Source organism: Nocardia sp. NPDC005746, assembly GCF_040630785.1.
Classification (GTDB): domain Bacteria; phylum Actinomycetota; class Actinomycetes; order Mycobacteriales; family Mycobacteriaceae; genus Nocardia.
In genome coordinates this window covers 227,800-284,295 of the sequence record NZ_JBEXYE010000010.1, presented here as the reverse complement: position 1 = coordinate 284,295, position 56,496 = coordinate 227,800, and the positions used below count along the sequence as shown (strand labels likewise).

Genomic DNA, 56,496 nt, shown 5'->3' with positions numbered 1-56,496 from the left:
GCTGTTCCTGCTGCGCGCCTGGTTCGACGAGCGGGCCGACTCGACCGGCTGGGCCGGGGTGTTCCAGGATCCCGCGGTGGCGGATGCGCTGCGGGCCATCCACGCCGCGCCCGAGAAGGCGTGGACCGTGCCGGAACTCGGCGCGGTCGCCGGCGTCAGTCGAGCCACCCTGGCCCGGCGGTTCCTCGCCACCGTCGGGGAGCCGCCGCTGTCCTACCTCACCCGCTGGCGCATGCTCACCGCCGCCCGGCTGCTGCGCGAGACCGACACCCCGCTGGCCGGTGTCGCCCGAAAGGTCGGCTACCAGAGCGAATTCGCCTTCGCCAAGGCGTTCAAACGCGAATACGGGCTGGCCCCCGGGCAGTACCGGCGCGCGGAGGATCAGCTGTCGGTCATCGCGGTGTGAGGCGGTCGCGCTGCTGAACGGCCGGTGAATCCGGAGGCGGAAGGGTGGTGCGACGGCCTAGGCTGGCAGGCGTGACGGACTGGCGTGCACGCAAGGGACCGATCGGGGTACTGACGGGCGCGGGCATCTCCACCGATTCCGGGATTCCGGATTTCCGTGGGCCGCGCGGAGTCTGGACCGAGGATCCGATCGCGGAACTGCTCTCCACCTATCAGAACTATGTGGCCGATCCGGAATTGCGGGTACGGGCCTGGCTGGCCCGCCGCGACAATCCGGCCTGGACGGCCACCCCGAACGACGCCCATCGCGCGCTCGCCAGGCTGGCGGCGGAGCGGCAGGTCGGGATCATCACACAGAACATCGACCGGCTGCATCAACGGGCCGGCTCGGACACGGTCGTGGAGATCCACGGCAATATGTTCGAAGTCGTCTGCATAGACTGCGAATTCACCGATTCCATGGCGGCCACGCTGGAGCGGGTCGCGGCCGGGGAACCGGATCCCGCCTGCCCGCGGTGCGGCGGGATTCTCAAGGCGGCCACCATCATGTTCGGGCAGCACCTGGATTCGGATGCTATCCGCGCGGCCGTGCAGATCGCGGAGACCGCGGAGATCTTTCTGGCCGTGGGCAGTACGCTCCAGGTCGAGCCCGCGGCCTCGATGTGCGCGGTGGCCGTGGACGCGGGCGCGGACCTGGTCGTGGTGAACGCGGAGCCGACCCCGTACGACGAGTACGCCGCCGAGATCGTGCGCGACCCGATCGGTGTCGCGCTACCCCGGTTGGTGTCGGAGATCCTGGCGGACTGAGGGTCTCAGCTGAACGGGGTCTTCGGGCGGGCCTGGAGTTCGCCGTCGATCCACAGGTCGACCTTCTCGTTGTAGAAGCAGGCGAGCCCGGCGATCTTCTGACTCTCCGGCAGCGGGGTGCGGTAGATCCAGACCAGGTCCGGGAACTCCTCCTCACCGAGCCGGACCGACCAGTATTCGGCGGTGCCCTTGTACGGGCAGTGCGTCTCGGTATCGGACGGTGTCAGCAGGTCCATCCGGACATCGGTGAGCGGCACGTAGTAGCGGGCCGGCAGTCCGGTCTCGAACAGGATGCGCGGGCCGTGCGAATCGGCCAGCACCTGGCCGTTCAGTTCCACCCGCACGTGCCGGGAACTGCCGAGGATATCCACCCGGGTGTAGGGGTCACGCGGGTGCACGTAGATCGGTTCGTCCTCCTCGAACCATTCCGTCATCGCATGGAAATCCAGTTTCACCAGGTCACGCAATTCCGGGAGCGGGGAATCGAGGTGCCGGACGGCCGCGCCGGCCGCCACGACGCCGTCGGTCACCACATCGAACTCGGTGCCGGTGCCGCGGCTGGGGGACGGGCGGGTCTTGCCATTGGGTTCCAGCTTGGCCCGCAGGTCGGCGACCGGCAGGTAGTAGGTGGGGTAGTGCGGGGACTCCCACACCAGCGTCGGAGTGACGGTGTCCGCGGCCAGGTGGCCGCCGAGGTAGGCGCGTACTCGCTTGGCGCTCGGTTCGACGCGTACTCGGCCGCGCTGAGTCTCGGTCATACCTTCCGACGGTACGCCCGCCATGGAAGCGGCTGGCGGCGAAGCGGATTCGGGAAGTGGGCCGGTGCGTGTCCGGCCCGGTTCCGGAGGCGATTTTCCCCGGCTGACCAGGCCCGATAGGGTGGTCTGGCAATTTATGGGCAACACAAGAAGGTGGCGGTCAGATGTCGGAACCGGTCGAGATGCGCGTGACGGGGCCGGACGGCACGCTCACAGTGGGCTCCGACGCCACGCCACCCGAGCCGCAGGGGCTGCGCACCGGGCTCCGACGCCGTCACATGACCATGATCGGCATCGGCGGCGCGATCGGCGCGGGCCTGTTCGTGGGCAGCGGATCGGTCATCCAGACCGCCGGGCCCGCCGCCGTGCTGTCCTACGCGGCCGCCGGGCTGGTGGTGCTGGCCGTGCTGCGCGCCCTCGGTGAAATGGTGGTCGCCCGCCCGGTCGCGGGATCGATGGGGGAGTACGCGCGCCTGGCCATGGGCCCGTTCGCCGGATTCACCGTCGGCTGGCTGTACTGGTACCTCTACGTCATCCTGGTCGGTGCCGAGGCGGTGGCCGGGGCGGCCATCCTCGGCACCTGGGTCGACCTGGACCAGTGGGTGCTCTCGGCCGGACTGCTGATCATCATGACCGCCGTCAACCTGCTGTCGGTGAAGTCGTTCGGTGAGTTCGAGTTCTGGTTCGCCTCCATCAAGGTGGTGGCCATCGTCGGCTTCCTGGCGGTCGGGCTGGCCTGGATCTTCGGGCTCTGGCCCGGGTCGCAGCCCGGATTCGGGAACCTCACCGGCCATGGCGGTTTCGCACCCAACGGGGTCACCGGCATCTTCTCGGCAATCGTGGTGGTGATGTTCGCCTTCGGCGGCACCGAGATCGTCACCGTCGCGGCCGCCGAGACCAAGGAACCGGCCAAGGCGGTCACCCGGGCCACCAACAGCGTGCTGTGGCGGGTGGGCCTGTTCTACGTGGCCTCGATCTTCCTGGTGGTCACGATCCTGCCGTGGAACGACGCCAAGGTGCTGAAGAGCCCCTTCGTCAGCGCCCTCGAGCACATCGGCATCCCCGCGGCCGGCACCATCATGCAGGTCGTCATCCTGACCGCGGTGCTGTCGGTGCTGAACTCGGCCATCTACGTCTCCTCCCGCATGCTCTACGTCCTCACCCGCGACGGCGACGCCCCCGCCGCCCTGGTGAAACTCAACAAGCGCGGCGTCCCCGCCCGGGCCGTCCTGCTCGGCACCATCGCCGCCTGGGGTGCGGTCATCGCCTCCTTCGTCTCCCCGGACAAGGTCTTCACCTTCCTGGTGAACTCCATCGGCGTGGTGCTGGCCTTCGTCTACGTGGCGATCATGTTCTCCCAGCTCCGCCTACGCGCCCGCCTCCGCCGCGAGGACCCCTCCGCCCTCACCTACCGCATGTGGGGCTACCCCTACATCAGCTGGGCCGTGATCATCGCCCTGTTCGCCGTCTTCGTCGCCATGGCCCGCAACCCCGACCAACGCAACCAGCTCATCGCCTCCACCGTCAGCCTCCTGGCGGTCATGGCGATCTACCCCCTGCGCGCCACATTCGGCCGCAAGAAGCCGGTCCGCGAGGTCGATGTGCTCCACCACTGACGAAATTGCATGTGACGCACCGAGGCTCGTGATGAACCGGGCGATTCCAGACTCCTACCGATAGATTTCGAACTGGCATTCGAGCCAGTGGCTGTGTTCATGGGCATGATGCGTGCCTTTCGACTGCCGACCACCGCCAATCGGGGCAAGGTCGACGCTGTGGCGGCAATGCTGCCGTGGTGGCAGCGAGGGCTGGTGCACGTGCAATACATGCAGGTCCGCAAGCTGAAGGCGGGGGATTCGCAACTGGGTTGGCTGACGGTGCCGGAAACGAAGTCGTTGCCGTCGTATCTTTCTCAGCGTCAGTGGAGATCGGTCGTCAACCAAGTCAACGGCGCCCTGGCGTCGTGGCGGGGGAAGGCGAAAGCCGGACTGCGAGAGGTGATCCGGAGTCTGGATCTCGAGGATGATGTGATCCGCGAGGACCTGTACCGAATCAATGCCTATATGGCCTGGTGGGCGCGGGACGGTCTACTTGATGCCAATCGGGGAGTTGTCGTGTCGGATGCGGCGATTCGCAGATCGGCAGAGCTGGCCGACGGCTGGCTGCGGAAGCATCCCTTTCCCAACCTCTCCCGAGTGCGCACTATGTCGATGGATGGGCCGATCGCGGGAGTGTCGGTCTCGCGCAGCCTGCGCGCGGATTACTGGTTGAAGGTGTCCACCCTCCGCAAAGGCAAGCCCGTGAACATCCCGCTACAAGGCTATGACTACTTCTCGAGTGCCCCGGGACGGGTACGCAATTTCTGTCAGGTCAGCGTGAGTCTGACAGGAGAAGTGTCTTTCGCCTTGGTCAAGGAGTCTGTGCCTGCGCGGGGACGCAATCAAGGTGCTTCGGTCGGCTTGGACTGGGGACTGAAGAACATATTCACAACCAGTGATGGGGATCTGATCGGTCGAAGGCTCTACGGCTGGCTCTGCTTGCGTGACCAGGAGTTGAACGATCTGATGGCCAGGCCGCAGCGTCAGGGAATCCGGCCGCGCGAATCACGGCGGTTTATCCGATTGAACCGCCGGATCCGTGAGTATGTCCGCAATGAGGTGCGCCGGGTGCTCAACCGACTGGCGCGCAGGAACATTCGGGAACTGGTGGTGGAAGAGCTCGACTTCGGGATCGGCGGCCTCTCGTCGCGGCTCAACCGGGTTGTTCGACGTGCAGGCAGGGCGGTGGTGAGGACCAAGCTCGAGTCACTCGTCGAGACGCATGGGCTCAGTGTCACCGCGGTCAATCCGGCACACACATCTCGTTGCTGCTCTGGCTGTGGCTTTGTGGACAAGAGAAACAGGACTTCGCAGAAGCGATTCGTGTGTCGCTTCTGTGGGAAGACGCTCCAAGCAGATATCAACGCCGCTCGCAATATTCTCGGACGTTCCGAGGACGAGAGCGGCCTGCGGAATCTTGCCAAGGGGCAGGTCCTCGCAGAGCTGGATCGATCGTTCCGTGCTAGGTGGCGGATCGATCCGACCCCCCTCCGCAAGCGATCGACACGCGGTCGCAGTACCGCTACGTCGTTGCCAATGACGATGTCAACCGGAGCCGCGGGTAGCCCTCACGACTCCGGATACTGCCAGCACGCGATGGCTATTGTTTCGGCTTGATGATGACGGCAGTGCCGTAGGCCGCAACCTCGCTCATGGTATTGGCAATCTCATTGCAGTCGAACCGCATTGCTATCACTGCGTTGGCGCCAAAGGCGATTGCATGTTGGCACATCCGCATGATCGCCTCGTGTCGAGATTGGTAGAGGAGCTGCGTGTATTCATGGATTTCTCCGCCGCCGAGGGCACGGAACCCCGCGGCGAAATTCGCGCCCAGGCCGCGGCTGCGGACGGTCAGGCCCGCGACCTCGCCGATCACCTGGACGATCTCCTGGCCGGGCACATCGTTCATGGTGGACACCAGGATCGGGAACTGCGGGGCCGGAGGCTGCTGCGGCTGGCCCTGCTGCGGGTAGGGGGCCTGGCCCTGCGGGGGATACGGCTGCTGGCCGGGCCCCTGCTGCGGGTACTGCTGCTGGTAGGGCTGCTGCGGCGGCATCGGTTGGTTCATGAGCGGGATCGTACGGGGTGCGATCGAACGCGGACCGCACCTTGTGGGTGCGGTCCGCGAACGGCGGGCGATCAGTCGTCGCCGAGTGTGATCGCCTGGGCCTCGGCCGGGGTGTGCGCGGCCGGGACGTGATCATCGATGTGGGACAAGAGCTTTCGGCCGGAGACGAGCACCGCGACCGCGGCGGCGGTGCAGGCCGCGCCGACCCAGAAGGGGAGCGATGCTTGGTGCTCGCCGAGCTTGCCCGCCAGGTACGGGGCGGCCGCGCCGCCGGCGAAGCGGACGAAGCTGTAGGCGGCGGAGGCGGTGGGGCGCTCGACCGGCGCGGCCTCCATGACCGCCTCGGTGATCAGGGTGTTGTTGACGCCCAGGAACAGGCCCGCCAGGACGGTACCGACGATGAGGACCGGCTTGTGCTCGGTGAAGATCGCCATGACCGCGAGATCGGCGGCGAAAAGGGCCAGCGCGAGGGCGATCATCGGCACGGTTCCGAAGGCGCGCTGCAACTTCGGGGCGACGAACACCGAGGACAGGGCGAGCAGCAGGCCCCAGCCGAAGAAGATGAAGCCGATCGCGTACGTGCCCATGTCCAATGGGAACGGGGCGTAGGCGAGCAGCGTGAAGAAGCCGTAGTTGTACAGCAGCGCGGTGATGCTCACCAGCAGCAGACCCGGGTAGGCGAGGGCCTTGAACGGTGCGGCCAGGGAGGCCGGTTTCGCGGGCTTCGGTGATTCGGGCAGCAGCACCACCAGGGCGATGAAGGCGACGGCCATCAGGGCCGAGACGCCGAAGAACGGTGCGCGCCATGTGAAGTGCCCGAGGAAACCGCCCAGCAGCGGGCCGGAGGCGATGCCGATGCCCAGGGCCGCCTCGTAGAGGATGATGGCGCGGGCGACGCCGCCGGTAGCCGCGCCCACGATGGTGGCCAGGGCGGTGGCGATGAACAGCGCATTGCCCAGACCCCACCCGGCGCGGAAGCCGACGATCTGCCCGACGGTGCTCGAGCTGCCCGCGAGAGCGGCGAAGACGATGATGATGGCCAGGCCGGCGAGCAGGGTCTTCTTGGCCCCGAAGCGGCTGGAGACCACGCTGGTGATCAGCATGGCCACGCCTGTGACCAGCATGTAGCTGGTGAACAGCAGCGTCACCTGAGAGGGCGAGGCATGCAGTTGCTCGCCGATCGGCTTCAGGATCGGGTCCACCAGGCCGATGCCCATGAAGGCGATGACCGAGGCGAAGGCGACCGCCCACACGGATTTGGGCTGCTCGGGCTTCGCTACGGCGGCATTGTCGGCGGCGACGGCCGCGGGAAAGGCCGGTCGGGTGATCGGGGCGCTGGTGGTCACTGGGAAGTCCTCATCTGTGAATGATGGTGAGTCGCAGCTACTTTCGTTCGAGTTGCGAGAGGGCGGCCGTCCGATCGGCGCCGTTGTCGAGAACGGCCGCGCCCTCAATTGTTACATAAGCTAACTATCTAGTTACATAGGCTAACGATATTTGGACGGGTGAGATGGGGCACAACACGAAGCGGCCCGTACGCAGCGAACTGCGTACGGGCCGTTTCCGCGAAGGTGTCGCGCTAGGCCGGGCGGGCCAGGGGGCGGGCCGGGGTGCCGAAGAGCTGGGCGTCGGCGTGCGCGCGCTTGAAGAACAGGTGCGCGTCGTGTTCCCAGGTGATGGCGATGCCGCCGTGCATCTGGACGGTCTCCGAGACCACCGAGTTGAAGGTGTCGATGGCGTGCAGGCGAGCGGCCTGGATGTCGATCGGCTCCACCGCGCCCTTCGCGAGACCGGCGATCGCCAGGTAGCCCAGCGAACGGGCCGACTCCACCAGCACGTACATGTCGGCCATGCGGTGCTTGAGGGCCTGGAAGCTGCCGATCGGGCGGCCGAACTGCACGCGCGACTTCGAGTACTCGACGGTCATGTCGAGGCACTGCTCGGCCGCGCCGATCTGCTCGGCCACCATTGCGGCCCAGGCGATCTCACGCAGGCGGGTGACATCGAGCTGCCCCAGCGGGGTCGCCGCCACGGAGTCGAAGTCGATGCGCGCCAGCTTGCGGGTCGGGTCCTGGGTGACCACGGCGGTGCGGGTGACGCCCGCCGCGTCGCCCGCGACCTCGAACAGGCCGTCGGCGGTGAGCACCAGCAGGGTGTCGGCGAACGCGCCGTCGAGCACGTAATGCGCGGAGCCCGAGAGGGTTTCACCGGTCGACCCGACCCCGAAGGCGTCCCAGCCGCTCGCCGCCGCCCAGCACAGGGCCAGCGTCCGCGCGCCCTCGGCGACCTCCGGCAGCAGCCGCTCGCCGGCCTCGGCGTTCCCGGTCAGCAGCAGCGCCTGCACACCCAGCACGGCAGAACCGAGCATCGGGGGCGCGGACAGCGTGCGGCCGAGTTCCTCGACCACCAGCAGGGATTCGACCAGGCCGACCCCGATGCCGCCGAACTCCTCCGGAATGGCCAGGGCCGCGACGCCGACCTGCTCGCACAGCAGCTTCCACAGCTGTTCGTCATAGCCGAGATCGGTCTCCAGCCCGCGCCGCATGGCCGCGCTGTCACCGTGCTTGGTCAGCACCGCGCGCACGGTGGTGACGAGTTCCTGCTGTTCGGCAGTGAGGCTCATGCCTGCGCTCCCAAGGGGTAGAAGTGATTCGAGTCAGAGGTCCGGTGGCCGGGCCGGTCCGCACCGGCGGCAGCGGCCATGAGCGAGCGGACGCACCGGGCGACGAGCGGGGTGTGTGCCCCACCCGCGCACGGGGTGTCGAGCGTGGCGCCGGCCACCGGGGTGCTCATGCGACGTTCCCGGCCCGGAGCGCCGCGGCGATGCGGGCGCGGTGATGCGCGGGGGTGCCCCAGGTCGAACGCAGGGCGGTGACCTTGGTCAGCCACAGCGACAGATCGCATTCGGCGGTGTAGCCGATCGCGCCGTGCACCTGCAGCGCGATGCGCGCGGTCTGGTACGCGGCCTCGCCGCAGGCCAGCTTGGCGGCGGAGATGTCGCGGCCCCGGGTCTCGGCGTCCGCGCCCGACTCCAGGGTCAGCGCGGCGCGGTAGAGCAGCGGCAGCGCCATCTCCAGGCCGATGTGGGCATTGGCCAGGTGGTGCTTGATGGCCTGGTTGCGACCGATCGGGGTGCCGAACTGCTGGCGCTGCTTCACGTACTCGACGCTGGTGTCCAGCATGGCCCGGCCCGCGCCGAGCAGCTGCGCGGCGGCGGCCAGGGCGGCGGTGTCGAAGGCGAGATCGATTGCGGCGGAAACGCCTTCGCCCTCCGCGAGGGTCTCGCCCGCGGTCACGGTGAAGAGGCGGCGCGCGGCGTCCACCGAGGTCACCAGGTCACCGGCGGTGCCGAGCGCGATGCGGTCGCCCTCGGCGATCAGCACCAGGTCGGCGATGTCGGCGTCCAGCGCGGTGGCGGCACCGGCGGAGCGGCCCGCGTTGGCACCCGCGGAGGCGGTCATCGCGAGGGTGCCCAGCTTCGCGCCCTCGGCCAGCTCCGGCAGCCGCTCGGCGGCGAGCGCCGAGTCCGGAAGCGCCTGCAGCAGTGCGGGAATCGCGGCGGCGGTCTCCACCAGCGGTCCCGGCACGGCGGCCCGGCCGATCTCGGTGAAGGCCACGATCATCTCGACCGGGCCCGCGCCGAAGCCGCCGTTGTCCTCGGAAATGGTCAGCCCCAGCGCGCCCGCCTCGGCCAGCTGGCCGATCAGCGCGCGCCCGGCGGCGGCCTCGCCCTCGCCCCACGCCCGGACCAGGCCGGGAGTCTTGGCGGCCTCGCCCATCTTGCGCAGGCTGGCGGCGAAGTCGTTCTGTTCTGCGGTCAATGCGAATCGCATGTCGTCGTCCTCCCTGTGGCTATCGCGGCAGGCCGAGCAGGCGTTCGGCGATGATGTTGCGCTGGATCTCGTTGGTGCCGGCGTAGATCGGGCCCGCCAGCGAGAACAGGTAGCCGTCGGTCCAGGCCGACTCCTGCTCCGCGGCCGCGCCGTGCAGATCGAGCGCGGTCTCGTGCATGGCGATGTCCAGATCCGACCAGAACACCTTGTTCACCGAGGACTCGGCGCCCAGCTGGCCGCCATCGGCCAGGCGGGTCACGGTGGCCCAGGTGTTGAGGCGGTACGCCTCCGCGCCCACCCACGCGTCGACCACGCGGTCGGCGGCGGCGGTGTCGGACTCGGCGGCCGAGTCCTTCCACAGCTCGACCAGCTTGCGGGCGGTGGCGTTGAACCGGCCCGGCGCGCGCAGCGACAGACCACGCTCGTTGCTCGAGGTCGCCATGGCGACCTTCCAGCCGTTGTTCGCCTCGCCGATCACGTCCTGATCCGGCACGAACACGTTGTCCAGGAAGATCTCCGCGAAGCCCGGCTCGCCGTCCAGCTGCGGAATCGGCCGCACCGTGATGCCTTCCGCGGTGAGCGGGAACATCAGGTAGGTGAGGCCCTTGTGGCGCTGCGCCTCCGGGTCGCTGCGGAACAGGCCGAAACCCCAGTCCGCGAACGAGGCCCGCGAGCTCCAGGTCTTCTGGCCGTTGAGCAGCCAGCCGCCCTCGGTGCGCTTGGCGGTGGAGCGGATACCGGCCAGATCGGAACCGGCCTCCGGCTCGGACCAGGCCTGCGCCCAGATGTCGTCCGCGCGCGCCATTCTCGGCAGGATGCGGGCCAGCTGCTCGGGCGAACCGTGCTCGAACAGGGTCGGCGCGAGCAGGAAGATGCCGTTCTGCGAGACGCGACCGGGCGCGCCCGCGGCGTAGTACTCCTCCTCGAAGATGACCCATTCGGTCAGCGAGGCGTCGCGGCCGCCGTACTCGGCGGGCCAGGCCACACACGACAGGCGGGCGTCGGCCAGCTTGGCCTCCCACTCGCGGTGCAGTTCGAAACCGGCCTTGGTGTCCATGGACGGCAGGGGAGCGGCGGGCTTGTTGGCCGCCAGGAAGTCGCGCACCTCGGCGCGGAATTCCTCGGTCTTGCTGTCGAATTCGAGATCCACTTACTTTGCCCCGTCGTTGATGGTGCTGGATTCACGGCTCGCCGTGGCAGCGGCAGCCTTCATGGACTTGGCGTCCATACCGCCCAGAGAGCCCGTGCCGACCTCGGCGTTGTGCGCGTGCGCGAAGTGATGCAGCCCGAACACGGAGTCCATGCCCGCGCGCATCCCCATCAGGTCCTCGCACTGGTTGACTGCCTTCTTGGTGAGCGCCAGCCCGAACTGCGGCATCTCCGCGATCTTCTCGGCGAGCGCGAAGGTCTGCGCCTCCAGCTCCTCGCGCGGGACAACGCGATTCAGCATGCCCCACTCGTAAGCCTGTGCCGCGGTGAAGCGCTCACCGGTGAACAGCACCTCCTTGGCGCGGCGCGGACCCAGCACCCACGGGTGCGCGAAGTACTCGACGCCCGGAATGCCCATGCGCACCACCGGATCGGAGAAGAACGCGTCCTCGGCGGCCACGATCATGTCGCAGGCCCACGCCAGCATGAGCGCGCCCGCGATGCACGCGCCCTGCACCATGGCGATGGTCGGCTTGGGGATCTCCCGCCAGCGCCGGCACATGCCCAGGTACACCTCGGACTCGCGCGCGAAGCGCTGGTCGCCGCCCGGCCGGTCCACGTGGTCCCACCACATGACGGCCTGGTTCTCGTAGGAGATGTGGTGGTCGCGGCCCTGCGTGCCGATGTCGTGCCCGGCGCTGAAGTGCTTTCCGGCCCCGGCCAGGACGATCACCTTGACCTCGGCGTCCTCGACGGCCCTGGTGAAGGCGGCGTCGAGCGCGTAGGTCATGACCGAGTTCTGCGCGTTGCGGAAATCCGGCCGGTTCAGCGTGACGACCGCGATCGGGCCGCGCTTCTCGTAGAGGACGACTTCGCCCTCATCGGGGATGGGCCCCAATTCCTGGCTCACACTGCCTCCTTATGCGTGATCGAGCGCCCTGCGTGGTTACGCTGCGCTACCGCCTCCGGGCTGGACTCGATCACGCGGTCTCCTCATCACGTAGGTTGCGCTTCAGCACCTTGCCTGCGGCGTTGTACGGCAGCGCGTCGCGGAATTCCACGAACCGCGGCACCTTGAAGTTGGCCAGCATGGTCTTGGCCTTCGCGATCACGTCTTCGGCGGTCAGCTCCGAGCCGGCCCGCCGGACCACGTACACCTTGCCGACCTCGCCCATGCGCTCGTCGGGCACACCGATGACCGCGGTCTCGGCGACGCCCTCGATGCGGGCCATGGCCTGCTCCACCTCGGCGGGATACACATTGAAGCCGCCGGAGATGTACATGTCCTTGAGCCGGTCGGTGACCTTCATGTACCCGCGCTCGTCGATCACCGCGACATCGCCGGTGTGCAGCCAGCCGTCCGGGTCGATGGTGGCGGCGGTGGCCTGCGGGTCGTCGAGGTAACCGCGCATCACCTGACTGCTGCGCAGCAGCAGTTCGCCGTTGTCGGCCAGCTTCATCTCGAAGCCGTCGATGGTGCGGCCGCAGGTGTTGGCGATGGTCTCGCTGGAGTCCTCGGGCCGGCACATGGTGCCGAAGCCGCCGGACTCGGTCTGGCCGTAGGCGGTCAGCACCACGTCGAAAGTCAGCTCCGAGCGCAGTCTTTCGATGAGCACGACCGGCACGGTGGCCGCACCGGTGACCGCGACGCGCAGGCTGGACAGATCCGCCGCATCCCGCTGGGGGTGATCGAGGATGGTCTGGTGAATGGTCGGCGGGCCGGTGAGCACGGTGATGCGCTCGGCGGCGATCAAGCGCATGGTCTCGGGTACGTCGAACACCGCCTGCGGCACGATGGTCGCGCCGGTGGCCAGGCAGGTGATGATGCCCGCCTTGTAGCCGAAGCTGTGGAAGAACGGCGGCACCACCAGGTAGCGGTCGTCGCTGTTCAGGGTGGCGCAGTCGGCCCAGGCCCGGGCGCTGGCCAGCAGCTGACCGTGCGCGATGAGCGCGCCCTTGCTGCGCCCGGTGGTGCCCGAGGTGAACAGGATGTCGGAAAGATCTTCCGGCGATACCGATTCCGCGCGCGCGACGACCTCGTCGAGGCTCACGGTCTCGGCCACCTTGCCCAGATCGGACCAGGCGATGGCGTTCTCCACCGGCGCCTCGCCCTCGACCGGAATCACGACGATGGTCTCGATGCCCAGTTCCGGTGCGTGCGCCCGCAATTCGGCCAGCCGGTCGCGGCCGAGGAAATCGCCGGCGATGAACAGCGCCTTGGCGTGCACCCGCGACAGCGTGTCCGCCGCCTCGTCGGCCACGTACCGCGTGTTCAGCGGCACGATGGTCGCGCCCACGTAATGGGTGGCCAGCACCGCGGTCACCCAGTGGTGGGTGTTGGGCGCCCAGATGCCGATGCGATCGCCGCGTTCGATGCCGCGGGCCATGAGCGCACGGGCGGTCTCACGGACCGAGTCCAGCAGTTGCGACCAGCTCAGTCGCACGGCACCGTCGGCCACGGCGGGCGCGTCACCGTAGGCGTGCGCCGCCGCGTGCAGAGCGAGCGGTGTGGTCTGCGGAGGAGATGTCACTGAGCTTCCTCGCTGTCCGGGAATGGGTCTAACAAAGCAAGTGCTTGGTAGGTTACTCTACCGACGTGAGCATGATCCAGACCCCCGAACCGGCCAGCGGGACTGAGCCCCGCGAGGATGCCGAATTCCGTACCGAGGTGCGGGAATGGCTGGCCGAGAACCTGAACGGCCAGTTCCGCGAGCTGCGCGGTCTGGGTGGTCCCGGGCGCGAGCACGAGGCTTTCGAGGAGCGGCTCGAATGGGACCGCGCCCTCGCCGCCGCCGGGCTGACCTGCCTGGGCTGGCCCAAGGAATGGGGCGGCCGCGACGCCACCCTGCGCCAGCAGGTCATCTTCCACGAGGAATACGCCAAGGCCGACGCCCCGGCCCGGGTCTCGCACCTGGGTGAGGAACTGCTCGGCCCGACCGTTCTGGCCTTCGGCACCGAGGAGCAGAAGCAGCGCTTCCTGCCCGGTATCCGCAATGTCACCGAACTGTGGTGCCAGGGCTACTCGGAGCCGGGCGCGGGTTCGGACCTGGCCGCCGTCACCACCTCCGCCCAGCTCGAGGGCGACGAGTGGGTCATCAACGGTCAGAAGGTCTGGACCTCGCTGGCGCATCTGTCGGACTGGTGCTTCGTGGTCGCCCGCACCGAGAAGGGCTCGACCCGCCATCACGGCCTGTCCTATCTGCTCGTGCCCATGAAGCAGCCGGGCGTCGAGGTGCGGCCGATCATCCAGCTCACCGGGACCGCGGAATTCAACGAGGTCTTCTTCGAGAACGCCCGCACCGCCGCCGATCTGGTGGTCGGGCAGCCCGGCGACGGCTGGAAGGTCGCCATGGGCACGCTCACCTTCGAGCGCGGCATCTCCACGGTAGGCCAGCAGATCCGCTACGCGCGGGAGCTTGCCGATCTGGAGGCCGTGGCCAAGGAGAACGGGGCCATCGACAACCCGGTCATCGCCGATCGCCTGGACAAGGCGTGGGTCGGTCTGCGGGTGCTGCGCGCCCACGTGCTGCGCACCCTCGAGTCCGGCCATGACGGCGCGTCGGTGGACGCTCGCACCGCGGCCGGCCAGGCGTCGGTCACCAAGCTGCTGTGGGCCAACTGGCACCGCGACCTCGGCGAGCTGGCCATGGACGTGCTCGGCGCGCCCGGCCTGATCGCCGACGGCGAGGGCGATGACCTGAACGCCTGGCAGCGCATGTTCCTCTTCACTCGCGCGGACACCATCTACGGCGGTTCGAACGAAGTGCAGCGCAATATCATCTCCGAGCGCGTGCTCGGACTTCCCCGAGAGGCTCGACCGTGACGGATCTGTCCACCGCCCCCGAAATCACCCCCGGCCACAACCTGCTCGCGGGCAAGATCGCGGTCGTGACCGCCGCCGCGGGCACCGGCATCGGTTCGGCCACCGCGCGCCGCCTGCTCTCCGAGGGCGCGGACGTGGTCGTCTCCGACTGGCACGAGCGTCGCCTGAAGGAGACCGAGGAGGCCCTGCAGGCCGAGTTCCCGGATCGCCGAGTCGCTTCGGTGCCGTGCGACGTCAGCTCCACCGAGCAGGTCGACGCCCTGATCGCCGGCGCTGTGGCCGCGTTCGGCCGCATCGACGTCATGGTCAACAACGCCGGTCTGGGTGGCGAGGTCCCGGTCGTCGACATGACCGACGAGCAGTGGGACAAGGTCCTCGACATCACCCTCAACGGAACCTTCCGCGCCACCCGCGCGGTGCTGAAGTACTTCCGCGAGGCGGGCCACGGCGGCGTCGTCGTGAACAACGCCTCGGTGCTCGGCTGGCGCGCCCAGCACGGCCAGGCCCACTACGCCGCCGCCAAGGCGGGCGTGATGGCGCTGACCCGCTGCTCGGCCGTCGAGGCCGCCGAGTACGGCGTGCGCATCAACGCGGTGGCCCCGTCCATCGCCCGCCACGCTTTCCTGGACAAGGTCACCTCGGGCGACCTGCTCGACCGCCTGGCCGCCGGTGAGGCGTTCGGCCGCGCCGCCGAGCCGTGGGAGGTGGCCGCCACCATCGCCATGCTCGCCAGCGACTACACCACCTACCTGACGGGTGAGGTCGTCTCCATTTCGAGCCAGCGCGCCTGATTTCGAACGCAATTCCACAAAGTCCGGCCCCGCCCAAGAATGGGCGGGGCCGGACTTTTCTGCATAAGGAGAAGAACTGTGGTGGTTCGCGGCGTCCCGATTCTGGACTGACGGAGCGGGGGAGCGAAGCGGAGGAGCGGAGGAGGGAAGAATCGGGACGCCGCGCACCCGCCCGGAGCGCAGCGGAGGGCAAAAGAAAATCGCTGGCGCGCCGACCCTGTCGTTGTGCAATCCTTGTTTAGGCCGGTACCGCTAGTCGAAGGGCACGACCCATGGGTCCGGATCGCCGACAACAAGCACCTCCAGAACGAGCCCACGAGGAAATGGAACTCGAGCTGGTGCGCGAGGTCGTCCTGGCGCGCCGCAGGCTCGACAATGTCGTTCTGGCCGCACTGACTTTGGGTGCGGAATTACTCGACCACGACTCGGAGTGCGCCACCGCCATGCGCGCGGCGCAGATCCTCGAACAACACGCGGTGGATGAATCCGACGTGACGCGCGATCCGCGTGCCGCGTTGCGGCAGGACATGATCCGCGACCGCGATCGCGCCCGCCGCCTCGGTCTGTCCCGGGCCGCCGGGCATCTGGACACCGAAGCCGAACAACACCGCCGAAAACGAACGGCCCTGCTGTGCGAGGTGCGGGCCGACCTGCTCGAGGTGGTCCGGACCTGCCGCCGCCTGCGCTACGACCACGTGGCCTTCGCCGACGGGATCGCGCAGGGATTGTGCGCCGCCACCGACAAATTGGTGGTCGGCGCGGATATGGAGACCTACCGCGCGTGGCAGCGCGGCATGGTGCTGAAACTCATCGAGGAACCCGCGCGGGGAGGCGCGCCGCCGCGGGTCATGGCCACCGTGGACGCCGGCCCGGGCCGCGATCCGCTGACCGTCGAATGGGACAGCCCCGAGCGCCGATTGGCTCTGGTGGCGCGCATGGCCCGGGCGGGGATCTCGCCCATTGTCATCTGCGACCGCCTGCTGGCCGACCTGTCGGTGTCCTCACCCCTGCGTTTCTCGATGCGTTGATCGCCAACCAGCAGGTGATGCGGCACTCACAGGCCACGGCCCGCCTCGGTGTGGACCGACGAAGCGGAGGAGCGGAGGAGGGAAGACCGAGGTAACAGGGCCGTGGCCCCGCGACGCCGGAGGCGGCGCAATAAGACACCGCCTAGACCAAGCAAATGCTTGGTTGTATATTGACGGGGTGACCCAACCAGACCCCTCCAAATCGGCACGTCGCACCGAGCTGCTCGGCCTCGCCGCGAACCTATTCGCGGAGCGTGGCCTGCGGGCCACCACGGTGCGCGACATTGCCGACGCGGCGGGGATTCTATCCGGGAGTCTGTACCACCACTTCGATTCCAAAGAAGCCATGGTGGACGAAATCCTGCGCGGGTTCCTCGACGACCTCTTCGGACGCTACCGCGAGATCGTGTCGGCCGGCGTGCCCGCGCGCGACACCCTCGAGGCCCTGGTCACCGCGTCCTACGAATCCTTCGACCGGTTCCACGCCGCCGTCGCCATCTACCAGGCCGAAGCCAAACGCCTCAGTGGTACTCCGCGATTCGACTACATCGCCGAATACAACAAGGAGTTCCGCGAGCTCTGGCACCAGGTGCTGGCCAAGGGCGTCGCCGACGGCAGCTTCCGTCCGGAGATGGACATCGAGCTGGCCTACCGGTTCCTGCGCGACACCGTCTGGGTGTCGGTGCGCTGGTACCAGCCCGGCGGCCGGATCACCGTGGACAACCTCGCCAAGCAGTACCTGACCATCGTTCTCGACGGGCTCACCAGCCCCGACCAGCGCGCCTAGAGCAGTAGGAGTTTTCATGTCAGCACCGTCCCGCCGCCAGTACTCGCCGATGCGTGAGGCGTACGTGATCGACGCCGTGCGCACCCCGGTCGGCAAGCGGGGCGGCTCGCTGTCCGCCGTGCACCCGGCCGACCTGGGCGCGGCCGCCATCAAGGGCCTGCTCGAGCGCCACAACCTGGACCCGGCCGCCGTGGACGACGTGGTGTTCGGCTGCTGCGACACCATCGGCCCGCAGGCCGGCAATATCGCTCGCTCCTCGTGGCTGGCCGCCGGTTACCCCGAGTCGGTGCCGGGTGTGACCGTGGACCGCCAGTGCGGTTCCTCGCAGCAGGCCATCACCTTCGGCGCGCAGGCCATCATGTCCGGCACCGCCGAGGTGATCGTGGCGGGCGGCGTGCAGAACATGAGCGCCATCCCGATCTCCGCGGCCATGCTGGCCGGCCAGCAGTACGGCTTCGACTCGCCGTTCGTCGGCGCGCAGGGCTGGGACCACCGCTACGGCACCGGTGAAGTGTCGCAGTTCAATTCGGCCACCATGATCGCCGAGAAGTGGGACATCTCCCGCCAGGAGATGGAGGAGTGGGCGCTGCGCAGCCACGACCGCGCCCGCAAGGCCATCGTGGACGGCAAGTTCGACCGCGAGATCATCCCGGTCGGCGAGTTCTCGATCGACGAGTGCCCGCGCGAGACCACCCTGGAGAAGATGGCCGGCCTGCAGCCGCTCGCCGAGGGCAGCCGCATCACCGCCGCGCTGGCCAGCCAGATCTCCGACGGCTCCAGTGCCACCCTGCTCGCCTCGGAGTGGGCGGTGCAGGAGTACGGCCTGACCCCGCGCGCCCGCATCCACCACGTGAGCGCCCGCGGCGCGGACCCGATCTTCATGCTCACCGCGCCGATCCCGGCCACCCAGTGGGCGCTGGAGAAGACCGGCCTCACCATCCACGACATGGACGTCATCGAGATCAACGAGGCCTTCGCCTCGGTCGTCCTGGCCTGGATCAAGGAGACCGGCGCCGACCCGGACAAGGTGAACGTCAATGGTGGCGCCATCGCGCTGGGCCACCCGCTGGGCGCGACCGGCGCCAAGCTGTTCTCCACCCTGCTCAACGAGCTGGAGCGGGTGAACGGCCGCTACGGTCTGCTCACCATCTGTGAGGGTGGCGGCACCGCCAACGTCACCATCATCGAGCGCCTGGGCTAGTCCCGCCCGACCGTTTCGAAAGCCGCACACCGGATTACGGTGTGCGGCTTTCGGCGTTGCGTGCCCGTTCGTCGGTTATCGTCGAAGGCGGACCCGTTGACAGTCGGGCATTGTCCAGGGGTTGAGCTGGATGAATGAGAACCTGCCGCGACGGGGGTTCCTCTTGGGGGCCTTCGGAATCGCGGGCATGGGCTACCTGGCCTCGGCCGCGGCCGAACCGTCGCCCCTGCCGCCACCGCCGGTGCCGCTGCCTGCCCTTCCGGCGCCCCCGGTGACGCCGTTCAACTATCACTCGCCGCCGTTGCGGCCTTTCGTCGACGAGCTGCCCATTCCCGAAACACGCGTGGCGGCAGGGGAATTGGACGCGATGTCGGGGACACACCGCTACCATCGTGACCTCCCCGAAACCCGCAGCTGGGGCTTCGGGCAGCCGGTGCTCGGCCCGAACCTGGAGGCCGTGCGGGATCGTGTGGCACGCATCAGGTTTCGCAATCAGCTGGGCGAGCATGTGCTGGCTGCGCATGTGGACACCACGATGCACGGCGTGACCGAGGCGGATCGCACCGATCCGCGCTTCACCGTGCATCTGCACGGCGGCGCGAATTCTCCGGGCGCCGACGGGCATCCGCTGATCGGGTGGCGCAATGGTGGCGGGCCGGCCTTCACCTACGGCAATCGGCAGGAGGCGGCCACCCTCTGGTATCACGACCACGCCATGGGGATCACCCGATTGAACATCCAGGCCGGACTGGCCGGAATGTATTATCTGCGCGACGAATTCGACACCGGCCGCGACGGCAATCCGCTCGGGCTGCCCAGCGGTGAATTCGAGATCCCGCTCATCGTGCAGGACCGCACTTTCAATGCCGACGGAAGCCTGCAACCCATGGTGGCCACCTATATTCCGCAGGGCTACAACCAATCCGGGCAGCTCGGCGACGTGTGCTGCGTGAACGGGGAGGTCCGCGGCTATGTCTGGCACTGCCATAATCTCGATCACGCCGATCACGACATGATGCAGCGGATTCGCGTGCAGTCCTGACGGCGAGTGCGCGAAGTTCTCTATGCCGCACGGCATCTCATCGATCCGTCCTAGGCTTTCCCCATGCCGAATTCCGTGGATGCTTGGTTCGAGGAGGTGGCGCGCCTGGCCCGGCGCGTCCAGGACGCGGTTGAACGGGTCCGCGCCGGCGCCGCGGTGGGCGGCGTGCGCGTCGAGGTGGCGTTCGACGGCCGGATCACCACCCTGGTGCTACCGGATTCCGGTATGGCACAGTCGGTTACGCGGGCGCACGAGCGCGCGTACGCGCGAGCGCGGGAGCGGGTCGCCGCACTGCGCCGCGAGTTCACCGCCGATCCGGCCGTGGCGGCGGCCCTGCGTCGATGGCTACCCGCGGCCGTGGAGCCGTCGAATATCTGTGTCTCACAGAATATTTCCGGATCCGGCTCGGCGGAGGCTCCGAATCCGTACGCGCTGCCGTTCGACATCGGGCGGCGCTACGGCGTGGACCGGCGACGGTGAAGGTTGCGGAGCATTGTCTCCGGAGCGGGTTCAGGCCGTGAATCCGGGCATTGGTGATCTTGAAGCCCACGTGCCCGACATCGGCCCCGGCCGCGTGGGGTGGTGAACTGCAAGTTTGCTCGGATTATGATGGCCGCGGACGCATTTCGGACCTTCGGGAGAAAGCGGGCAGTTCATGGATTTGGGTGTCCGCTGGACGGTGCACGGCGACGGTCGCACGCCCGCACCGGGAGCCGTGGTGCGGCCCGACGAGCGGCTGTCCTGGCCGCGCACCTTCGGCCTCGGCGCGCAGCATGTGGTGGCCATGTTCGGCGCGAGCTTCGTCGCGCCGGTCCTGATGGGTCTGGATCCCAACCTCGCCATCATGATGTCCGGCGTCGCGACCGCCCTGTTCCTGCTGGCCACTCGCGGCCGGGTACCCAGCTATCTGGGCTGCTCACTGTCGTTCGTCGGCGTTGCCGCGGTGATCCGGGCGCAGGGCGGCAGTAGCGCCACGGTCACCGGAGCCTGCCTGGTGGTCGGGGCCGCCCTGTTCCTGATCGGCCTGGCCGTGCAGCGCTTCGGCGCGCGCGTCATCCACGCCGCCATGCCGCCGGTGGTGACCGGCGCGGTGGTCATGCTGATCGGCTTCAACCTGGCTCCGGTCACCGCTGCGACCTACTGGCCGCAGGACCAGTGGACCGCGCTGCTGGTCATGCTGTTCACCGGGCTGGCGGTGGTGGCGCTGCGCGGCTTCTTCGCGCGCATCGCCATCTTCCTGGGCCTGGTGTTCGGGTACGGGCTGTCCTGGCTGCTGGACCGGGTGTTCGGGCGGATCCACTCCGCCGACGGCAGCGGCAAGGTCACCGACCACTGGCGGCTCGATCTTTCCGGTGTGGCCCAGGCGGATTGGATCGGACTGCCCGGTTTCCATGCCCCGGCCTTCCAGTGGTCGGCCGTCCTGGTGGCCCTGCCCGTGGTGATCGCGCTGGTCGCCGAGAACGCCGGCCATGTGAAGGCGGTCGGCGAGATGACCGGCGGTGACCTCGACGACAAACTCGGCGCCGCCATCGCCGCGGACGGCGCGGCCTCCATGCTGTCCACCGCGGTCGGCGGCCCGCCCAACACCACCTACTCCGAGAACATCGGGGTCATGGCCGCCACCCGGGTGTACTCCACGGCCGCGTACTGGGCCGCCGCGTTCTTCGCTCTGCTGTTCGGCCTCTGCCCCAAGTTCGGGGCCATCGTCGCGGCCATCCCCGGCGGCGTGCTGGGCGGGATCACCGTCATCCTCTACGGCATGATCGGCCTACTCGGCGCGCAGATCTGGACCAATGCCCGGGTCGATCTGCGCAATCCGCTGAACCTGGTCCCGGCCGCGGCGGGCCTGATCATCGGCATCGGCAATGTGAGCATGAAGTTCACCGACACCTTCACCCTGAGCGGTATCGCACTGGGCACGCTGGTCGTCATCACCGGCTATCACGTCCTGCGCGTGTTCGCGCCCGCGCATTTCAAGGGGGAGGAGCCGCTGCTGGACGAGGGCACCTCCTCCTACGACGAATCAGGCGGGTAGCGAACGGGGTTCGGCCGTGTCCGCCCCGGCATAAGGGAGTTGCAGGACATACCAGGTGTGGTCGGTCGAATACTCCAGGTACTGCGAGGCGTCCGGATCGCAGGCCAGGCCCTCCACCCGGGTCCAGTCGCCGTCACCGGCGGCGATGGTGTCGGTGTAGCGGACGTGCAGGTGGCCGTGGAAGAGCAGGTCCGGCCGCAGGGTGCGCACCACGGTCTGGATGCGGTCCTGGTTGGGATAGCACTCGGGCTTGTCCTTGCGGTTCCACTTCGGTTGCGAGGCGCGGGGTTTGTCGTGGGTGAGCAGCACGTCCACCGGCGAGCTGTCGGCCGCGAGCAGCTCGGCCAGCTCGTCGTCGGTCATCTCCTCCTCCGGAAACCACAGCGTGCCCGCGGTATCCGGGCTTCTCGAGGAACCGTAGCGGCGGCGCTTGTCGAGCTGGGCGGCCTTGCGCGCCTCCCAGGCCAGGCGGCGGCCCTTGTCGGTGGAGCGGGCCCCGCCGAACGCGGCGAAGGTGGTGCCCTCCCAGGTCCAGCGGTGTCCGCGGGGCGCGTACCGCAGGTGTTTGCGGCAGATCAGGAAGCCCTCGTCGTCGCGCTGCCCGTCGTAGAGCTCGTGCAGCAGCGAGGTCTTGTCGTGGTTGCCGTCGAGGAAGTACACGGTGATCCCGGCCTTCTTGGCGGCCTTGTTCACCACGTCGAAGTACCGCCGCCCGGCGGGCGCGTGCTCCCAGGCCCCGAAGTCGCCGACCGCGAACAGCTTCGCGCAGTCACGGTGTGCCGCGACCCGCACCAACTTCAGCGCGTGCTCGGTGTTTCCGTGCAGGTCTCCGACAATCAGGACATTCCCCATCGCCACATCGTGGCATGACGGAATTAGGCTGACCACATGAATTCTGTCTTGGTCACCGGAGCGGCCCGTGGTATCGGAAAAGCCATCTGCCTGCGGATGGCGCAGCGGGGCTGGCAGGTCTACGCGGGCGTCCGCAAGCTCTCCGACGGCGAGGCCCTGACCGCCGCGAATCCCGCCATCACCCCGATCGTCCTGGACGTCACCGACCCCGACCAGATCGCGGCCCTCGACGCGGTGCTGCCCGCCGACCTCACCGCCGTGGTCAACAATGCGGGCGTCGTCGTCGACGGCCCGGTGGAGCTGCTCACCCAGGAGGAGCTCCGAACCCAGTTCGAGGTCAATGTCTTCGGCGCGGTCGCCGTCACCCAGGCCGTCCTTCCGCGCCTGCGCGCCACCCAGGGCCGGGTGGTCTTCATCTCCTCGCTGTCCGGCCGCATCTCCACCCCCGGCACCGGCGCCTACAACGCGTCCAAGTTCGCGCTCGAGGGCCTGGTCGACGCCCTGCGAATGGAACTGCGCCCCTGGGGAATCCGTACCTCGCTGATCGAGCCCGGCCCGATCGCCACCGACCTCTGGTTCGGCGCGACGGACATGGTCGACTCCACCACCGCCCACCTCACCGATGACCAGCGCACCCTCTACGCCGCCCACCTCGCGGGCCTGCGCCGGATGTCCCAGCAGGTCCCCAAGATCGCCGCGCCCGTCGAGTCGGTGGTCAAGGAGGTCGAAAAGGCGCTCACCGCAAAGCGACCGAGCGCCCGCTACATTCCCGGCCTCGCCGGAAAGGTCCAGGTGGTCGCCACCGCCCTGACCCCGACCCCGGTGCTGGACGCCCTCTTCTCCCTGGTCGCGGGCATCAGCAAGAAGAAGTAGTCCGAAACGCGAACCGCCGGTACCCATCGAGACGGGTACCGGCGGTCGAAGCGCTTCGGGCGGTGCGTATTACGCGCCGTAGACCGGCTCCGGGGTGACGGCCTTGGCGAGCAGGTCGCGCACGGCCGGGCCCAGGTCGGCGGGCTCCCAGCGGGCGCCGCGGTCGACGGAGACGCCGTGCCGCCAGCCGTCGGCGACCGTGACCTTGCCGCCCTCGACCTCGAACATGCGGCCGGTGACACCGGCGGAGTCGGTGCTGCCCAGCCAGACCACCAGCGGGGACACGTTTTCCGGCGCCATGGCGTCGAAGCCGTCCTCGGGGGCGGCCATCATGTCGGCGAACACGGTCTCGGTCATGCGGGTGCGCGCGGCCGGGGCGATGGCGTTCACGGTGATGCCGTAGCGGGCGAACTCGGCCGAGGCGGTGAGGGTCAGGCCCGCGATGCCGGACTTGGCGGCGGAGTAGTTGCCCTGGCCGACCGAGCCGAGCAGGCCGGCGCCGGAGCTGGTGTTGATGATGCGGGCCTCGGGCTGACGGCCGGCCTTGGACTCGTTGCGCCAGTAGTCGGCGGCGTGCCGCATGGGCGCGAAGTGGCCCTTGAGGTGCACCTTGATGACGGCGTCCCACTCGTCCTCGCCGAGGTTGACCAGCATCCGGTCGCGCACGATGCCGGCATTGTTGACCAGCACGTCCAGGCGGCCGAAGGTGTCGACGGCGGTCTGGATGAGGCGGCGCGCGCCCTCCCAGTCGGAGATGTCGTCGCCGTTCACGACGGCCTCGCCGCCGAGGGCCTTGATCTCCTCGACGACCTGCGCGGCCGGGGAGTCCGGGCTGGGCGCGCCGTCGAGCTCGGCGCCGAGGTCGTTCACGACCACCTTGGCGCCGGCGGCCGCGAAGGCCAGGGCGTGCGCGCGGCCGATGCCACGACCGGCTCCGGTCACGATGACGACGCGGCCGTCGCAGATCTTGTTGTCCGTCATATCGATTACCTCTTCGTTTTCGATCGGTCTAGTGGCCCGAGACGGCCGGAACGTCTGCGGTGGATGCCTCGAGGAAGGCGGGCTTCTCGCCGCCACCGTGCACCAGCAGCGCGCTGCCGGTGACGTAGGACGCGAGGGGCGAGGCCAGGAAGGCGGCGGTGCGGCCGATGTCCTCGGGGGTGGCCATGCGCCCCATGGGCACCGTGGCGCTGACCGAGGCGATGCCGTCCTCGTCGCCGTAGTGCAGGTGCGAGGACTCGGTGTTGACCAGGCCGCAGATGACGGAGTTCATCCGGACCTTGGGCGCCCACTCCACCGCGAGCGACGAAACCAAGCTGTCCACACCGGCTTTGGCGGCGCCGTAGGCCGCGGTGCCGGGCGAGGGCCGGTGCCCGGAGACGCTGGAGATCATCACGATCGAGCCGCCGGTGTCCTGCTTCTGCATGACCTCGTTGGCGATCTGCGAAACCAGCAGCGGCGCGAGCAGGTTCAGCTGCACGATCTTCGAGTGGAAGTTGGCGCTGGCGTCGGCGGCCAGGGCGAAGGGCGCGCCGCCGGCATTGTTCACGACGGTGTCCAGGCGCCCGTACTTCTCGACGATCGTCTCGATGAGCCCGCGCACCGAATCCGTATCGCGCACGTCGCACGGCAGGAAGTCGATGGTGCGGCCATTGCTCTCGACGGGGGTGTCGCCGGGCCGTCGCGCGCAGGCCACCACGGTCGCGCCCGCGTCCAGGAACACCCGGCTGATGCCGGCGCCGACGCCGCGCACGCCGCCGGTGACCAAGACGACCGAGCCGGACAGGTTTACTTCGATTCCCACCGTGCTAACCTACCAAGCACTTGCTTGTTTTGCCAACGATGGGACTCGCGATGGGGATCAACCGTCACACCGAAACCGAGGGCGTCGAAGTCGTCACTGTCGACTACGCCCCGGTCAACGCTCTGCCTTCCGACGGCTGGTTCGCCCTGGCCGACGCCGTCACCCAGGCCGGTAAGAACCCGGAGACCCGGGTCGTGGTGCTGCGCGCCGAGGGCCGCGGCTTCAACGCCGGCGTGGACATCAAGGAGATGAACGCCGACACCGGCCACACCGCCCTGATCCGCGCGAACCACGGCTGCTTCGCCGCGTTCGCCGCGATCTACGACTGTGAGGTCCCGGTCGTCACCGCCGTGAACGGTTTCTGCCTCGGCGGCGGCATCGGCCTGGTCGGCAACTCCGACGTCATCGTCGCCTCCGACGACGCGACCTTCGGCCTCCCCGAGGTCGACCGCGGCGCGCTCGGTGCGGCCACCCACCTGGCCCGGCTGGTCCCCCAGCACCTGATGCGGACCATGTTCTACACCGCGGGCACCCTGACCGCGCAGCAGCTGCACCACTACGGCTCGGTCTTCAAGGTGGTGCCGCGCGCCGAACTGGACGCCGCCGCCATGGAGGTCGCCAAGAACATCGCCAACAAGGACGGCCGCGTGATCCGCGCCGCCAAGAAGGCGCTCAACGGCATCGACGTGCAGGACGTGCACCGCTCGTACCGCTTCGAGCAGGGCTTCACCATGGAGCTGAACCTCGCGGGTGTGGCCGACGAGATCCGGGCGCGCTTCGACGACGACCTGGCCGCGCAGAAGAAGGGGAAGTAAAGCCATGCGCGACAAGCGAATGAACCTCGACGAGGTCGTCGGTGAGCTTCGCAGCGGCATGACCATCGGCATCGGCGGCTGGGGTTCCCGGCGCAAGCCGATGGCGTTCGTGCGCGCCCTGCTGCGTTCGGACGTCACCGATCTGACCGTGGTCACCTACGGTGGCCCGGACCTGGGTCTGCTGTGCTCGGCGGGCAAGGTGAAGAAGGCGTACTACGGCTTCGTGTCCCTGGACTCCGCGCCGTTCTACGACCCGTGGTTCGCCAAGGCCCGCACCGAGGGTGCGATCACCGTGCGCGAGATGGACGAGGGCATGGTCAAGTGCGGTCTGCAGGCCGCCGCGGCCCGCCTGCCGTTCCTGCCGATCCGCGCCGGATTGGGCTCGGCCGTTGTCGATTTCTGGGAGGGCGAGCTGAAAACCGTTCAGTCGCCTTACGAGACGGACGGCAAGACCGAGACCCTGGTCGCCATGCCCGCGCTGAACCTGGACGCCGCTTTCGTGCACCTGGACCTGGGCGACAAGCACGGCAACGCCGCCTACACCGGCGTCGACCCGTACATGGACGACCTGTACATGCTCTCGGCCGAGAAGCGCTACCTGTCGGTGGACCGCCTGGTCGAGACCGAGGAACTGGTGAAAGCCGTTCCGACGCAGGCCCTCATCCTCAACCGCATGATGGTCGACGGGGTCGTCGAGGCTCCCGGCGGCGCGCACTTCACCTTCTCCGGCGGCTACGGCCGCGACGAGAAGTTCCAGCGCCACTACGTCGAGGCCGCCAAGACGCCCGAGTCGTGGGCCGAGTTCAAGGCTCGCTACCTGGACGTGTCCGAGGCCGAATACCAGGCCGCCGTCAAGGCTTTCGCCGAGGAGCAGAAGTAATGAGCGACACCAACAGCACTGCATCGCGTAGCGATTCCCACAGGGGCGGCGGCGGGGAGACGGGTGGGCTCACTCGGGCGGAGATCTGCGTCGTCGCGGCCGCCGAGATCTTCCGGGGCGCGGGCGAGATCATGGCCTCCCCGATGTCCACCGTCACCACCATCGGCGCGCGTCTGGCGCGGCTCACCTTCGAGCCCGACCTGCTGCTGTCCGACGGTGAGGCGCTGTTCTTCGCCGAGGTTCCGCCGATCGGCGGCAAGGCTCCCATCGAGGGTTGGATCCCGTTCTCGAAGGTCTTCGACGTCGTGAACTCCGGTCGCCGCCACGTGGTCATGGGCGCCAACCAGCTCGACCGCTTCGGCAACCAGAACCTGTCGGCGTTCGGCCCGCTGAAGCAGCCGACCCGCCAGATGTTCGGTGTGCGCGGCGCGCCGGGCAACACCATCAACCACGCCACCAGCTACTTCGTGCCCAAGCACAACAAGCGGGTGTTCGTGGACCAGGTCGACATCGTCTCCGGCATCGGTTACGACAAGATCGACCCCGAGAACCCGGCCTACCGGTTCCACCACCTGCACCGGGTGGTCTCGAACCTGGGCGTGTTCGACTACAACGGCCCGGACCACACCATGCGCGCGCTGTCGCTGCACCCCGGTGTGACCGCGGACGAGGTCGCGGAGAACACGTCCTTCGAGGTCGCCGGTCTGGCCGAGGCGAGCGAGACCCGGCTGCCGACCGAGGAAGAGCTCACCATCATCCGGACCGTGCTGGACCCGAAGGGTTTCCGCGAGAAGGAAGTGACGGCATGACCGCCCAGCGTTTGAAGACGCCGCTGACCGAACTGGTCGGCATCGAGCACCCGGTCGTGCAGACCGGCATGGGCTGGGTCGCCGGACCCGGTCTGGTCGCGGCCACCGCCAACGCGGGTGGCCTCGGCATCCTGGCCTCGGCGACCATGGACCTCGACGAGCTCGAGGTGGCCATCGCCAAGACCAAGGCCAAGACCGACAAGCCCTTCGGCGTGAACATCCGCGCCGACCTGTCGGACGCCCCGGACCGCATCGACATGATGATCCGCGACGGCGTGAAGGTGGCCTCGTTCGCGCTGGCTCCCAAGAAGGAGCTGATCGCGAAGCTGAAGGACAACGGCGTCGTCGTGATGCCGTCCATCGGCGCGGCGAAGCACGCGGTGAAGGTCGCCTCCTGGGGCGCGGACGCCGTGATCGTGCAGGGCGGCGAGGGCGGTGGCCACACCGGTTCCGTCGCGACCACCCTGCTGCTGCCGTCCGTCCTGGACGCCGTCGACATCCCGGTCGTGGCCGGTGGCGGCTTCTTCGATGGCCGCGGCCTGGCCGCCGCGCTGTCCTACGGCGCGGCCGGTGTCGCCATGGGCACCCGCTTCCTGCTGACCCAGGACTCCAGCGTGCCGGATTCGGTGAAGCAGGAGTACCTCAAGCGCGGGCTGCAGGACACCGTGGTCTCGCTCAAGGTCGACGGCATGCCGCACCGCGTGCTCAAGACCGAGCTGGTCGAGAAGCTCGAGCACTCGGGCAACATCCGTGGCCTGTACGCCGCGCTGGTCAACGCCGCCAAGTTCAAGTCGATGACCGGCATGAAGTGGACGACGCTGGCCAAGGAGGGCCTCAACACCCGCAAGCACAAGGACCTCACCTGGTCGCAGGTCATCATGGGCGCGAACACCGCCATGTACCTGAAGGCCGGTCTGGTGGAGGGCAACACCGAAGCCGGTGTGCTCGCCTCGGGTCAGGTCGCGGGCATCATCGAGGATCTGCCGAGCGTGGCGGACCTGATGGACAGCATCATCACCGAGGCCGTCGAGCGCATCGACAGCCTCAACAAGTACCGCGTCACGACTTCGGCCTGACGCCCCCGACGTGCGCGGCCACCACAGCCCGGCCGCGCACTCCGGATCCGCACACCATCGGATCCATCGCGCGCCGCATGTCCGGCGCACCGAGCCGCTCCCGGAACCTCTCGCCCGGGGGCGGCTTCGCGCGTTGGGGGGGCGATCGTCGTTTGGATGGTTGCTGCGATCTGTCTGAATTGTCGGCAATCTGAACGGCGGTGAAACCTCTCGGTCGCCAGGATTCGGCTGTGAGGGGTGGGGGTGAGGCACCGGTTCGGGTCAATTGGCCTGGGGCGCTTGGTGATATTGGCTACGCGGGGGTAAGCGCAGGCGTACGGTTTGCGAGCACCCCTAATGCGATCGGGACTTGTGCGGAATCAGGTAGCGACCGGTACGATGACCGCGTTCCGCAACAGTCCGGCAATCGGGGCGACAGTGTGAGCTCGAAACCTGTCCCGAACCGCCTGTCGCGGATCGGGATTCCGTACCCCTGGTGCGGAGAGAAGCCAAGTGCGCGGTACCGATGAGGGGATGGCTGTCGCATGATCGTGGATCGTGCAATGCGACTGGCGGCAGTGATAGCGGCTGTCGCCGGTTCGGCACTGCTCGGGCCCGCTGCCGCCGACGCGGAGCCGGGCATCCCACTCGACCCCGCACCCACCGGGCAGGATCCGGCGCAGCCCCGGTCCGTGGCCCCGCAGTCGCTGCCGGGGGCTCCGCGGTCGCAGGCCGTGACCGTGCCCGCCGCCCCGGTGGCCGGGCCCCAGGACCTGCTCTCCATTCTGCTCGGCCTCGGTACCGGCTCGGCCGGACTGGGCGTCGGCTCGGCAGCGGTCGGCTCCGCGGGCCTGGGCGCCGTGCTGGGCGGCACCGGTTCGGCGGCGCTCGGCAGCGGTTCGGCCGTAACCGGTTCCGCCGGCGCGGGATTGGGTTCCGCCGTGGCGGGCACCGGTTCCGCCGGCGCCGCCACCGGCTCGGCTGTGCTGGGCACCGGCTCCGCCGCCGTCGGTTCGGCCGGACTGGGCACCGGATTGGCGCTGGGCCTGGGCTCGGCGGGAGTCGGCTCGGCGGGAGTCGGCACCGGCTCCGCGCTGCTGGCGCTGCTGCTCGGCACCGGCTCGGCCGCAACGGGTTCCGCCGCGGTCGGCTCCGCGGCCGTCGGCTCGGCCGGCTCGGCCGCCCTGTGCACCGGATCCGCGGCCGTCGGTTCCGCCGGAATCGGTTCCGCCGGAGTGGGTTCCGCGCTCGCCGGCTCGGCCGGTCTGGGCGCCGGCCTCGGCTCGGGTGCGGGTTCCGCCGGTATGGGTTCGGCCGCCGGTTCGGCCGGCGCGGGGTCGGGTGTGGGTTCGGCGGCCGGCGGTTCGACCGGCGCCGGTTCCGCCGCCCTCGGTTCCGCCAGTGTCGGAGGCCTGGGCGCGGGCTCGGCCGAGCTCGGTTCGGCCGCCGTCGGTTCCGCGGCCGTGGGTTCGGCGGGTTTCGGTTCCGCCGCCATCTGCGCCTCACCGTTACTGCTGTTGCTGATTCCGCCGCCCGCCGCACCCGCGGCGCCGCCGGTTCCGCTGGAGATTCCGCAGCCCCCGGCCGTTCCGGCGCTGCCCGCGGTGGTCGCCGAGCCCGCGCCGGAGGCCGTCCCCGCCGCGCCGGCGCCTCCCGCGCCGAAGCCCGCTCCCGTTCTGGCGCAACCGGATCCGGATGTGAAGCCGACCTCGCACAACTCGCCGCTGCCGCCGTGGAAGCCGCTGTCGGTGATCGGCGGCCTGATCGCCATGGCGCTGGCGGGCACCGGGTCGGGTGCGGTCAGTTTCCAGAGCGCGTCCGCGGCGCAGGGGCGGGTCGACGCCGCGCGCGCGGCATTCTTCGGACCGAGGGCATGAGGGGACCGCGATGACCGAGAGCAAGGCTCATAGCCTCGGGTCCTACCGCCGGGTGGCCGCCGCGGTGGACGCGGTATGCGCGGTGGCGGCCGACTTCGACGCCACCGACCTGGACGAGGTGGTGCTCGCCATCTCCGCCGAGCGGCGGCGGCCGATCGAGATAGCCAGCGCCACACTGGGTCCGGGCGTGTGCGGCCAGCGCCGCAGCTATCCGGACCGGGACGTGATCGTGCTGGCGCAGGCGCTGCCCAGCCGCGAGCACACCCTCGCGCACGAGCTCGGCCACATCGTCTTCGATCATCCGGGCGAGGCCGCGACCGAGGTGGTGCTGGAGGCCAGCGACGATCTGATCGCCTACATGCTCAGCCAGCGCGCGCATCAGAAGGCCATCGATCTGGGCGACGACGAGCAGTGCGAATGGGAAGCGGAGACTTTCGCGAGCATGCTGATGACCCGCCTGCGGGTGTTCAACAGCCGGGGCGCTGGCGTCTCGGTCCTTCGATTCGATGAGGCGCTGGGATGACCGAGTCAGGCCCCGGAGGCGGCACCTTGCGTAATCACATAGGGGCCCTGGGTCATCTCCGAAAGGACGCGGCATGACCTTCTGGTTGGTGGCCATGCTGGTGTGGATGGCCTCGGGCGCACGCGTCGGGCGCGTGCTGGTGAAACCGGCGACCACGGCTCGGGTCGCGATCGTCATCGCGGTGGCCGCGGTGGCGCTGGCGGCGACGGTCGGAGTGCCGGAAATCGGTCTGGCCGTTGACCATCTGATGCCGAACGGTGTGCACGGTATGTGGCTGGGCGATCGGGTGGTGACGGCGGCGTGGATCATGTTCGCCACCGCCACCTCGGTGGTGGCGTCGGCCGCGTGGCCGGTGGTGTCGCGTCGCAATCTGCGCCAGATCGCCATGATGATCTACGGCGGCGGCGCGCTCGCCATGCTGCTGACCCTGCTCTGGTCGGTCACCTTCGGTTGGGCGATCGTGCTGGTGGAGTGCGTCTTCATCGTGATCACCGGTGTGCGCAACCTGGATTGGACCACCCTCGGCCGCGGCATCGCGCTGTATACGACCGGCACCGGGGTGGTCGGCTTGCTGGCCGCCCTGTCGATTCGCCGCGAGGTGAACGACGAGCCCGTGCCGAATCCGGGTGACGAGGGCTGGTTCTGGCCGATATGGCAGATCGCGGCGCTGCTCATCGCCATCGGCGCGGTGTGGATCGTGATCGAGCTGTGGTGGCGGGCGCGGGTGCTGCTCAAGCAGATTCACACCCTGCACCGGGTGTTGATCGCCCGGTTCCCGGAGGTGGTGGCGCACGAACAGACCGGTTCGGGTACCCAGCTCAAGGCATCGGACCAGGTCGCGCAGATCATGGACGCGCTCTACCTGCAGTCCGGCGGCGGTGTGGAGCTGGCCGCGGCCGGTCAGCCGCCGGTCTCGGTGGCCGAGCGGGCGCGGCGGGTGGCCGAGTGGGCGCGAAATCCGTTCGGCGAGGCGATGATCGACGGCCGCTGGATCTCGCCGCCCGCGGGTGTCAGCCCGCGCGGCTGGGTGCAGGCCATCGCCCGCGCCTATGACGCGGCGCCGGCGCGGGCCGCGGTTCCGGGGTCCGCCAAGCGGTAGACATTACTCTTCCATTACCTTTCGAGGCGGGCGGGCATTACCGTCCGGAAGGGCCTCGAAGTTGATCACGCGGAGATCACCGACCGATTTGAGATCTTGTCGCAAATGCGCAAGTCCCGCACCTCGCGTGATTGCCATGGGCGTGGCATTCCGTCGGGCCTTCTCGATGAGACTTCGTATCCGAGGTTTCGTCTCACCGAACCCGCCGTGCGTGGTACGGGACTTTGCTTGTCACTTGAAGTTGTCACTCTTGCTTGTCGCGGTTAGTGCAATGGGCCGAAACACTCACAGTGCACAAAACGACATAGTGCACAAAACAACTGATTCGGCCATCCGGGTGCACCTGGACAGCGTTATGCCAGTTTTGTGCATACTGCACCAGCGCAGGGGTCTGCGCCACATGGCCTCAGCGCGCTGAGACCGGTGCAACATCCTTCACGCGGACCGCATGGTCCGGCGGGGACGCCGGTACTGCCCTGCAAGCAGCACCGGCGACCGCCTTATGTCCGGTCTGGAGCAAGCCCTGTAACAAACCAACACAGTGCGGCCTCCGAGCTAGCCGCACTGTGTTGCTCTGTGGCAGCGCTTATTCCGTGCCATCCGGAGGAATTTCGGGCAAACCTTCGCTTGCCCGCAACTTCTCCGCCATAGACGTGAGGAGATTCTGAGATTCTTCGGACAGGTCGAACGCCCTGCTCGACAGACGACGGAGTCCATAGCCCTGCAGCTGGGACAGCAGCTCGAGATCGTGATCGATCTTCGCCGCGTAGATGTCGTTGAAGAAGTAGTCCGGTTTGACCTTGAAGAACTTTGCCAGAGCAGCCACCGTCTCATCCGACGGGTTCGTGCGCTGTCCCGACCGCAACTGCGACAGATACGGTTTCGAGATCGGGTGGCCGGATGCCGTCAAAGCGGCCGCCACCTCTGCGTTCGTGTGCGGCTTACGCCCCGGGGGATGCACGGTTTCGAACAGCTTGTTCAGCCGCGCCGCGAAATCAGCCATTGTGAGCCGCCCAATTCCCTTCGCTGTACTAACAGTCGTTATCTCGGATACGTATCATTGATATTAGCGGCTCAGTAACTGAAAACCTACGCCTGATTCGCGATTTCCTTGAAGCTTCTAGGCGGTGATCCGGTTCACCCGCTGTGGCTTGGGCGTTTGCGGGCCAACCCCCCGGTTCTTGCCAAGGGCTTAAGAGCCCCGGTTCTGGCCCGTCGCGGGGGTCTTCCCGGACGGGCCAGAGGTAGCCATAAGATAGCTGACAGATCATCTTCTTGTCTGTGCCGGATTTTGTGTGGCGTACGCCACGTCTCAGGGCGAGACGGATGAACGTTCAACCTGGCCGAAAATCGTTGAGGGACTAGATCCGTTCGATGATCGTGCCCGTCGCGAGGGCCCCGCCGCAGCACATCAGGATCATGGCGGTGCTCTTGTCGGTGCGCTCCAGCTCGTGCAAAGCCGTTGTGATCAAGCGGGATCCGGTGCTGCCGACCGGGTGGCCCAGCGCGATCGCACCGCCGTTGACATTCACGCGATCGAAATCCGGCTTGTGCACCGAGGCCCACGACAGCACCACGGAAGCGAAAGCCTCATTGATCTCGAACAAGTCGATATCGGAGATGCTCATGCCGGAACGCTCGAGCAGTCGCTCGCACGCCTGCACGGGTCCGTCGAGGTGGAATTCCGGCTCGCCGCCGACCAGGCACTGCGAGACGATGCGGGCGCGCGGACGCAAACCCTCACGCTGCGCGGCCTTTTCGTCCATCAGCAGCACCGCGGCGGCCCCGTCGGAGATCTGCGAGGACGTACCGGCGGTGTGAATTCCGCCCTCCAGCACCGGCTTCAGCTTCGCCAGGCCCTCGCGGTCGGTCGCGCGCAGGCCCTGGTCCTTGCTGATGTCGGCGAACTCGCCGGTGAGGTTGCCCTCCTTGTCGACCTGCGGGGCGTTCTTGATGGTCAGCACCTCGCGGTCGAAGCGGCCCTCGGCCCACGCCTGCGCGGCCAGCCGCTGCGAACGCACGCCCAGCTCCTCGACGTCGTCACGAGTGATGCCGCGCCGCTTGGCGATTCGCTCGGCGGCCTCGAACTGGTTGGGCATGTCGATGTCCCACGACGCGGGGCGGCGCGGCCCGGCGTGCGTTCCGACGTTGGCGCCCAACGGAACATGGCTCATGGACTCGATGCCGCAGGCCATGCCGACCTCGATGGCGCCGGTGGCGATCAGGCCGGCCACCATGCCCGCGGCCTGCTGCGCGGAACCGCACTGGTTGTCGATGGTGACGGCGCCGGTCTGCCACGGCAGTCCGGCGTGCAGCCAAGCGGTGCGAGTGACATTGTTGCCCTGCTCGCCCACCTGCATGACACAGCCGCCGACGACCTGCTCGACCAGAGCCGGGTTCAGCTCCGCGCGCTCGAGCACGCCCTGCTGTGCGGCGCCGAGCAGCTCGGCGGCGTGCAGGCCGGCGAGCCAGCCGTTGCGCTTGCCGATCGGGGTGCGCGCGGCCTCGACGATGACGGGAGTACCCATTGTCTTTCCTTCCGGATCAGAACTGCAACGAGTTCACGACCAGTAACGTAAGTCTGTTCCGGACTATTACCTAGTCCCTTCTCTTGTTCTACCCCCTGTGCTTCAATAGCGGTAGAACGTGTTTCAGTTGGTCAAAGGAGACTGCTGGTGGTTGACACTGCAGCCCGGCCCGGAGTGCCGGATGGATTCGACGTCACCGACCCCGAAATTTGGGCGAAGCGAGTGCCGGCCGAGGAGCTTGCCGAACTGCGCAAAACTGCGCCTATCTGGTGGAACCCGAAGTCGCCGGAGGTCGGTGGGTTCACCGACGACGGCTTCTGGGTGCTGTCCAAGCATGCCGATGTGAAGACCGTCTCGCGCCGCGATGACGTGTTCTCCACCTATGAGAACACCGCCATCCCGCGGTTCCAGGATGACATCACCCGTGAGCAGATCGATCTGCAGCGTTTCGTTCTGCTGAACAAGGACGCCCCGGAGCACACCAAGCTCCGCAAGATCATCTCCAAGGGCTTCACGCCGCGCGTCATCAACGGCCTGCGCGCCGAGCTGACCGCCCGCGCGGAGTCCATCGTGAAGGCCGCCGTCGAGTCCGGCAACGGCGACTTCGTGGAGCAGGTGGCCGCCGAGCTGCCGCTGCAGGCCATCGCCGAGCTGATCGGTGTGCCGCAGGAAGACCGCATGAAGCTCTTCCAGTGGTCCAACGATATGACCAGCTACGACGATCCGGAATCGAACGCCGACCCGGTGGTCGCCTCCACCGAGATCCTCGGCTACTCGTACCAGATGGCCGAAGCCCGCCGCGCCTGCCCGGCCGACGACATCGTCACCCAGCTGATCAACGCCGACATGGACGGCGAGGCGCTGCTGCCCGAGGAATTCGGCTTCTTCGTCATGATGCTGGCCGTCGCGGGCAACGAGACCACCCGCAACGCCACCACCCACGGCATGATCGCCTTCATGGAGAACCCCGACCAGTGGGAGCTCTTCAAGAAGGAGCGGCCCAAGACCGCCGCCGACGAGATCATCCGCTGGGCCACCCCGGTCAGCTCCTTCCAGCGCACCGCGCTCGAGGACGTCGAGGTCGGCGGCGTGGAGATCAAGAAGGGTCAGCGGGTCATCCTGTCCTACCGCTCGGCCAACTTCGACGAAGAGGTGTTCGAGGACCCGTACACCTTCAATATCCTGCGTGACCCGAACCCGCACCTGTCCTTCGGCGGTACCGGCGCGCACTTCTGCATCGGCGCGAACCTGGCTCGACTCGAGATCGAGATCATCTTCAACGCCATCGCCGACCACATGCCCGACATCAGCAAGCTGGGCGACCCCAAGCGCCTGCGCTCGGGCTGGCTGAACGGCATCAAGGAGTTCCAGGTGGATTACAAGGGCGGCTGCCCTGTAAAGCACTGAGGCACTGATGGTTTGATCCGCCCTGTACCCCTCTCACTCCTCAGGGCGGAGACAAAGAGAAGCGGGCGACTGGATGAATCCAGTCGCCCGCTTCGGTTTTCGAGGCGCTAGGCCTTCTTCGTCGTCGCCATGGCGCGGTCGGTTTCCCAGAACGCGCGCAGGGCAAGGATCTTGCCGTCCTCGTCCACCTTGTAGGTGAAGACGCCTTCGGCATCGATGATGTGCCCACCCATGGTGGTGCGGATGCGGCCGGTATAGGCGACCTCACGCCCGCACGCGAACGAGTCGTCGAAGAGGAACTCGATCGACTCGGTCTGGGCGATCGCCTTGTCCCAGAACGCCGCGATCGCTTCCGCGCCACGGTGTCCCACGCCCTCGGGATCGAAGAAGGACGGGCCGACGGGATCCTCCACGATGCTGTCGGCGGCGAACAGCGCCACCCAGGCGTCCTTGTCCTTGGCGCGCACCGCGGCCTGCGAGGCCGCGCCCGCCACCCGTGCGGGGTGTTCGGTGGTGGTGGTCATCGCTGCTCGCTACCGACGACCCACATCGAGAAGTACTGCGAGCCACCACCGTACGCGTGGCCGAAGGCCTTGCGCGCGTTCTCCACCTGGTAGTCGCCCGCGCGGCCCATGACCTGCTTGGCGGCCTCGGCGAAACGGATCATGCCGGACGCGCCGATCGGGTTGGAGGACAGCACGCCGCCCGACGGGTTGACCGGCAGCTTCCCGCCGATGGCCGTCTCGCCGGCGTCGGTGAGCTTCCAGCCCTCGCCCTCGGGCATGAAGCCCAGGTTCTCCAGCCACATCGGCTCGAACCACGAGAACGGGACGTAGATCTCGGCCGCGTCGATCTCCTCGAGCGGGTTGGTGATCCCGGCCTGCTTCCACAGCGCCGCCGCCGCGGCCTGACCGGCCTGCGGGTTCACCTGGTCGCGGCCCGCGTAGGCGAGCGGCTCGGTGCGCATGGCGGTGCCGTGCACCCACGCGACCTTCTTACCCTGCGCCTCCACGGCCTTGGCCGATTCCTCGTCACCGATCACGATGGCGCAGGCGCCGTCCGAGGACGGGCAGGTCTCGTCGAAACGGATGGGGTCCCACAGCATCTGGGACGCCATCACCGATTCCACGCTGATGTCGGGCTGGTGCAGGTGCGCGAACGGGTTCCGCGCGCCGTTGCGGCGGTCCTTCACCGCGACCATGGCGCCCACGTGCAGCGGGGCGTTGGAGCGGCGGATGTAGGCGCGCACGTGCGGGGCGAAGTAGCCGCCCGCGCCCGCGCCGACCGGCATGGTGAACGGCACCGGGTTCGACAGTGCCCACATGGCGTTGGACTCGGACTGCTTCTCCCACGCCACGGCCAGCACCCGGCGGTGCACGCCGGCCTGGACCTGGTTGGCCGCGACCACGGCGGTGGAACCGCCGACGGAACCGGCGGTGTGCACCCGGAGCAGCGGCTTTCCGGTGGCGCCCAGCGCGTCCGAGAGGAACAGCTCCGGCATCATGGAGCCCTCGAAGAAGTCGGGGGCCTTGCCGATGACCACGGCGTCGATATCGGCCATGGTCAGGCCGGAGTCCGTGAGAGCCCGGTCGATGGCCTCGCGGATCATTCCGGCCATCGATACATCGGACCGTTTGGTCACGTGATGGGTCTGTCCGGTGCCGAGGACGGCAGCTGCGTAGCTCATGAACGTGCCTCCAGGGTGGCCACCAGGTTCTGCTGCAACGCGGGGCCGCTGGCGGCATGCGCCAGTGCGCGATTCGCGGTGCCATTGATGATCTCGCGGGCGGCGAAGCCGATGCGCTCCAGTCCGGCCGCGAACATGGGGTTGCCCGACAGCGCGCCGCCGGACGGGTTGATCCGGGTGTCCCCGTTCAGGCCGATGGCCTGCTTCAGGATCAGCTCCTCGTGACTGAACTGCGCGTGCAGCTCGGCCACATCGAAACCGCTCGCGTCGCCGCCGGTTACGGCGTTCGCCGCCTTGGCCGCGGACTCCGAGACGGTGAGGTCGCGGGCGCCCAGCACGGGGGAGTCGATGTAGTGCGCCATGCCGGTCAGCCAGGCCGGACGCTCGCACAGTTCGCGGGCCCGGTCGCCGACGGCCAGCACGATGGCGGCCGCGCCATCGGTGATGGGGGCGATGTCGTGGGCGCGCAGCGGATCGTTGATCTTCGGCGCGGCCAGCAGCTTGTCGATGTCACCGCCGGTGGTACGGGCGGCCACCGCGGCCATGTCGGCCTCGGTCCAGCGGCCCGCGTCCAGGCCCGCGCGGGCCTGCAGGCCGGCCATGGACAGCGAGTCCACGCCCAGCGGCGCCACCAGGTACGGGTCGGTCTGCAGACCCAGGATCTGGCGCAGGGTACCGGCCGAGGACTTGCCGAAGCCGTAGACCAGCGCCGTCTGCGCCTGTCCGGAGCGGAGTTTCACCCACGCCTCGTACAGCGCCCAGGCCGCGTCCATCTCCACGTGCGACTCGTTGATCGGCGGCACCGCGCCGATGGAGTCGATCGCCGAGATGAACGAGAACGCGCGTCCGGCAAGGTAATCCGAGGAGCCGGAGCACCAGAAGTCGATATCGGACACGCCGACGCCGAGCTTCTGCTTGAGCTCGTCGAAGCAGGGCGCGAGCATTTCCACGCCATTGGTGGTGCCGAAGGTCTCCGGCACGTGCGGCGCGTGGGCGAAGCCCACCACCGCGATGTCGGTTGCTGTGTTACTCAAGGTATTTCAGCGCCTCTCTACAGGTGGTGCGCGAAGCTGTCGTAGTCGGCGTCGGGTTCGCCGGTCGGCCGGAAGTGGTCGATATTGGCCATGGACAGGCCCCACTCCTCGCGCGGCTTCCACACCGCCTCGATTCGCATGCCCATCCGGACCTCGCTCGCTTCGACGCCGAGCACCAGGTGCAGGAAGGGAATGTCCGCGCCGTCGAGCAGCACGTAGGCGGCCACGTACGGCGGCTTCAGGCGCTGGCCCATGAACGGCACGTTCACGATGCAGAAGGTGGTCACGATGCCCTTGTCGGACACCTCGACGAAGTCGTCGGTCGGCGAGCCGTCGCGCGGGTCGGCGCCGCGCGGCGGGAAGTACACCTTGCCGTCCAGCTTCGCGCGGGCGCCCAGCAGCTTGCCCTCCATGAGGCCCTTCAGGAAGACGGCTTCCTGCGGTGCGGCGGTGTGCTTGACCGAGAAGTCGATCGGGGTCACGATGCCGGTGACCGGCTCCGCGTCGGCGGTGGACGCCGTTGCCGGAGCCGAGGTCTCGCCCGGTTCGAAGGCCACGATGTCGTGGATGTCGCCGGTGCGCTCGGCCGCCCAGCGGGCCCGCACGCGCATGCCGGTGCTGATGTCGGCGGGGCTCGCCACATCCACCGCGTGCAGGATGGCGGTGTCCGCGCCGTCCAGCTTGATCAGCGCGTAGGCGAAGGGCCGGTCGAACGGCTGGCTCGGGAGCGGCTCGGCCACCCAGGACCAGGTCTGCACGGTGCCGACGTCGGAGACGTCGACGAATTCCGTCAGCGGTTCGGCGGTCTTCGGATCGTATTCCGCGGGCGGCACGATCACGCGCCCATCGGAACCCCGCACCCCGACGACCTTGCCAGCGCGCAATTCCGTGAGGAAGCGCCCGATGGTCGGACCGGTGGAGCGGGTGTAGTCGAATTGCATCCGCAGCGGTGCGGACAGTACTTCGGTGTTCCCCAGAGTCACGAGATCGAGTAGAACAGGTTCTAGTGACGGTGGCAAGAGTACGGGCTGCGGCCCTGACGAACGGTCCCGGATGTTCTAGGAAGGAACACGGAAATGCGCTTTGGCTTGCAACTCGGATATTGGGGCGCACAGCCGCCCGCCAATACGCGGGAGCTGATCGCGGCTGCTGAGGAGACCGGCTTCGACGCCGTCTTCACCGCCGAATCGTGGGGCTCGGACGCCTTCACCCCGCTGGCCTGGTACGGCTCCGACACCAGCCGGGTCCGGCTGGGCACCTCGGTCGTGCAGATGTCGGCGCGCACCCCCACCGCGACCGCCATGGCCGCGCTGACCATCGACCACCTCAGCGGCGGCCGGCACATCCTCGGCCTCGGCGTCTCCGGCCCGCAGGTGGTCGAGGGCTGGTACGGCCAGCCCTTCGCCAAGCCGCTGGCCCGCACCCGCGAGTACGTCTCGATCGTGCGGCAGGTGCTGGCCCGCGAGGGCAAGGTGACCAGTGCGGGCCCGCACTACCCGCTGCCCTACTCCGGTCCCGGCGCCACCGGATTCGGCAAGCCGCTCAAGTCGATCACCCACCCACTGCGCTCGGACGTGCCGATCTGGCTCGGCGCCGAGGGGCCCAAGAACGTGGCCCTGACCGCGGAGATCGCCGATGGCTGGCTGGCCATCTACTACACGCCGCGGCTGGCCGACATGTACAACGAATGGCTCGACGAGGGCTTCTCCCGGCCGGGCGCGCGGCGCTCGCGCGAGGACTTCGAGATCGCGGCCACCGCGCAGGTCATCCTCACCGACGACCCCAAGGCCGAACTGGATCGGCTGCGGCCGTTCATGGCGCTCTACATCGGCGGCATGGGCGCGGAGGAACTCAACTTCCACGCCGAGGTGTACCGGCGCATGGGCTACGGCGAGCAGGTCGACGAGATCACCCGGCTCTTCCGCACCGGCCGCAAGGACGAGGCCGCGGCGGTGGTGCCCGACGAGCTGATCCTCGACACCACCATCATCGGCAACGAGGCGCAGGTCCGTGACCAGCTGAAGGTGTGGGAGCAGGCGGGCGTCACCATGATGCTGGTCGGCGTCCGCGACGTGGAGCAGTTCGAGAAGCTGAAGCCGCTCATCGAGTCGTAAGAACCGGTGCGGTCCGGAAGAGCGCGCCCTGCTGAGCGGGGTGCGCTCTTTCTGTTTGTCCCCATCCGGGGGTACGTCACCGTACTGTTGTGACAGGGGGGCACTTCCGCTCAGTGGGACGGGTGCGAAAACAGTGGCTTGTCACACACAGGAACACGTTCTATTTTGGTCCCTGTGAGCTACAACATTGCGGACCTTGTCGAGCACACCATCGACCTCATGCCGGAACGTGTCGCGCTGGTTGACGACACCCGCTCGGTCACCTACGCCGAGCTGGAGGACCGTGCCAACCGGCTGGCGCACTACCTGCAGGAACAGGGAGTGCAGCCGGGTGACAAGGTCGGCGTCTACTCGCGCAACACCATCGAGGCCGTCGAGGCCATGGTGGCCATCTTCAAGGCGCGGGCAGTCATGATCAACGTGAACTACCGCTACGTTGAGAACGAGTTGCAGTACATCTTCGAGAACTCGGACATGGTCGCGCTGCTGCACGAGCGTCGCTACAGCGACAAGGTGGCCAACGTGGTCCCCAACGTGCCCGCGATCAAGACCGTGATCACCGTCGAGGACGGCACCGACCTGCCGCTGCCCCCGACCGCCGTCGAATACGAGGCGGCCCTGGCCTCCTCGCACGGCGAGCGCGACTTCGAGGAGCGCACCTCCGACGACATCATGATGATCTACACCGGTGGCACCACCGGTATGCCCAAGGGCGTCATGTGGCGGCAGGAGGACTGGTGGCGCGTGCTCGGCGGCGGCATCAACTTCTACACCGGTGAATTCGTCGAGGACGAGTGGCAGCAGTCCAAGGGCGGCGCCAGCGGCAGCGCCCCGATGGTGCGCTACCCGATCCCGCCGCTGATCCACGGCGGCGCGTTCACCGCGACCCTGCACAGCCTCTTCGACGGCGGCAAGGCCGTCATGCTGCCCGAGTTCAGCGGCCACGGCGTCTGCCGCGCGGTGCAGAACCACGGGGTCAACATGATCTTCATTACCGGTGACGCCATGGCCCGCCCGATCCTGGACGCGCTCGCCGAGGGCAACCCGGAAACCGGTGCGCCCTACGACCATTCGGCCCTGTGGGTGCTGGCCAGCAGCGCGGCGCTGTTCTCGCCCGTGCTCAAGGACGAGTTCATCGAGCGCTTCCCGAACGCGCTCATCACCGACTCCATCGGCGCGTCCGAGACCGGCTTCGGCGGTCTGGCCGTGGCCACCAAGGGCGCCACCCACACCGGCGGCCCGCGCGTGAAGATCGACGGCTCCACCAAGGTCATCGACGAGGAGGGCAACGAGGTCGCCCCCGGCTCCGGCCAGGTCGGCATGCTCGCCCGCACCGGCAACATCCCGATCGGCTACTACAACGACCCGGTCAAGACCGCCGAGACGTTCAAGGAGTTCAACGGCAAGCGCTACTCCATCCCCGGCGACTTCGCCCGGGTGGAGGACGACGGCACCGTCACCATGCTCGGCCGCGGCTCGGTGTCGATCAACTCCGGTGGCGAGAAGATCTTCCCCGAAGAGGTCGAGGGCGCGCTGAAGGCGCATCCGGACGTGTTCGACGCGCTGGTCGTCGGCGTGCCGGACGAGCGCTGGGGCAACCGCGTCGTCGCGGTCGTGGCCTGCCGCGGCGAGGCCCGTCCGACCCTGGAGGAGCTGCGCCCGACCCTGGTCAAGGAGATCTCCTCCTACAAGATGCCGCGCAGCCTGTGGTACGTGGACGAGATCAAGCGCTCGCCCGCCGGCAAGCCGGACTACAAGTGGGCCAAGGCCCAGACCGAAGCCCGCGAGGCCGACAACCACGCCCAGGCGTCGTCGAAGTAGCTCGGCCCAGCTCTCCGAACCTCCCGTGCCCGCCTGCCGTCGCAGGCGGGCACGGCCCTGGGTTTGTTGTGGGTTGAGTGCGTCCGCCCGCGGTCGCGGTGGGCACGGCCCTGGGTTTGTTGTGGGTCGGTTGCGTCCGCCCGCGGTGGCGGTGGGCACGGCCCTGGGTTCGGTGTGGGTTGAGTGCGCCGGCCTGCGGTCGCAGGTGGGCGCGGCCCGAGATTTGTTGCGGGTGAATAGTGCCCGTCCGCTTTCTGCGGGCGGGCATTCGCTCGTTTCGACGGGTGTTTCTTGTCGGTGGGCTGTGCGAGGCTGTCAGGCATGAGCGAGAAGGTGGGCGGCACCGTATCGGATGAAGTACTGCGGTCTTTCGAGGGCCATCGGCGCGAACTGTGCGCCTACGCGTATCGAATGCTCGGATCCTCGTTCGAGGCCGAGGACGCGGTGCAGGAGACCTTCACGCGGGCCTGGAAGTCCTACGACTCGTTCGAGGGCCGGGCCAGCGTCCGCTCCTGGCTGTACAAGATCGCCACCAATGTCTGTCTGGACATGCTGGACGGCCCGCAGCGCCGGGCCCGGCCCATGGACCTCAACGGACCCTCCACGCCCGATTCGCAGTTGCCCGCGCCGGAGCCGGATTACGTGTGGGTGGAACCGATTCCGAACGCGCTCGCCTTCGGCGCCGACCCCGCCGAGGCCGCCAGCACCAAGGACACCCTGCGCCTGGCCTTCGTCGCCGCCGTGCAGCACCTGCCCGCCAGCCAGCGCGCGATCCTCATCATGCGTGAGGTACTGCGCTTCTCCGCCGGCGAGACCGCCGACATGCTGAATGTCTCGCCCGCCTCGGTGAACAGCGCTCTGCAGCGGGCCCGCGCCACCATGTCGAAGGTGCAGGAGACCGCCACCGTCTCCGATCCCTTCGACGAGCGCAACGAGCAGCAGCGCAAGCTGGTCGACGACTTCGTGAAGGCCTTCGAGGCCTACGACATGAGCGCCCTGACCGAGCTGCTGAAAGCCGATGTGGCCTTGTCCATGCCGCCGTTCTCGCTGTGGGTGTCCGGCCCCGAGAACGTGGCCGCCTTCATGCTCGGCACCGGCCAGGCCTGCCGCGATTCCCGGATGGTGCCCTTGGAGGGCGCGAACGGCCTGCCCGCCTTCGGCCACTACAAGCCCGGCGACGAGCCCGGCGTCTGGATCCCGTGGTCCATCACCACGCTGGAACTCTCCGGCGACCGTATCTCCGGTCTCACCTTCTTCCTCGACACCGAGAAGCTGTTCCCCCTCTTCGGTCTCCCCCCGGAGCTACGCCCGAACTAGGCTCTCCGGCACGGGAGTTCACGGGCGCCGCAGCCCGGGGGAGGGGCGTCGTGACCGTCGAGCTGAACGCGGACGAGCAATGGGCGGAGAACCTGCGCCGCATGCTGGTGGGAGTGCGTCACGAAGCCGTGATGGCCATCGCCCGGCCGGTGCGGCCGGAGACCGAATACGGTGCGGAGGACACGGTTTTCCGGCAGTTGCACGAGGCCGGGAAGAAGGTGCGGCTGCTGTTGTCGACGGCCTATGTGGGCAGCCGGGGCCGGCAGTCGGTGCTGCGGCAGTTCACGCTCGGCTCGCAGATCCGGGTGACCGACACGGACTTCTGCAATGCGCTGATCGTCGATCGGGAGCGGGCGGCGCTGTGGGCGGCCGCACCGGGGCAGCAGCCGCGCGGGTATCTGGTGGCCGAGCCCGCCCTGCTCGGGGTGGTGCACCAGTTCGCCACCAGCACCTGGCATTCGGCGCGGAGGTTGCGGGACCACCTGGAGCTGCGGGAGGGGCTGGACTCGGTCGCGTTGGCGGTGGTCGAGCAGCTCCACTCCGGGGCCAAGGACGAGACGGCGGCGCGAGTGCTGGGGGTGTCGCTGCGCACCTATCGGCGCTATGTCGCTCAGCTCATGGCCCGCTTCGAGGTCAGCACCCGCTTCCAGCTCGGGGTGCGGGTGCGGGAACTCGGGCTGCTGAGCTGAGCGACACCGGCGGACCGTGTCGGCGCTGCTCGATCGTCAGCGAGGCGAGCGCATCTCGTCCGCGTGCTCGCTCGCGTAGCGCTTGGCGGCGGGATAGTCAGCCTTGCCGCTGGGCTGCCGCATGACCGCGTCCACCAGCCAATATCCGCGCGGCGCTTTGTATCCCGCCACCTTGGTGCGCAGGTGTGCGTCCAGGTCGGCGAGGTCGATCACCGCACCGGGTCGCGGTTGCGTCACCGCGGCCACGGCCTGCCCGAACCGCTCGTCCGGAATGCCGATGACCAGCGCGTCGAAGACGTCCGGATGGGACTTCAACGCCGTCTCGACCTCCTCCGGGAAGACCTTCTCGCCACCGGTATTGACGCATTCCGAGCCGCGTCCGAGCAGGGTGACGGTGCCGTCGGCCTCGTAGCGCGCGTAATCGCCCGGCGCCACATACCGTTTGCCGTCGACCTCGAAGAAGATCGTCTTCGTCTTCTCCGGGTCCTTGTAGTACCCGAGTGGAACGTGGCCGGTTCGCGCCATCCGGCCCACCGCGCCGGATACAGGCTCGACGAGCCGCCCGTCGTCATCCAGCAGGGCGGACTGCGCGCCGAAATTCACCCGCGGGCCCTGGGTGTGGTCGGAATCCTTGGTGACCGTGGACAAACCGGTGCTGCCGCTCTCCGAGGACCCGATCACGTCGGTGATGAACAGGTTGGGGAAGGCCTCGAGGTACTGCTGTTTGAGCGAGTGCGAGAACAGCGCGGCGTGGCTGCTGAACGCCCAGAGGGTCGGAACCTCGTACCGACCCGCGTGGTACGCCTCCAGCAGCGGTTTGGCCATGGCGTCCCCGACCACGGTGAGTACATGGACGCCGTGCCGCCGCACGGCCCGCCAGACTTCGTGCGCATCGAACCGCGGGACGAAAACGACTGTGCCGCCGGCATTCAGACCCATGAAGGCGGCCCACTGCGCCGCACCGTGGATGAGCGGCGAGAGCGGGGCCATGACGATCCCCTCGGGCGCGGCGGCGGCGTTCCTCGCCAATTCCCATTCGTCCGAGACGTATTCGCCGGTCACGTGATTGATGCCGCCACCGAGTGTCCGCCAGACGTCCTCGTGCCGCCACATGACGCCCTTGGGCATGCCGGTGGTGCCGCCGGTGTAGAGGATGTACAGATCGTCGCCGCTGCGCGGTCCGAAATCGCGTTCCGGGGATTGGGCGGCGAGCGCGGCATCGTATTCGGTCCCGATGGCGAGTGTTTCGGTCAGGTCCGGAGCGGAGTCGCGTACCTCGGCGATGATTTCGGTGAATTCCGCTTCGTGGATAATTGCTTTCAAATCCGCGTTCTCGACGATATAGCGCACCTCGTCGGCCACATACCGATAATTCACGCTCACCGATACGGCGCGCAGTTTGAAGGTCGCCAGCATCGTTTCCAGCGCTTCGATGGAATTGCGGGAGTAGACGCCGACGTGATCGCCGCGGCCGATGCCGCGGGTGGCCAGGTGGTGGGCGAGCCGATTGGCCCGCTCGTCGAGTTCGCGGTAGGTGAGGCGGCGGTCCTCGCAGATGAGGGCGGTCCGCTCCGGGACCGCGTCGACCGCGTGCTCGAAAAGGTCTGCAACGTTGAAAGCCATGGATCCACCCTGGTTTTCACGGGAGTGGAGCACCGGTTCACCGGATGGCAGGAAGCTGTCACGGCCGCCCGCGCCGGGAATGTTCCGCGGGCCGATCCCCTCCTGTCCAGGTGTAGACATGAACCCGGCCCGCGGTCCCTCTACCCTCGCCGCCGGGCTGACCAAGATCAAGATCAGCAGGTCACCCGTATTGGGTGGCAGCCGGATTTGCGGATTACCAGAGGGCGATGTCCGAGGTGTCGGGATCGGCCGTGGCGGGGTCGGGGTGACGGGGCGTGAGGCTGAAGAGCTCCACGTCTCGGTTCGGGAACGCCCAGCGCAGGCAGTCCATTTGGTATTCCGTGACGACTCCGGTGGCGGGGTCGCGGAGCAGGAGGGAATCGTCGTCGAGGATCCGGCGTGGGCACGGGGTGTTCCAGATGCGGTCGAATTCGGGGCTCGACCGGCAGGCTTCGCGGATCTCGCGGACGCGTTCGACCGGGGTGTTCGCCAGGGAGTACTCCGTGAGCGCCCAGACCAGGCGGTGAACGAAATCGGCCCAGTTGACCAGGTATTCGGATGCCCGAGGTTCGTTCATCGTGGCGACGATGACGTTGAGGGGGCGGTCGGGAGCGCCGAGCCGCGGATCCAGCCACGGGAACAGGCGGCAGGCCACCGCATTGGCCGCCAGAATATTGTTCTCGGGAACCTGGTGCAGGGAGGCGGGGCCGCGCAGGTTGCGCATGAAAGCCAGCATGCCGTCGGTCACCGAGCCCCCGGCCGCGGCCGACACCGACAGGTCGTCGCCGGTGGCGATCGACCACAGCACCCGCCGCCGGTTCACCGGTATCTCGAAGAGCACGGCCAGCGCGTTGAGCATGCTGGGATGCGGGAGGCGCTGCCCGTTCTCGATCTTCTCGTACCCGCTGCGGGACATGTGCAGCGCCTCGGCGACGGCGCGCTGGGTCATGCCGTGGCGGAGTCGTTCCCGTTTGATGTACGCGCCCAGTGATATCCCGTGGGGGCCTTCGGACTCAGGACAATCGGCGCGCATCGATCACACAGGATAAGCCATGTAGAACGGTTCCCACTGGTGGCCGTCGGGGTCGAGGAAGGTGCGGCCGTACATGCCGACCTCGGATTCCTGGGCCCGGCGGTCCGCGCTGACCTCCTCCTGGCCGCCCGCGGCCAGAGCGGCCTCCAGCAGCGCGTCGACCTCGTGGGTACTGCCCAGGGCGAGGGAGTAGACACTGCCGACGGTGCCGCGGGTGTCGCCCAGCGGGCGGCGGCCGAAGGTCGTGAAGAACTCGTGCGTCAGCAGCATGACGCAGATGTTGTCGTCGACCACGATGCAGGCGGCGTTGCCGTCGGTGAAGTCCTGATTCACCTTCCAGCCGACGGACTCGTAGAAGCGCTTGGACCGGTCCAGGTCGGCGACGGGCAGATTGATGAAGATCATCTTGCTCGGCATGGTGGCGCGTTCCCTCTCTCATTCGATGTACTGATGAGGACGAAGCGGGTGCGGGAAACTCATCGGTCGTGCGAGAGTTGCCGGTGGAGGTGCCCGATGAGCCACAGCTATCTGATCGCCCTCACCGGCAGCGGGGGAACGGTTCCGCCCGAGCTGGGGGTGGTGCGACGGCTGGTGCGCCGGGGCCATCGGGTGACGGTGCTGGCGGAGGAATCGCTGGCCGAGGCGGTGGCCGCGACGGGCGCGCGGCTGCGCCCCCGGGCCGGGGCCGGATTCGCGCGCGACACCGCCGACGAGATCGACGCGAATCGGCCCGATCTGGTGCTGGCCTCGTTCTTCGCCTTCGGCGCCATGGTCGCCGCGCAGGCCTGTGAGACGCCGTTCTCGGTGCTGATCCCGGGTGTCTATCCGCTGCCGGTGGAGGGCGGTCCGCCGCCGGGCAGCGGCTTCGCGCCCGCGCACGGACCGGTCGGGCGGCTACGTGACCGTTTGGTCGGTTCGCTGGTGCAGCGGCGCTGGGACGAGGAGCTGCTACCCAAGCTCAACGCCCTGCGCTCGGATTTCGGGCTGGAACGTCTGGCGCACTACCAGGATCAGGCGCGACTGGCCCGCCGTCAGCTCGTCTTGTCCAGTGCCGCTTTCGATTTCCCCGGTCAGGGACCCGACGGGGTGCGCTGGGTCGGCCCCATCCTCGACGAACCCGACTGGGTCGCCGACACCACCTGGACTCAGACCGACGGCGGCGATCCGCTGGTGCTGGTCGCGTTGTCCACCACGTTCCAGCGTCAAACCGACTGCCTGCAAAGAATTTCCGAGGCGTTGGGCCAGCTACCGGTGCGCGGCGTCATCACCACCGGACCCGCGATCGATCCCGCCGAACTCCGTGTGCCCCATAATGTGTCGGTCCTGCGCGACGCCCCGCACCGCGAGATCATGCGCCACGCCAGCCTGGTCGTCACCCACGGCGGCCACGGCACGCTGATGAAATCCTTCGCCGCCGACCTGCCGGTCGTGGTCCTCCCGCACGGTCGCGACCATGCCGACAACGCCGCCCGCGTCCGCGGTCACGACGCCGGAATCGTCCTGCCGCGCACGGCCGCTCCGCAGCGCATCGCCCGCGCTGTCCGGCACACCCTGCGCACCCCGGCCCACTATCGCGCCGCCGCCGAACTGGGCCGCGCCATCCGCCGCGACGCCCGCGGAGAGGCGTTGCTGCGCGAGCTGGAGCCGTCGCCCGAACACCCCGAACAGGTGGGGGAGCGAGTCTTCTCGGTCCGCGAACTCGAGTCCTGAGCATCCGCGCGACACCGGAGGTTTGGCCGAATTTCGCGCACCACCGGCCGGATATGGCTGGCACGCTGCGGTTTCTCTGTTTAGCGTGAGCCGCATGGATTTCCTGGCCGTTGCGCGCGAGAAGTTGAACGAGTTCGGCGAACTGATCACGCCGGAGGTCGAGCTGTCCACGCCCGTCCCGTCCTGCGGCGACTGGACCTTCTATGACCTGGCCGACCATGTCGGTCAGGGGAATCTGTGGGTGACCACGGCGGTCCTGGAGCAGCGGGGGGACTTTCAGGGCGAGCCCGCGCCCAAGGACCCGGTGGGACTGCGGACCTGGTACGACGGCACGGCGAAGGCGATGATCGACGCGCTGTCGGTCGATCCCGAGACTCCGGCCTGGACCTTCACCTCGCAGATGCCGCGCAAGGTCGGCTTCTGGCAGCGTCGCCGCGCGCAGGAAACCCTCATGCACCTGTGGGACGGCCAGGATGCGCTGGGCACGGCCGAGGCGTTCGATCCGGCGCTCGCCGCCGACGGTGTGACCGAGGTGTTCGAACTGTTCGCGCCTCGCATGATCCTGCGCGGCCTGGCGAGCGAGCCGACCGCGGCGATCAGCGTGCGCGCCACCGACACCGGCGACAGCTGGACCTACGGCCCGGGCGCGCCGGTGGCCGAACTCTCCGGCGCCGCGTCCGATCTGCTGCTGGCGCTGTGGGCTCGCAAGGAGCTCGACGACGCCGCACTGAGCTGGCAGGGGAACTGGGCCGAGGGCAAGCAGGTCCTCGTGGGTCCGCTGGTGCCGTGACGGCACAAACCGTTCCCCGACACGGAGAACGGCGAGGTGGTGACACGGAAACGGCGAGGCAGTGGCCGGTATGGGAGCCACCGCCTCGCCGTCGGCCGCGTTTGCAGGGTCGGCCGAGTCTCCAGGCCCAACCGGGCCGTGGGGTCTCAGGTGCTAGCCCCTGAGATGACGAGAGTTGTTCGTTCTTACTGCGCGTCGGCGAGCAGGGAGCCCAGGGCGCGCAGGTGATCGGTCGCGCCGCCGAGCGCGAACTCGTTGTGCTTGGCCGCCGTGAAGTACTGGTTCACGATGTGGTCGCGGTCGATGCCGACGCCGCCGTGCACGTGCACCACGGTGTGGGCGACGCGGTGTCCGGCCTCGGCGGCCCAGAACTTGGCGGTGTGCACCTCGGCGGTGGCGGGCAGGCCCTCGGCGATCCGCCAGGCAGCCTGCTGCACGGCCAGGCGCACGCCCTGCACGTCGATGTAGCCGTCGGCGAGGCGCTGGGCCACGGCCTGGAAGCTGCCGATCTTGCGGTTGAACTGCTCGCGCTCGCGGGCGTAGTCGGCGACCAGTTCCAGGCCCTTCTCGACGACGCCGAGCTGGGTGGCGGCCAGGCCGAGCCAGGCGCGCTCCAGCAGCCAGGTCAGGATCTCGCCGCCCTGTTCGAGGGTGCCCACCAGTTCGGCGGGAGTGCCGGCGAATTCGACCTCGGCCTCGGGGGAGCGGTCGGTGACGATCTGGTCCTCGATGCGCACTGAGGCGTGCGACGGGTCGACCAGGAAGACGGCGGGGGCGCCGTCGACGCTGGCGGACACCAGGATTCGCGCCGCCTGGCGGGCGAAGGGCACGGTGGTCTTGAGGCCGGTGAGCTGCCAGCCGTCGCCCGCGATGGCGGTGGTGACGGGCTTGGCCGGCTCCCAGTTGCGCTCCTCGCTCAGCGCGGCGGTGAGGATGACCTCGCCGGTCGCGGCCTGGGCGGCCAGTTCGCGCTGGGCGGCGGAACCGAACTGCGCGAGCGCGCCCGCGCCGAGCACGATCGACCACAGGTAGGGCACGGGGGCGACGGACTTGCCGATCTCGCGCAGGATGGCGGTCTGCTCGAGCACGCCGAAGTCGCTGCCGCCCACGCTCTCCGGCAGGGCCGCGGCCAGCACGCCGGTCTCGGCGAGCGAGTCCCACAGGCCGGCGTCGAAGCGCACGGTGCGGTTGCCGTCGGCGTCGGTGTTCTTGTCGAGCTCACGCAGCCGGTCGGCGGTGACCAGCTTGCCGGTGACCTCGGCGGTGAGGCGGGCCAGATCCTGCTGCGCCTCGGTGAGGGTGAAATCCATGATGGGTACCTTGGTTTTCGTGCGATGTGAGGGTCAGGCCCGGAGGAGGCAGCTTGCGTAACCACGTAGGGCCCGCTCACATCGCTGATGGGCACAGCTAGCGCGCGGCGGCGGGCTGCTTGAGGGCGGTCATGGCGATGATGTCGCGCTGCACCTCGTTGGTGCCGCCGCCGAAGGTGAGGATCAGGCAGGCGCGGTGCATGCGCTCGAGGCGGCCGCGCAGCTGCGAGCCCGCCGAGTCCTGGCGCAGGTAGGCCTGCGGGCCGAGGATCTCCATCAGCGCCCGGTAGGCCTCGGTGGCCAGTTCGGTGCCGTACACCTTGGTGGCGGAGGCGTCCCACGGCCGCGGCGCGGCGTCGCCGCCCTGGTCGGCGCGCGAGGCGATCTCCCAGTTGGTCAGCTTCAGGTATTCGACCTTGGCGTGGATTCGGGCCAGCGAGACCTGCACCCATTCCTGGTCGATGACGCGCTGGCCGTTGGCGGTCTTGGTGTTGCGCGCCCACTCGGTGACCTGGGCGACGGCCAGGGCCAGCGGCGCGGAGGAGGTCAGCGCGACGCGCTCGTGGTTGAGCTGGTTGGTGACCAGCGCCCAGCCGCCGTTCTCCGGGCCCACCATGTCGGAGTTCTTGACCCGCACGTCCTGGTAGTAGGTGGCGGAGGTGTCCGGACCGGCCATGGTGTGCACGGGCGTCCAGGAGAAGCCCTCGGCGTCGGTCGGCATGATGAACATCGAGATGCCCTTGTGCTTCTTGGCATTCGGGTCGGTGCGCGCGGCCAGCCACACGTAGTCGGCGTAGGCGATGAGGGAGGTCCACATCTTCTGGCCGTTGATGATCCAGTCGTCGCCGTCGCGGACCGCGGAGGTGCGCAGCGAGGCCAGGTCGGTGCCGGCGCCGGGCTCCGAATAGCCGATGGCGAAGTGCAGCTGACCGGCGGCGATCTTGGGCAGGAAGAACTTCTTCTGCTCCTCGGTGCCGTAGTGCATGATGGTCGGCGCGACCGAGTTGATGGTCAGGAACGGCACCGGGGCGCCGGCGATGGCGGCCTCGTCGGTGAAGATCAGCTGATCCATGGTGGACCGGTCCTGGCCGCCGTACTCCTTGGGCCAGCCCAGGGCGAGCCAGCCGTCGCGGCCCATCTCCTCGACGACCTCGCGGTAGACATTGCCCTCGCCGTACTCTCCGGTCTGGGCCGAAAGCGCTTGCCGCCGTTCGGGAGTGATGAGCTTGGTGAAATAGTCACGCAGCTCGGCACGCAGCTGTTCCTGTTGCGGCGTGTAGGCGATACGCATAGCAGTACCTCTAGCCTTCGTTTCTCGGTTCTGCCGATCATCGCACGCGAGTGAAACATGTTCCAGTATTGGTTCCGGTTAGGGCTACTTTGCTGTTCCGGGCGGGGGTCTGCTTGTTAGGCTCGTGCTGAACCTGTGTTGAAGGAGAGAACTATGAAGGTCATCGTCGATTTCGATCAGTGCGAAGCGAACGGGATCTGCGTTGGAATCGCCCCTGACGTGTTCGATCTCGATGACGACGACAACTTGCACGTCAACGAGGTCGCGGTCACCGAGGACAACCGCAAGGACATCGAGTCGTCCGTGGCGCAGTGCCCCAAGGCCGCGCTGAAGCTGGTCTGAGGCTGGCCCCGCCCGTCGGGACCGGTCCTTGCCCGGCGGGTGGAACACGTTCTAGAGTCGCCGTCGTGAGCGAATCTGATGTGAGTCTTTCCGGCCGGGTTGCCGTCGTTACCGGTGCCGGCGCCGGGCTCGGCCGGGCCGAAGCCCTCGAGCTGGCCCGCGCGGGCGCGTCGATCATTGTCAACGACCTTGCCGAGAACGACGCGGTCAGCGCAACCCTCGCCGATATCCGGGCGCTGGGCGTGAAGGCGGAGTTCGTCGGCGGCAGCATTGCCGAGCGGTCCACCGCCGATGCCATCATCCGTACCGCGGAGGAGTCTCTCGGCGGCCTGGACATCGTGGTCAACAATGCCGGGATCACCCGGGACAAGATGTTGTTCAACATGTCCGACGAGGACTTCGACGCGGTCGTCGCCGTGCACCTGCGCGGGCACTTCCTGCTGACCCGCAACGCGGCCGCCTACTGGCGTGCCAAGTTCAAGGAGACCGGTGCCCCCGTCTACGGGCGCATCATCAACACGTCCTCCGAGGCCGGTCTGCTCGGCCCCGCCGGTCAGGCGAACTACGGTGCGGCCAAGGCCGGTATCACCGCGCTGACGCTGTCCGCGGCCCGTGCTCTGGAGCAGGTCGGTGTGCGCGCCAACGCGATCGCCCCCCGCGCGCGTACCGCCATGACCGAGAACGTCTTCTCCGCGGCTCCCGACGAGGGCCCGGACCCGCTGTCGCCCGATCACGTCGCGCGCCTGGTGGCCTTCCTGGCCTCCCCGGCGGCCGAGAAGATCACCGGCCAGCTGTTCGTCGTCTACGGCCCGATGGTGGCCCTGATGGCGGCGCCCGTCGTCGAGCAGCGCTTCGACGCCGTCGGCGAGTTCACCCGTGAGGGCCTGGCCGAGACCCTCGGCGGCTACTTCGCCGATCGCGCGTCGGACGCCACTTTCTCGGCTTCCTCCCTGAAGGATCTGGGCTGAGGTTTTCACCTCGATTTCCCCGTATGGGGGCCGCGTGTCGTCTTGACGGACCCGGCCCCCGACCCTGCAGTTGATCGCGAGATCGAACATTGGTAGGAATGGGGATCAACTATGTGTGTCGCCTCACAATGCGGCATACGTCTGACGGTTAGGCTCACCTGAACATGTTCTTGAAACTGGACACCAGTTCAGAAAGAGGGCCTGTTCAAAGCATTGGAAACCTTCCCGAACCGTATGAGAACGTGTTCTAATCTTCGGCGGGACCGAGATCACATTCAGATTTCGGTTGCTATCGCTAGGCAGGGGCAGGAGGAATAGCGGGAATGAATGAAGTCCTTGCCGTACCGCTGCGGGCGGTCGGAGGGTTCTTCGAACTCGCCGGCGCGGTCGCTCGCGCTGCAGTACGGCCCCCGTTCCAGCGACGGGAATTCATCGATCAGTCCTGGTTCATCGCCAGGGTCTCCATGTTTCCCACACTGATGGTGGCGATTCCGTTCACCGTGCTCGTGGTGTTCACGCTCAACATTCTTTTGCGCGAGATCGGTGCGGCCGACCTCTCGGGCGCGGGTGCGGCCTTCGGTGCGATCACCCAGATCGGCCCGATGGTCACGGTGCTCATCGTGGCCGGCGCGGGCGCGACGGCCATCTGCGCCGACCTCGGCGCCCGCACCATCCGCGAAGAGATCGACGCGATGAAGGTGCTCGGCATCGATCCGATTCAGCGCCTGGTGGTTCCGCGCGTGCTGGCCTCGATGTTCGTGGCCTTCCTGCTCAACGGCCTGGTGTCCGCCATCGGCATCCTGGGCGGCTTCGTGTTCTCGGTCTTCTTGCAGGGCGTGAACCCGGGCGCGTTCGTCAACGGCATCACCCTGCTGACCCATCTCCCGGAGCTCGTCATCTCCGAGGTGAAGGCCATGCTGTTCGGTCTCGTCGCCGGACTGGTCGCCTGCTACCTGGGCCTGAACGTCAAGGGCGGTCCCAAGAGTGTCGGCGACGCCGTGAACCAGACGGTCGTGTTCGCCTTCATGGCACTGTTCGTCATCAACGTCGTGATGACCGCCATCAGCATCAAGTTCGCGGCGCGGTGATCAGATGGCTTTCGTAATCCAGTCTCGTTTTCCCAAGGTGACCAAGCGCTTTCAGCGCTTCACCGAGGCGCTCGACTCGGTCGGCAAGCACGCGGTGTTCTACGCGCGCTCGATCGCGTCGGTGCCCAAGGCGCTGGTGCACTACCGCACCGAGACCATCCGGCTGATCGCCGAGATCTCGATGGGCACCGGCGCTCTCGCGGTCATCGGCGGCACCGTCGTGATCGTCGGCTTCCTGACCCTGGCCGCCGGTGGCACCATCGCCGTGCAGGGCTACAGCTCGCTCGGCAATATCGGCGTCGAGGCCCTCACCGGCTTCTTCGCGGCGTTCATCAACGTTCGCATCGCGGCACCGGTCATCTCGGGCATCGGCCTGGCGGCGACGCTGGGCGCGGGAACCACGGCACAATTGGGCGCCATGCGCGTCTCCGAAGAGATCGACGCCCTCGAGGTGATGGCCATCCGGCCCATCCCCTTCCTGGTGGGTACCCGCATGCTGGCGGGCATCCTCGCCATCATCCCGTTGTACTCACTGGCGGTCATCGCCTCGTTCATCGCCTCGCGTTTCGCGACGGTGCAGATCTACGGGCAGTCGGCCGGTGTGTACGACCACTACTTCTCGACCTTCCTGATCCCCAGCGACATCCTCTGGTCCTTCGCGCAGGCGATCTTCATGGCCATGGCGGTCATGCTGATCCACACCTACTACGGCTACAACGCCGCGGGCGGACCGGTCGGCGTAGGCGTGGCGGTAGGTAATGCGGTGCGGGCCTCGCTGATCGCAGTCGTCACGGTGACGCTGCTGATGTCGCTGGCCATCTACGGCACCTCCGGCAATTTCCATCTCTCCGGGTAGGGGCGGGACGAACACATGGTTCAACAACAAGGCGGGACGGCGAGCCCGATCGGCTCGCCGTTCGTCCAGAAGCCGGCGCCGAAGCGCTACCTCGACCAGGGGTGGGTGATTCGGCTGGCCGGCGCCGGCCTGGTGCTCGGCCTGGTCGCCGTAGTCGTGTTCTGCCTGGTGAGTTTCGCCGGCGGTTTCACGAATACCGCTATGGTGACTGTCAATTCGCCGCGCGCGGGTCTGGTCATGGATCGCGACGCCAAGGTGAAGATCCGCGGTGTCGAGATCGGCCGGGTCAAGTCGATCAACGAGACGCCCGAGGGCGCACGCATCGAACTCTCCATGGATCCGGACAAGCTGAAGCTGGTGCCGGCCAACGCCACCGTGGACATCAACTCCACCACCGTGTTCGGCGCGAAGTACATCAACTTCATCGAGCCGCAGAACCCGTCGGGGCAGCTGCACGCGGGAGCCGTGGTGCAGGCCGATGGCGTGACCGTCGAATTCAATACGCTGTTCCAGCATTTGAGCGACGTGCTCAACAAGGTGCAGCCGGAGAAGCTGAACGCCACGCTGACCGCGCTGGGCACCGCCCTGCAGGGTCGCGGCGAGAAGCTGGGCCTGCTGCTGTCGGACAGCGACGAGTTCCTCAAGCAGATCAACCCCTCGCTGCCCACGTTGCAGGAGGACCTGCGCAAGACCGCCTCGGTCACCGGCACCTACTCCGACACCGTCGGGGACCTGCTGCGCGTCACCGACAACATGCAGGTCACCGGTAAGACGATTACCGATGAGCAGGCTCGCGTGGACGATCTGCTGACCAACCTCATCGGGTTGGCCGACACCTCGAACTCGGTGCTGAAGCCCAACGAGAACGATCTGATCAAGTCGCTGAACCTGTTGCGGCCCACCACGGATCTGCTGTTCGAGTACCGGTCGGCGCTGTACTGCACCATCATGACCTTCGGTCTGAACGTGCCGCTGA

54 protein-coding genes (2 of these 54 cut by a window edge) are annotated in these 56,496 nt (G+C 68.1%); 32 read left to right on the top strand and 22 right to left on the bottom strand.

The window, feature by feature from the left end; all coding sequences use genetic code 11:
• Window positions 1-406: the 3' end of an AraC family transcriptional regulator gene (locus ABZ412_RS21085; protein ID WP_357282801.1), read on the top strand. It extends 506 nt beyond the left edge of the window; only the last 406 of its 912 coding nucleotides appear in the window; its start codon lies off the left edge, out of view; it ends in the stop codon at window positions 404-406.
• Window positions 407-477: 71 nt separating this feature from the next.
• Window positions 478-1,212: a Sir2 family NAD-dependent protein deacetylase gene (locus ABZ412_RS21080; protein WP_357282799.1), complete on the top strand. Its 735-nt coding sequence runs from the start codon at window positions 478-480 to the stop codon at window positions 1,210-1,212.
• A 5-nt stretch (window positions 1,213-1,217) separates the two neighbouring features.
• Here ABZ412_RS21080 and ABZ412_RS21075 read toward each other — a convergent pair whose 3' ends face one another.
• Window positions 1,218-1,970, bottom strand: coding sequence for a DUF427 domain-containing protein (locus tag ABZ412_RS21075; protein WP_357282798.1), 753 nt, complete (start codon window positions 1,968-1,970; stop codon window positions 1,218-1,220).
• A 164-nt stretch (window positions 1,971-2,134) separates the two neighbouring features.
• Between ABZ412_RS21075 and ABZ412_RS21070 the strand changes: the two genes are divergently transcribed.
• Together ABZ412_RS21070 and ABZ412_RS21065 are read left to right on the top strand one after the other, a co-directional pair.
• Complete coding sequence (locus ABZ412_RS21070) at window positions 2,135-3,586, top strand: amino acid permease (RefSeq protein ID WP_357282796.1); 1,452 nt, start codon at window positions 2,135-2,137, stop codon at window positions 3,584-3,586.
• An 87-nt stretch (window positions 3,587-3,673) separates the two neighbouring features.
• Entirely contained in the window at window positions 3,674-5,185 is a 1,512-nt protein-coding gene (locus tag ABZ412_RS21065; protein WP_357282795.1) for a transposase, read from the top strand.
• Here the strand turns inward: ABZ412_RS21065 and ABZ412_RS21060 are convergent.
• The 7 genes from ABZ412_RS21060 to ABZ412_RS21030 all read right to left on the bottom strand — a co-directional run bounded on the left by ABZ412_RS21060 (window position 5,169) and on the right by ABZ412_RS21030 (window position 13,149).
• Window positions 5,169-5,492: a heavy metal-binding domain-containing protein gene (locus ABZ412_RS21060; protein WP_357282834.1), complete on the bottom strand. Its 324-nt coding sequence runs from the start codon at window positions 5,490-5,492 to the stop codon at window positions 5,169-5,171. The genes ABZ412_RS21065 and ABZ412_RS21060 overlap by 17 nt on opposite strands.
• Before the next feature lie 215 nt (window positions 5,493-5,707).
• Window positions 5,708-6,889: an MFS transporter gene (locus ABZ412_RS21055; protein ID WP_357282832.1), complete on the bottom strand. Its 1,182-nt coding sequence runs from the start codon at window positions 6,887-6,889 to the stop codon at window positions 5,708-5,710.
• A 326-nt stretch (window positions 6,890-7,215) separates the two neighbouring features.
• Window positions 7,216-8,259, bottom strand: a complete 1,044-nt coding sequence (locus tag ABZ412_RS21050) for an acyl-CoA dehydrogenase family protein (RefSeq protein WP_357282793.1) — start codon at window positions 8,257-8,259, stop codon at window positions 7,216-7,218.
• Window positions 8,260-8,425: 166 nt separating this feature from the next.
• Window positions 8,426-9,469: an acyl-CoA dehydrogenase family protein gene (locus tag ABZ412_RS21045; protein WP_357282791.1), complete on the bottom strand. Its 1,044-nt coding sequence runs from the start codon at window positions 9,467-9,469 to the stop codon at window positions 8,426-8,428.
• Between the two features lie 19 nt (window positions 9,470-9,488).
• The gene (locus ABZ412_RS21040) at window positions 9,489-10,619 is read right to left on the bottom strand and encodes an acyl-CoA dehydrogenase family protein (protein WP_357282790.1); all 1,131 of its coding nucleotides are present in this window, start codon (window positions 10,617-10,619) and stop codon (window positions 9,489-9,491) included.
• Window positions 10,620-11,528 carry an enoyl-CoA hydratase gene (locus ABZ412_RS21035; protein WP_357282787.1) on the bottom strand — a complete coding sequence of 303 codons (909 nt, stop codon included), beginning with the start codon at window positions 11,526-11,528 and terminating at the stop codon, window positions 10,620-10,622. It abuts the gene before it with no gap.
• A gap of 70 nt (window positions 11,529-11,598) precedes the next feature.
• A complete protein-coding gene (locus ABZ412_RS21030) occupies window positions 11,599-13,149 on the bottom strand; it encodes a FadD3 family acyl-CoA ligase (protein ID WP_357282786.1) in 1,551 nt (516 codons plus the stop codon).
• A gap of 71 nt (window positions 13,150-13,220) precedes the next feature.
• Here ABZ412_RS21030 and ABZ412_RS21025 point away from each other — a divergent pair, with 71 nt between their 5' ends.
• From ABZ412_RS21025 to ABZ412_RS20990, 8 genes are all read left to right on the top strand, one after another.
• On the top strand, window positions 13,221-14,441 hold the full coding sequence (locus ABZ412_RS21025; RefSeq protein WP_357089968.1) for an acyl-CoA dehydrogenase family protein: 1,221 nt from the start codon (window positions 13,221-13,223) through the stop codon (window positions 14,439-14,441).
• Window positions 14,438-15,232 (top strand): SDR family oxidoreductase, encoded by a 795-nt coding sequence (locus ABZ412_RS21020; RefSeq protein WP_213558297.1) that lies wholly within the window; start codon window positions 14,438-14,440, stop codon window positions 15,230-15,232. The genes ABZ412_RS21025 and ABZ412_RS21020 overlap by 4 nt, the downstream gene beginning before the upstream one ends.
• 323 nt (window positions 15,233-15,555) lie before the next feature.
• Window positions 15,556-16,260 carry a hypothetical protein gene (locus ABZ412_RS21015; RefSeq protein ID WP_357282784.1) on the top strand — a complete coding sequence of 235 codons (705 nt, stop codon included), beginning with the start codon at window positions 15,556-15,558 and terminating at the stop codon, window positions 16,258-16,260.
• 178 nt (window positions 16,261-16,438) lie between these two features.
• Entirely contained in the window at window positions 16,439-17,047 is a 609-nt protein-coding gene (locus ABZ412_RS21010) for a TetR/AcrR family transcriptional regulator (RefSeq protein WP_357089804.1), read from the top strand.
• A gap of 49 nt (window positions 17,048-17,096) precedes the next feature.
• Window positions 17,097-18,248 (top strand): acetyl-CoA C-acetyltransferase, encoded by a 1,152-nt coding sequence (locus tag ABZ412_RS21005; protein WP_357089965.1) that lies wholly within the window; start codon window positions 17,097-17,099, stop codon window positions 18,246-18,248.
• Window positions 18,249-18,378: 130 nt separating this feature from the next.
• Complete coding sequence (locus ABZ412_RS21000) at window positions 18,379-19,290, top strand: multicopper oxidase domain-containing protein (protein WP_357282782.1); 912 nt, start codon at window positions 18,379-18,381, stop codon at window positions 19,288-19,290.
• A 63-nt stretch (window positions 19,291-19,353) separates the two neighbouring features.
• Entirely contained in the window at window positions 19,354-19,770 is a 417-nt protein-coding gene (locus ABZ412_RS20995; RefSeq protein WP_357282780.1) for a hypothetical protein, read from the top strand.
• Between the two features lie 175 nt (window positions 19,771-19,945).
• Window positions 19,946-21,325 carry a solute carrier family 23 protein gene (locus tag ABZ412_RS20990; RefSeq protein ID WP_357282779.1) on the top strand — a complete coding sequence of 460 codons (1,380 nt, stop codon included), beginning with the start codon at window positions 19,946-19,948 and terminating at the stop codon, window positions 21,323-21,325.
• Here ABZ412_RS20990 and ABZ412_RS20985 read toward each other — a convergent pair.
• Window positions 21,314-22,177: a metallophosphoesterase gene (locus ABZ412_RS20985; protein WP_357282777.1), complete on the bottom strand. Its 864-nt coding sequence runs from the start codon at window positions 22,175-22,177 to the stop codon at window positions 21,314-21,316. The two genes, ABZ412_RS20990 and ABZ412_RS20985, sit on opposite strands and share 12 nt — an antisense overlap.
• Window positions 22,178-22,213: 36 nt before the next feature.
• Between ABZ412_RS20985 and ABZ412_RS20980 the strand changes: the two genes are divergently transcribed.
• Window positions 22,214-23,050: an SDR family NAD(P)-dependent oxidoreductase gene (locus ABZ412_RS20980; protein WP_357282775.1), complete on the top strand. Its 837-nt coding sequence runs from the start codon at window positions 22,214-22,216 to the stop codon at window positions 23,048-23,050.
• A 69-nt stretch (window positions 23,051-23,119) separates the two neighbouring features.
• Here ABZ412_RS20980 and ABZ412_RS20975 read toward each other — a convergent pair whose 3' ends face one another.
• Window positions 23,120-24,031: an SDR family oxidoreductase gene (locus ABZ412_RS20975; protein WP_357282774.1), complete on the bottom strand. Its 912-nt coding sequence runs from the start codon at window positions 24,029-24,031 to the stop codon at window positions 23,120-23,122.
• Between the two features lie 28 nt (window positions 24,032-24,059).
• Entirely contained in the window at window positions 24,060-24,848 is a 789-nt protein-coding gene (locus tag ABZ412_RS20970) for an SDR family oxidoreductase (RefSeq protein ID WP_357198814.1), read from the bottom strand.
• 56 nt (window positions 24,849-24,904) lie between these two features.
• Between ABZ412_RS20970 and ABZ412_RS20965 the strand changes: the two genes are divergently transcribed.
• From ABZ412_RS20965 to ABZ412_RS20935, 7 genes are all read left to right on the top strand, one after another.
• Window positions 24,905-25,669, top strand: coding sequence for an enoyl-CoA hydratase family protein (locus tag ABZ412_RS20965; RefSeq protein ID WP_357089788.1), 765 nt, complete (start codon window positions 24,905-24,907; stop codon window positions 25,667-25,669).
• Window positions 25,670-25,673: 4 nt separating this feature from the next.
• Entirely contained in the window at window positions 25,674-26,549 is an 876-nt protein-coding gene (locus tag ABZ412_RS20960) for a CoA-transferase (protein ID WP_357282772.1), read from the top strand.
• Complete coding sequence (locus ABZ412_RS20955) at window positions 26,549-27,358, top strand: CoA-transferase (RefSeq protein ID WP_357282771.1); 810 nt, start codon at window positions 26,549-26,551, stop codon at window positions 27,356-27,358. Before ABZ412_RS20960 ends, ABZ412_RS20955 begins: the two co-directional genes overlap by 1 nt.
• Entirely contained in the window at window positions 27,355-28,434 is a 1,080-nt protein-coding gene (locus ABZ412_RS20950) for a nitronate monooxygenase (RefSeq protein WP_357282770.1), read from the top strand. The genes ABZ412_RS20955 and ABZ412_RS20950 overlap by 4 nt, the downstream gene beginning before the upstream one ends.
• 542 nt (window positions 28,435-28,976) lie before the next feature.
• Window positions 28,977-30,290, top strand: a complete 1,314-nt coding sequence (locus ABZ412_RS20945; RefSeq protein ID WP_357282768.1) for a hypothetical protein — start codon at window positions 28,977-28,979, stop codon at window positions 30,288-30,290.
• A gap of 10 nt (window positions 30,291-30,300) precedes the next feature.
• Window positions 30,301-30,813 (top strand): ImmA/IrrE family metallo-endopeptidase, encoded by a 513-nt coding sequence (locus ABZ412_RS20940; protein ID WP_357282767.1) that lies wholly within the window; start codon window positions 30,301-30,303, stop codon window positions 30,811-30,813.
• A 73-nt stretch (window positions 30,814-30,886) separates the two neighbouring features.
• Complete coding sequence (locus tag ABZ412_RS20935) at window positions 30,887-31,912, top strand: hypothetical protein (RefSeq protein WP_357282765.1); 1,026 nt, start codon at window positions 30,887-30,889, stop codon at window positions 31,910-31,912.
• Window positions 31,913-32,498: 586 nt separating this feature from the next.
• On the opposite strand, the gene ABZ412_RS20930 is transcribed toward ABZ412_RS20935, so the two are convergent.
• Both ABZ412_RS20930 and ABZ412_RS20925 read right to left on the bottom strand, forming a co-directional pair.
• A complete protein-coding gene (locus ABZ412_RS20930) occupies window positions 32,499-32,915 on the bottom strand; it encodes a helix-turn-helix domain-containing protein (protein WP_011207048.1) in 417 nt (138 codons plus the stop codon).
• A gap of 358 nt (window positions 32,916-33,273) precedes the next feature.
• On the bottom strand, window positions 33,274-34,440 hold the full coding sequence (locus ABZ412_RS20925) for a steroid 3-ketoacyl-CoA thiolase (RefSeq protein ID WP_357282764.1): 1,167 nt from the start codon (window positions 34,438-34,440) through the stop codon (window positions 33,274-33,276).
• Window positions 34,441-34,584: 144 nt separating this feature from the next.
• On the opposite strand from ABZ412_RS20925, the gene ABZ412_RS20920 reads away from it, so the two are divergent.
• Window positions 34,585-35,847, top strand: a complete 1,263-nt coding sequence (locus ABZ412_RS20920; protein ID WP_357282830.1) for a cytochrome P450 — start codon at window positions 34,585-34,587, stop codon at window positions 35,845-35,847.
• 107 nt (window positions 35,848-35,954) lie between these two features.
• Here the strand turns inward: ABZ412_RS20920 and ABZ412_RS20915 are convergent, their stop codons facing one another.
• Genes ABZ412_RS20915 through ABZ412_RS20900 form a run of 4 tightly spaced genes read right to left on the bottom strand, consistent with a single transcriptional unit; the run spans window position 35,955 to window position 39,551 of the window.
• Complete coding sequence (locus ABZ412_RS20915) at window positions 35,955-36,371, bottom strand: nuclear transport factor 2 family protein (protein ID WP_357282762.1); 417 nt, start codon at window positions 36,369-36,371, stop codon at window positions 35,955-35,957.
• Window positions 36,368-37,534, bottom strand: coding sequence for a thiolase domain-containing protein (locus ABZ412_RS20910; RefSeq protein WP_357282761.1), 1,167 nt, complete (start codon window positions 37,532-37,534; stop codon window positions 36,368-36,370). Before ABZ412_RS20910 ends, ABZ412_RS20915 begins: the two co-directional genes overlap by 4 nt.
• On the bottom strand, window positions 37,531-38,568 hold the full coding sequence (locus ABZ412_RS20905; RefSeq protein ID WP_357282759.1) for a thiolase domain-containing protein: 1,038 nt from the start codon (window positions 38,566-38,568) through the stop codon (window positions 37,531-37,533). Before ABZ412_RS20905 ends, ABZ412_RS20910 begins: the two co-directional genes overlap by 4 nt.
• A 17-nt stretch (window positions 38,569-38,585) precedes the next feature.
• Window positions 38,586-39,551: an OB-fold domain-containing protein gene (locus tag ABZ412_RS20900; RefSeq protein ID WP_357282757.1), complete on the bottom strand. Its 966-nt coding sequence runs from the start codon at window positions 39,549-39,551 to the stop codon at window positions 38,586-38,588.
• 93 nt (window positions 39,552-39,644) lie between these two features.
• Between ABZ412_RS20900 and ABZ412_RS20895 the strand changes: the two genes are divergently transcribed.
• The 4 genes from ABZ412_RS20895 to ABZ412_RS20880 all read left to right on the top strand — a co-directional run bounded on the left by ABZ412_RS20895 (window position 39,645) and on the right by ABZ412_RS20880 (window position 44,509).
• Window positions 39,645-40,682, top strand: coding sequence for an LLM class F420-dependent oxidoreductase (locus ABZ412_RS20895; protein WP_357282755.1), 1,038 nt, complete (start codon window positions 39,645-39,647; stop codon window positions 40,680-40,682).
• 174 nt (window positions 40,683-40,856) lie between these two features.
• The gene (locus ABZ412_RS20890; protein ID WP_357282754.1) at window positions 40,857-42,503 is read left to right on the top strand and encodes an acyl-CoA synthetase; all 1,647 of its coding nucleotides are present in this window, start codon (window positions 40,857-40,859) and stop codon (window positions 42,501-42,503) included.
• 321 nt (window positions 42,504-42,824) lie between these two features.
• Window positions 42,825-43,820 carry a sigma-70 family RNA polymerase sigma factor gene (locus ABZ412_RS20885; RefSeq protein ID WP_357282752.1) on the top strand — a complete coding sequence of 332 codons (996 nt, stop codon included), beginning with the start codon at window positions 42,825-42,827 and terminating at the stop codon, window positions 43,818-43,820.
• 50 nt (window positions 43,821-43,870) lie between these two features.
• Window positions 43,871-44,509: a hypothetical protein gene (locus ABZ412_RS20880; protein ID WP_357282750.1), complete on the top strand. Its 639-nt coding sequence runs from the start codon at window positions 43,871-43,873 to the stop codon at window positions 44,507-44,509.
• 36 nt (window positions 44,510-44,545) lie between these two features.
• Here the strand turns inward: ABZ412_RS20880 and ABZ412_RS20875 are convergent, their stop codons facing one another.
• From ABZ412_RS20875 to ABZ412_RS20865, 3 genes are all read right to left on the bottom strand, one after another.
• The gene (locus ABZ412_RS20875) at window positions 44,546-46,132 is read right to left on the bottom strand and encodes an acyl-CoA synthetase (RefSeq protein ID WP_357282749.1); all 1,587 of its coding nucleotides are present in this window, start codon (window positions 46,130-46,132) and stop codon (window positions 44,546-44,548) included.
• A 214-nt stretch (window positions 46,133-46,346) separates the two neighbouring features.
• Window positions 46,347-47,165, bottom strand: a complete 819-nt coding sequence (locus ABZ412_RS20870) for a helix-turn-helix domain-containing protein (RefSeq protein ID WP_357282748.1) — start codon at window positions 47,163-47,165, stop codon at window positions 46,347-46,349.
• A gap of 3 nt (window positions 47,166-47,168) precedes the next feature.
• Entirely contained in the window at window positions 47,169-47,582 is a 414-nt protein-coding gene (locus ABZ412_RS20865) for a VOC family protein (RefSeq protein WP_357282746.1), read from the bottom strand.
• A 96-nt stretch (window positions 47,583-47,678) separates the two neighbouring features.
• Here ABZ412_RS20865 and ABZ412_RS20860 point away from each other — a divergent pair, with 96 nt between their 5' ends.
• Window positions 47,679-48,875 carry a nucleotide disphospho-sugar-binding domain-containing protein gene (locus ABZ412_RS20860; RefSeq protein WP_357282744.1) on the top strand — a complete coding sequence of 399 codons (1,197 nt, stop codon included), beginning with the start codon at window positions 47,679-47,681 and terminating at the stop codon, window positions 48,873-48,875.
• 94 nt (window positions 48,876-48,969) lie between these two features.
• A complete protein-coding gene (locus ABZ412_RS20855) occupies window positions 48,970-49,665 on the top strand; it encodes a maleylpyruvate isomerase family mycothiol-dependent enzyme (protein ID WP_357282742.1) in 696 nt (231 codons plus the stop codon).
• A gap of 185 nt (window positions 49,666-49,850) precedes the next feature.
• Here the strand turns inward: ABZ412_RS20855 and ABZ412_RS20850 are convergent, their stop codons facing one another.
• Window positions 49,851-50,975, bottom strand: a complete 1,125-nt coding sequence (locus ABZ412_RS20850) for an acyl-CoA dehydrogenase family protein (RefSeq protein ID WP_357282741.1) — start codon at window positions 50,973-50,975, stop codon at window positions 49,851-49,853.
• A 97-nt stretch (window positions 50,976-51,072) separates the two neighbouring features.
• The gene (locus ABZ412_RS20845) at window positions 51,073-52,266 is read right to left on the bottom strand and encodes an acyl-CoA dehydrogenase family protein (RefSeq protein ID WP_357282739.1); all 1,194 of its coding nucleotides are present in this window, start codon (window positions 52,264-52,266) and stop codon (window positions 51,073-51,075) included.
• Window positions 52,267-52,419: 153 nt separating this feature from the next.
• Here ABZ412_RS20845 and ABZ412_RS20840 point away from each other — a divergent pair, with 153 nt between their 5' ends.
• From ABZ412_RS20840 to ABZ412_RS20820, 5 genes are all read left to right on the top strand, one after another.
• A complete protein-coding gene (locus tag ABZ412_RS20840) occupies window positions 52,420-52,608 on the top strand; it encodes a ferredoxin (RefSeq protein ID WP_213558270.1) in 189 nt (62 codons plus the stop codon).
• A gap of 65 nt (window positions 52,609-52,673) precedes the next feature.
• The gene (locus tag ABZ412_RS20835; protein WP_357282738.1) at window positions 52,674-53,576 is read left to right on the top strand and encodes a 3-oxoacyl-ACP reductase; all 903 of its coding nucleotides are present in this window, start codon (window positions 52,674-52,676) and stop codon (window positions 53,574-53,576) included.
• A 323-nt stretch (window positions 53,577-53,899) separates the two neighbouring features.
• Window positions 53,900-54,664 carry an ABC transporter permease gene (locus tag ABZ412_RS20830; protein ID WP_357282736.1) on the top strand — a complete coding sequence of 255 codons (765 nt, stop codon included), beginning with the start codon at window positions 53,900-53,902 and terminating at the stop codon, window positions 54,662-54,664.
• A 4-nt stretch (window positions 54,665-54,668) separates the two neighbouring features.
• Window positions 54,669-55,520, top strand: a complete 852-nt coding sequence (locus ABZ412_RS20825) for an ABC transporter permease (protein WP_357282734.1) — start codon at window positions 54,669-54,671, stop codon at window positions 55,518-55,520.
• A gap of 15 nt (window positions 55,521-55,535) precedes the next feature.
• Window positions 55,536-56,496, top strand: partial view of an MCE family protein gene (locus tag ABZ412_RS20820; RefSeq protein ID WP_357282732.1) — the 5' portion only. The gene runs 281 nt beyond the window's last position; only the first 961 of its 1,242 coding nucleotides appear in the window; the start codon lies at window positions 55,536-55,538; its stop codon lies beyond the right edge, outside the window.

Bases quoted from the DNA above. Each gene is read 5' to 3' on its own strand.
- ABZ412_RS21075 (WP_357282798.1), bottom strand. From the start codon at position 1,970: ATGACCGAGACTCAGCGCGGCCGAGTACGCGTCGAACCGAGCGCCAAG.
- ABZ412_RS21070 (WP_357282796.1), top strand. From the start codon at position 2,135: ATGTCGGAACCGGTCGAGATGCGCGTGACGGGGCCGGACGGCACGCTC.
- ABZ412_RS21050 (WP_357282793.1), bottom strand. From the start codon at position 8,259: ATGAGCCTCACTGCCGAACAGCAGGAACTCGTCACCACCGTGCGCGCG.
- ABZ412_RS21045 (WP_357282791.1), bottom strand. From the start codon at position 9,469: ATGCGATTCGCATTGACCGCAGAACAGAACGACTTCGCCGCCAGCCTG.
- ABZ412_RS21025 (WP_357089968.1), top strand. From the start codon at position 13,221: ATGATCCAGACCCCCGAACCGGCCAGCGGGACTGAGCCCCGCGAGGAT.
- ABZ412_RS21015 (WP_357282784.1), top strand. From the start codon at position 15,556: ATGGAACTCGAGCTGGTGCGCGAGGTCGTCCTGGCGCGCCGCAGGCTC.
- ABZ412_RS21005 (WP_357089965.1), top strand. From the start codon at position 17,097: ATGCGTGAGGCGTACGTGATCGACGCCGTGCGCACCCCGGTCGGCAAG.
- ABZ412_RS21000 (WP_357282782.1), top strand. From the start codon at position 18,379: ATGAATGAGAACCTGCCGCGACGGGGGTTCCTCTTGGGGGCCTTCGGA.
- ABZ412_RS20995 (WP_357282780.1), top strand. From the start codon at position 19,354: ATGCCGAATTCCGTGGATGCTTGGTTCGAGGAGGTGGCGCGCCTGGCC.
- ABZ412_RS20990 (WP_357282779.1), top strand. From the start codon at position 19,946: ATGGATTTGGGTGTCCGCTGGACGGTGCACGGCGACGGTCGCACGCCC.
- ABZ412_RS20985 (WP_357282777.1), bottom strand. From the start codon at position 22,177: ATGGGGAATGTCCTGATTGTCGGAGACCTGCACGGAAACACCGAGCAC.
- ABZ412_RS20980 (WP_357282775.1), top strand. From the start codon at position 22,214: ATGAATTCTGTCTTGGTCACCGGAGCGGCCCGTGGTATCGGAAAAGCC.
- ABZ412_RS20975 (WP_357282774.1), bottom strand. From the start codon at position 24,031: ATGACGGACAACAAGATCTGCGACGGCCGCGTCGTCATCGTGACCGGA.
- ABZ412_RS20965 (WP_357089788.1), top strand. From the start codon at position 24,905: ATGGGGATCAACCGTCACACCGAAACCGAGGGCGTCGAAGTCGTCACT.
- ABZ412_RS20960 (WP_357282772.1), top strand. From the start codon at position 25,674: ATGCGCGACAAGCGAATGAACCTCGACGAGGTCGTCGGTGAGCTTCGC.
- ABZ412_RS20955 (WP_357282771.1), top strand. From the start codon at position 26,549: ATGAGCGACACCAACAGCACTGCATCGCGTAGCGATTCCCACAGGGGC.
- ABZ412_RS20950 (WP_357282770.1), top strand. From the start codon at position 27,355: ATGACCGCCCAGCGTTTGAAGACGCCGCTGACCGAACTGGTCGGCATC.
- ABZ412_RS20945 (WP_357282768.1), top strand. From the start codon at position 28,977: ATGCGACTGGCGGCAGTGATAGCGGCTGTCGCCGGTTCGGCACTGCTC.
- ABZ412_RS20940 (WP_357282767.1), top strand. From the start codon at position 30,301: ATGACCGAGAGCAAGGCTCATAGCCTCGGGTCCTACCGCCGGGTGGCC.
- ABZ412_RS20935 (WP_357282765.1), top strand. From the start codon at position 30,887: ATGACCTTCTGGTTGGTGGCCATGCTGGTGTGGATGGCCTCGGGCGCA.
- ABZ412_RS20930 (WP_011207048.1), bottom strand. From the start codon at position 32,915: ATGGCTGATTTCGCGGCGCGGCTGAACAAGCTGTTCGAAACCGTGCAT.
- ABZ412_RS20925 (WP_357282764.1), bottom strand. From the start codon at position 34,440: ATGGGTACTCCCGTCATCGTCGAGGCCGCGCGCACCCCGATCGGCAAG.
- ABZ412_RS20915 (WP_357282762.1), bottom strand. From the start codon at position 36,371: ATGACCACCACCACCGAACACCCCGCACGGGTGGCGGGCGCGGCCTCG.
- ABZ412_RS20910 (WP_357282761.1), bottom strand. From the start codon at position 37,534: ATGAGCTACGCAGCTGCCGTCCTCGGCACCGGACAGACCCATCACGTG.
- ABZ412_RS20895 (WP_357282755.1), top strand. From the start codon at position 39,645: ATGCGCTTTGGCTTGCAACTCGGATATTGGGGCGCACAGCCGCCCGCC.
- ABZ412_RS20885 (WP_357282752.1), top strand. From the start codon at position 42,825: ATGAGCGAGAAGGTGGGCGGCACCGTATCGGATGAAGTACTGCGGTCT.
- ABZ412_RS20875 (WP_357282749.1), bottom strand. From the start codon at position 46,132: ATGGCTTTCAACGTTGCAGACCTTTTCGAGCACGCGGTCGACGCGGTC.
- ABZ412_RS20870 (WP_357282748.1), bottom strand. From the start codon at position 47,165: ATGCGCGCCGATTGTCCTGAGTCCGAAGGCCCCCACGGGATATCACTG.
- ABZ412_RS20865 (WP_357282746.1), bottom strand. From the start codon at position 47,582: ATGCCGAGCAAGATGATCTTCATCAATCTGCCCGTCGCCGACCTGGAC.
- ABZ412_RS20860 (WP_357282744.1), top strand. From the start codon at position 47,679: ATGAGCCACAGCTATCTGATCGCCCTCACCGGCAGCGGGGGAACGGTT.
- ABZ412_RS20855 (WP_357282742.1), top strand. From the start codon at position 48,970: ATGGATTTCCTGGCCGTTGCGCGCGAGAAGTTGAACGAGTTCGGCGAA.
- ABZ412_RS20850 (WP_357282741.1), bottom strand. From the start codon at position 50,975: ATGGATTTCACCCTCACCGAGGCGCAGCAGGATCTGGCCCGCCTCACC.
- ABZ412_RS20845 (WP_357282739.1), bottom strand. From the start codon at position 52,266: ATGCGTATCGCCTACACGCCGCAACAGGAACAGCTGCGTGCCGAGCTG.
- ABZ412_RS20840 (WP_213558270.1), top strand. From the start codon at position 52,420: ATGAAGGTCATCGTCGATTTCGATCAGTGCGAAGCGAACGGGATCTGC.
- ABZ412_RS20830 (WP_357282736.1), top strand. From the start codon at position 53,900: ATGAATGAAGTCCTTGCCGTACCGCTGCGGGCGGTCGGAGGGTTCTTC.
- ABZ412_RS20825 (WP_357282734.1), top strand. From the start codon at position 54,669: ATGGCTTTCGTAATCCAGTCTCGTTTTCCCAAGGTGACCAAGCGCTTT.